54 protein-coding genes, 3 tRNA genes and 3 pseudogenes (1 of these 60 running past the window's edge) are annotated in these 57,671 nt (G+C 64.8%); 46 read left to right on the top strand and 14 right to left on the bottom strand.

From position 1 onward, the window contains the following. The 3 genes from ACM9ME_RS11925 to ACM9ME_RS11915 form a co-directional block, all read left to right on the top strand. Positions 1-191: the 3' portion of a carbon-nitrogen hydrolase family protein gene (locus ACM9ME_RS11925; protein ID WP_415643679.1), read on the top strand. It extends 628 nt beyond the left edge of the window; the window shows 191 of its 819 coding nt (coding positions 629-819); its start codon lies beyond the left edge, outside the window; its stop codon occupies positions 189-191. Then, a complete protein-coding gene (locus ACM9ME_RS11920; protein ID WP_415643678.1) occupies positions 188-604 on the top strand; it encodes a DUF1178 family protein in 417 nt (138 codons plus the stop codon). Before ACM9ME_RS11925 ends, ACM9ME_RS11920 begins: the two co-directional genes overlap by 4 nt. A 34-nt stretch (positions 605-638) precedes the next feature. Further along, a tRNA-Arg gene (locus tag ACM9ME_RS11915) sits at positions 639-715 on the top strand. A gap of 1 nt (position 716) precedes the next feature. On the opposite strand, the gene ACM9ME_RS11910 is transcribed toward ACM9ME_RS11915, so the two are convergent. Both ACM9ME_RS11910 and ACM9ME_RS11905 read right to left on the bottom strand, forming a co-directional pair. Next, complete coding sequence (locus ACM9ME_RS11910; protein WP_415643677.1) at positions 717-2,093, bottom strand: class II 3-deoxy-7-phosphoheptulonate synthase; 1,377 nt, start codon at positions 2,091-2,093, stop codon at positions 717-719. A gap of 18 nt (positions 2,094-2,111) precedes the next feature. Beyond that, complete coding sequence (locus ACM9ME_RS11905) at positions 2,112-3,020, bottom strand: tetratricopeptide repeat protein (RefSeq protein ID WP_415643676.1); 909 nt, start codon at positions 3,018-3,020, stop codon at positions 2,112-2,114. A gap of 61 nt (positions 3,021-3,081) precedes the next feature. On the opposite strand from ACM9ME_RS11905, the gene ACM9ME_RS11900 reads away from it, so the two are divergent. The 4 genes from ACM9ME_RS11900 to ACM9ME_RS11885 are packed head-to-tail and all read left to right on the top strand — an operon-like array spanning position 3,082 to position 9,026. Continuing rightward, entirely contained in the window at positions 3,082-5,526 is a 2,445-nt protein-coding gene (locus ACM9ME_RS11900; RefSeq protein WP_415643675.1) for a cyclic nucleotide-binding domain-containing protein, read from the top strand. Continuing rightward, entirely contained in the window at positions 5,526-6,398 is an 873-nt protein-coding gene (locus ACM9ME_RS11895) for a hypothetical protein (protein WP_415643674.1), read from the top strand. The genes ACM9ME_RS11900 and ACM9ME_RS11895 overlap by 1 nt, the downstream gene beginning before the upstream one ends. A 4-nt stretch (positions 6,399-6,402) precedes the next feature. Continuing rightward, positions 6,403-8,169 (top strand): cytochrome c3 family protein, encoded by a 1,767-nt coding sequence (locus ACM9ME_RS11890; protein WP_415643673.1) that lies wholly within the window; start codon positions 6,403-6,405, stop codon positions 8,167-8,169. An 8-nt stretch (positions 8,170-8,177) separates the two neighbouring features. Next, complete coding sequence (locus tag ACM9ME_RS11885; RefSeq protein WP_415643716.1) at positions 8,178-9,026, top strand: phosphodiesterase; 849 nt, start codon at positions 8,178-8,180, stop codon at positions 9,024-9,026. A 10-nt stretch (positions 9,027-9,036) separates the two neighbouring features. On the opposite strand, the gene ACM9ME_RS11880 is transcribed toward ACM9ME_RS11885, so the two are convergent. The 10 genes from ACM9ME_RS11880 to ACM9ME_RS11835 form a co-directional block, all read right to left on the bottom strand. After that, positions 9,037-9,441 carry a hypothetical protein gene (locus ACM9ME_RS11880; protein WP_415643672.1) on the bottom strand — a complete coding sequence of 135 codons (405 nt, stop codon included), beginning with the start codon at positions 9,439-9,441 and terminating at the stop codon, positions 9,037-9,039. A gap of 86 nt (positions 9,442-9,527) precedes the next feature. Beyond that, a complete protein-coding gene (locus tag ACM9ME_RS11875; protein WP_415643671.1) occupies positions 9,528-11,024 on the bottom strand; it encodes a class I adenylate-forming enzyme family protein in 1,497 nt (498 codons plus the stop codon). Between the two features lie 159 nt (positions 11,025-11,183). After that, the gene (locus ACM9ME_RS11870; RefSeq protein WP_415643670.1) at positions 11,184-12,155 is read right to left on the bottom strand and encodes an NAD(P)H-dependent flavin oxidoreductase; all 972 of its coding nucleotides are present in this window, start codon (positions 12,153-12,155) and stop codon (positions 11,184-11,186) included. Positions 12,156-12,192: 37 nt separating this feature from the next. Continuing rightward, entirely contained in the window at positions 12,193-12,447 is a 255-nt protein-coding gene (locus ACM9ME_RS11865; RefSeq protein WP_415643669.1) for a hypothetical protein, read from the bottom strand. A gap of 34 nt (positions 12,448-12,481) precedes the next feature. Then, positions 12,482-13,108, bottom strand: coding sequence for a YceI family protein (locus ACM9ME_RS11860; protein ID WP_415643668.1), 627 nt, complete (start codon positions 13,106-13,108; stop codon positions 12,482-12,484). 28 nt (positions 13,109-13,136) lie between these two features. Next, positions 13,137-13,712, bottom strand: a complete 576-nt coding sequence (gene ispZ, locus ACM9ME_RS11855; protein WP_415643667.1) for a septation protein IspZ — start codon at positions 13,710-13,712, stop codon at positions 13,137-13,139. Beyond that, on the bottom strand, positions 13,713-14,636 hold the full coding sequence (ftsY, locus tag ACM9ME_RS11850) for a signal recognition particle-docking protein FtsY (protein WP_415643666.1): 924 nt from the start codon (positions 14,634-14,636) through the stop codon (positions 13,713-13,715). After that, on the bottom strand, positions 14,633-15,808 hold the full coding sequence (locus tag ACM9ME_RS11845; RefSeq protein ID WP_415643665.1) for a radical SAM protein: 1,176 nt from the start codon (positions 15,806-15,808) through the stop codon (positions 14,633-14,635). Before ACM9ME_RS11845 ends, ftsY begins: the two co-directional genes overlap by 4 nt. Next, positions 15,805-16,599: a diaminopimelate epimerase gene (gene dapF / locus ACM9ME_RS11840; protein ID WP_415643715.1), complete on the bottom strand. Its 795-nt coding sequence runs from the start codon at positions 16,597-16,599 to the stop codon at positions 15,805-15,807. The genes ACM9ME_RS11845 and dapF overlap by 4 nt, the downstream gene beginning before the upstream one ends. Positions 16,600-16,780: 181 nt before the next feature. After that, positions 16,781-18,406 (bottom strand): putative bifunctional diguanylate cyclase/phosphodiesterase, encoded by a 1,626-nt coding sequence (locus ACM9ME_RS11835; protein ID WP_415643664.1) that lies wholly within the window; start codon positions 18,404-18,406, stop codon positions 16,781-16,783. A 164-nt stretch (positions 18,407-18,570) separates the two neighbouring features. Between ACM9ME_RS11835 and ffh the strand changes: the two genes are divergently transcribed. The 3 genes and pseudogenes from ffh to rimM all read left to right on the top strand — a co-directional run bounded on the left by ffh (position 18,571) and on the right by rimM (position 21,212). Further along, entirely contained in the window at positions 18,571-19,998 is a 1,428-nt protein-coding gene (gene ffh, locus ACM9ME_RS11830; RefSeq protein ID WP_415643663.1) for a signal recognition particle protein, read from the top strand. Positions 19,999-20,102: 104 nt separating this feature from the next. After that, positions 20,103-20,531: pseudogene (rpsP, locus tag ACM9ME_RS11825) on the top strand (30S ribosomal protein S16); the annotation flags it as partial. 216 nt (positions 20,532-20,747) lie between these two features. After that, a complete protein-coding gene (gene rimM / locus ACM9ME_RS11820) occupies positions 20,748-21,212 on the top strand; it encodes a ribosome maturation factor RimM (protein WP_415643662.1) in 465 nt (154 codons plus the stop codon). On the opposite strand, the gene ACM9ME_RS11815 is transcribed toward rimM, so the two are convergent. Continuing rightward, a complete protein-coding gene (locus tag ACM9ME_RS11815) occupies positions 21,209-22,114 on the bottom strand; it encodes an NAD(P)/FAD-dependent oxidoreductase (RefSeq protein WP_415643714.1) in 906 nt (301 codons plus the stop codon). The two genes, rimM and ACM9ME_RS11815, sit on opposite strands and share 4 nt — an antisense overlap. A 49-nt stretch (positions 22,115-22,163) precedes the next feature. Between ACM9ME_RS11815 and trmD the strand changes: the two genes are divergently transcribed. The 16 genes and pseudogenes from trmD to ACM9ME_RS11735 all read left to right on the top strand — a co-directional run bounded on the left by trmD (position 22,164) and on the right by ACM9ME_RS11735 (position 37,320). Beyond that, positions 22,164-22,889, top strand: a complete 726-nt coding sequence (gene trmD, locus ACM9ME_RS11810; protein WP_415643661.1) for a tRNA (guanosine(37)-N1)-methyltransferase TrmD — start codon at positions 22,164-22,166, stop codon at positions 22,887-22,889. A 1-nt stretch (position 22,890) separates the two neighbouring features. After that, a complete protein-coding gene (rplS, locus tag ACM9ME_RS11805; protein ID WP_415643660.1) occupies positions 22,891-23,274 on the top strand; it encodes a 50S ribosomal protein L19 in 384 nt (127 codons plus the stop codon). A 109-nt stretch (positions 23,275-23,383) separates the two neighbouring features. Further along, positions 23,384-25,609, top strand: a pseudogene (locus ACM9ME_RS11800) (S9 family peptidase). Then, a complete protein-coding gene (locus ACM9ME_RS11795; RefSeq protein ID WP_415643659.1) occupies positions 25,606-26,952 on the top strand; it encodes a putative 2OG-Fe(II) oxygenase in 1,347 nt (448 codons plus the stop codon). Before ACM9ME_RS11800 ends, ACM9ME_RS11795 begins: the two are co-directional and overlap by 4 nt. Positions 26,953-27,001: 49 nt before the next feature. After that, a complete protein-coding gene (locus ACM9ME_RS11790; RefSeq protein WP_415643658.1) occupies positions 27,002-28,117 on the top strand; it encodes a serine hydrolase domain-containing protein in 1,116 nt (371 codons plus the stop codon). Between the two features lie 57 nt (positions 28,118-28,174). Beyond that, the gene (locus ACM9ME_RS11785) at positions 28,175-29,203 is read left to right on the top strand and encodes an aspartate-semialdehyde dehydrogenase (protein ID WP_415643657.1); all 1,029 of its coding nucleotides are present in this window, start codon (positions 28,175-28,177) and stop codon (positions 29,201-29,203) included. Positions 29,204-29,313: 110 nt separating this feature from the next. Further along, complete coding sequence (locus tag ACM9ME_RS11780; protein ID WP_415643656.1) at positions 29,314-29,811, top strand: DUF2238 domain-containing protein; 498 nt, start codon at positions 29,314-29,316, stop codon at positions 29,809-29,811. After that, positions 29,808-30,245, top strand: a complete 438-nt coding sequence (locus ACM9ME_RS11775) for a GFA family protein (RefSeq protein ID WP_415643655.1) — start codon at positions 29,808-29,810, stop codon at positions 30,243-30,245. Before ACM9ME_RS11780 ends, ACM9ME_RS11775 begins: the two co-directional genes overlap by 4 nt. Next, complete coding sequence (locus ACM9ME_RS11770; protein WP_415643654.1) at positions 30,242-31,015, top strand: alpha/beta fold hydrolase; 774 nt, start codon at positions 30,242-30,244, stop codon at positions 31,013-31,015. Before ACM9ME_RS11775 ends, ACM9ME_RS11770 begins: the two co-directional genes overlap by 4 nt. Positions 31,016-31,069: 54 nt before the next feature. After that, the gene (locus ACM9ME_RS11765) at positions 31,070-32,884 is read left to right on the top strand and encodes a M2 family metallopeptidase (RefSeq protein ID WP_415643653.1); all 1,815 of its coding nucleotides are present in this window, start codon (positions 31,070-31,072) and stop codon (positions 32,882-32,884) included. Then, positions 32,866-33,345, top strand: a complete 480-nt coding sequence (locus ACM9ME_RS11760; protein WP_415643652.1) for a protein tyrosine phosphatase family protein — start codon at positions 32,866-32,868, stop codon at positions 33,343-33,345. The genes ACM9ME_RS11765 and ACM9ME_RS11760 overlap by 19 nt, the downstream gene beginning before the upstream one ends. Before the next feature lie 64 nt (positions 33,346-33,409). Next, positions 33,410-33,898 (top strand): hypothetical protein, encoded by a 489-nt coding sequence (locus tag ACM9ME_RS11755; RefSeq protein WP_415643651.1) that lies wholly within the window; start codon positions 33,410-33,412, stop codon positions 33,896-33,898. 64 nt (positions 33,899-33,962) lie between these two features. Next, positions 33,963-36,359: an endopeptidase La gene (gene lon / locus ACM9ME_RS11750; protein ID WP_415643650.1), complete on the top strand. Its 2,397-nt coding sequence runs from the start codon at positions 33,963-33,965 to the stop codon at positions 36,357-36,359. A gap of 73 nt (positions 36,360-36,432) precedes the next feature. Next, positions 36,433-36,708, top strand: coding sequence for an HU family DNA-binding protein (locus tag ACM9ME_RS11745; protein WP_415643649.1), 276 nt, complete (start codon positions 36,433-36,435; stop codon positions 36,706-36,708). A gap of 99 nt (positions 36,709-36,807) precedes the next feature. Then, positions 36,808-36,882 (top strand) — tRNA-Val (locus tag ACM9ME_RS11740). Between the two features lie 168 nt (positions 36,883-37,050). Continuing rightward, a pseudogene (locus ACM9ME_RS11735) lies at positions 37,051-37,320 on the top strand (GIY-YIG nuclease family protein). 110 nt (positions 37,321-37,430) lie between these two features. Here ACM9ME_RS11735 and ACM9ME_RS11730 read toward each other — a convergent pair. Further along, on the bottom strand, positions 37,431-37,697 hold the full coding sequence (locus ACM9ME_RS11730) for a hypothetical protein (RefSeq protein ID WP_415643648.1): 267 nt from the start codon (positions 37,695-37,697) through the stop codon (positions 37,431-37,433). A 60-nt stretch (positions 37,698-37,757) separates the two neighbouring features. Between ACM9ME_RS11730 and ACM9ME_RS11725 the strand changes: the two genes are divergently transcribed. The 20 genes from ACM9ME_RS11725 to ACM9ME_RS11630 all read left to right on the top strand — a co-directional run bounded on the left by ACM9ME_RS11725 (position 37,758) and on the right by ACM9ME_RS11630 (position 57,623). Beyond that, on the top strand, positions 37,758-38,804 hold the full coding sequence (locus ACM9ME_RS11725; protein WP_415643647.1) for a YeiH family protein: 1,047 nt from the start codon (positions 37,758-37,760) through the stop codon (positions 38,802-38,804). 135 nt (positions 38,805-38,939) lie between these two features. Next, positions 38,940-41,564, top strand: coding sequence for a TonB-dependent receptor (locus ACM9ME_RS11720; RefSeq protein WP_415643646.1), 2,625 nt, complete (start codon positions 38,940-38,942; stop codon positions 41,562-41,564). 60 nt (positions 41,565-41,624) lie between these two features. Continuing rightward, entirely contained in the window at positions 41,625-42,422 is a 798-nt protein-coding gene (locus tag ACM9ME_RS11715) for a type II secretion system protein N (protein WP_415643645.1), read from the top strand. Next, on the top strand, positions 42,419-44,557 hold the full coding sequence (gene gspD, locus ACM9ME_RS11710) for a type II secretion system secretin GspD (RefSeq protein ID WP_415643644.1): 2,139 nt from the start codon (positions 42,419-42,421) through the stop codon (positions 44,555-44,557). Before ACM9ME_RS11715 ends, gspD begins: the two co-directional genes overlap by 4 nt. After that, positions 44,554-46,008, top strand: a complete 1,455-nt coding sequence (locus ACM9ME_RS11705) for a GspE/PulE family protein (RefSeq protein WP_415643643.1) — start codon at positions 44,554-44,556, stop codon at positions 46,006-46,008. The genes gspD and ACM9ME_RS11705 overlap by 4 nt, the downstream gene beginning before the upstream one ends. After that, on the top strand, positions 46,001-47,227 hold the full coding sequence (gspF, locus tag ACM9ME_RS11700; protein WP_415643642.1) for a type II secretion system inner membrane protein GspF: 1,227 nt from the start codon (positions 46,001-46,003) through the stop codon (positions 47,225-47,227). Before ACM9ME_RS11705 ends, gspF begins: the two co-directional genes overlap by 8 nt. A 2-nt stretch (positions 47,228-47,229) precedes the next feature. Beyond that, positions 47,230-47,694: a type II secretion system major pseudopilin GspG gene (gene gspG / locus ACM9ME_RS11695; RefSeq protein ID WP_415643641.1), complete on the top strand. Its 465-nt coding sequence runs from the start codon at positions 47,230-47,232 to the stop codon at positions 47,692-47,694. Further along, positions 47,609-48,262: a GspH/FimT family pseudopilin gene (locus tag ACM9ME_RS11690; protein ID WP_415643640.1), complete on the top strand. Its 654-nt coding sequence runs from the start codon at positions 47,609-47,611 to the stop codon at positions 48,260-48,262. The genes gspG and ACM9ME_RS11690 overlap by 86 nt, the downstream gene beginning before the upstream one ends. 16 nt (positions 48,263-48,278) lie before the next feature. Beyond that, complete coding sequence (gene gspI / locus ACM9ME_RS11685; protein WP_415643639.1) at positions 48,279-48,677, top strand: type II secretion system minor pseudopilin GspI; 399 nt, start codon at positions 48,279-48,281, stop codon at positions 48,675-48,677. A 41-nt stretch (positions 48,678-48,718) separates the two neighbouring features. Then, entirely contained in the window at positions 48,719-49,378 is a 660-nt protein-coding gene (gene gspJ / locus ACM9ME_RS11680; protein ID WP_415643638.1) for a type II secretion system minor pseudopilin GspJ, read from the top strand. Continuing rightward, positions 49,375-50,355, top strand: a complete 981-nt coding sequence (gspK, locus tag ACM9ME_RS11675; protein ID WP_415643637.1) for a type II secretion system minor pseudopilin GspK — start codon at positions 49,375-49,377, stop codon at positions 50,353-50,355. Before gspJ ends, gspK begins: the two co-directional genes overlap by 4 nt. Next, the gene (gene gspL, locus ACM9ME_RS11670; RefSeq protein WP_415643636.1) at positions 50,352-51,299 is read left to right on the top strand and encodes a type II secretion system protein GspL; all 948 of its coding nucleotides are present in this window, start codon (positions 50,352-50,354) and stop codon (positions 51,297-51,299) included. The genes gspK and gspL overlap by 4 nt, the downstream gene beginning before the upstream one ends. Beyond that, positions 51,296-51,766: a type II secretion system protein GspM gene (gspM, locus tag ACM9ME_RS11665; protein WP_415643635.1), complete on the top strand. Its 471-nt coding sequence runs from the start codon at positions 51,296-51,298 to the stop codon at positions 51,764-51,766. Before gspL ends, gspM begins: the two co-directional genes overlap by 4 nt. Then, the gene (gspN, locus tag ACM9ME_RS11660; protein WP_415643634.1) at positions 51,763-52,398 is read left to right on the top strand and encodes a type II secretion system protein N; all 636 of its coding nucleotides are present in this window, start codon (positions 51,763-51,765) and stop codon (positions 52,396-52,398) included. Before gspM ends, gspN begins: the two co-directional genes overlap by 4 nt. 46 nt (positions 52,399-52,444) lie before the next feature. Then, positions 52,445-52,521 (top strand) — tRNA-His (locus tag ACM9ME_RS11655). 30 nt (positions 52,522-52,551) lie between these two features. Beyond that, a complete protein-coding gene (locus tag ACM9ME_RS11650; protein ID WP_415643633.1) occupies positions 52,552-53,601 on the top strand; it encodes a Glu/Leu/Phe/Val family dehydrogenase in 1,050 nt (349 codons plus the stop codon). A gap of 141 nt (positions 53,602-53,742) precedes the next feature. Continuing rightward, complete coding sequence (locus ACM9ME_RS11645; protein ID WP_415643632.1) at positions 53,743-54,828, top strand: glycosyltransferase family 4 protein; 1,086 nt, start codon at positions 53,743-53,745, stop codon at positions 54,826-54,828. A 42-nt stretch (positions 54,829-54,870) separates the two neighbouring features. Continuing rightward, on the top strand, positions 54,871-56,328 hold the full coding sequence (gatB, locus tag ACM9ME_RS11640; RefSeq protein WP_415643631.1) for an Asp-tRNA(Asn)/Glu-tRNA(Gln) amidotransferase subunit GatB: 1,458 nt from the start codon (positions 54,871-54,873) through the stop codon (positions 56,326-56,328). A gap of 42 nt (positions 56,329-56,370) precedes the next feature. Beyond that, complete coding sequence (locus ACM9ME_RS11635) at positions 56,371-57,231, top strand: hypothetical protein (protein WP_415643630.1); 861 nt, start codon at positions 56,371-56,373, stop codon at positions 57,229-57,231. 89 nt (positions 57,232-57,320) lie between these two features. Next, complete coding sequence (locus ACM9ME_RS11630; RefSeq protein ID WP_415643629.1) at positions 57,321-57,623, top strand: hypothetical protein; 303 nt, start codon at positions 57,321-57,323, stop codon at positions 57,621-57,623. Positions 57,624-57,671: the final 48 nt, after the last annotated feature.

The raw sequence follows: 57,671 nt of genomic DNA, 5'->3' as shown, positions 1-57,671 counted from the left end.
CCGGCGAACATCAGGACGGCCGACGGACGTTTGGCCATTCGCTGGTCATCGATCCTTGGGGCAAGGTGTTGCTAGACATGGGCGACGCGCCCGGTGTGGCGTTTTGCGACATCGAACTAACGGCCGTGGACGAAGCGCGCTCGCGCGTGCCGGTGATCAAGCACCGTCGGCCGATCGAGTCGATCGCGTGATCGTGATCGACGTCGCCTGCACCGGCGGACACCGCTTCGAAGGCTGGTTTGCAAGTTCGGACGCCTTTGAGGATCAGCGCGCCCGCGCGTTGGTTGCTTGCCCGACTTGTGGCGATACCGACGTTGAACGCGCGCTGTCGGTGCCGCGGATCGCCGGCAAACGTAGCAACGATGCGCCATCGCCCAAACAAATGCTGGCGACGATCGCTGCGATGCAGGCGGCGAGCCTCAAGGATTCGACTTGGGTGGGCAAGGAATTCGCTGGAAAAGCGCGCGACATGGCTGACGGCGCCATCCCGCAGGCCACGATCCACGGTGAGGCGACCCCCGCTGAAGCGAAGGCGCTGCGCGAAGACGGCGTGGCGGTGATGCCGTTATTATGCCCGGTGGTAAAACCCAGCGAGGTCAATTGACCCTAAGTCGCCTCGCGCATAGCAGCGCGGCGGCGCTTCGGTAGCTCAGCTGGACAGAGCAACGGTTTCCTAAACCGCAGGTCGGGAGTTCGAGTCTCTCCCGGAGCACCACTCAGGCGGCTTGCCGTCCGGCGACGCCCGCCAGTTCGGCGCGCAGCAATTCGGCCAGCAGGAATGCCAGCTCGAGGCTCTGGGCCGCATTGAGGCGCGGGTCGCAATGCGTGTGATAGCGGTCGGCCAAGTCCAGTTCGCTGACATCGACCGCGCCGCCCGTGCATTCGGTGACGTTCTGGCCGGTCATTTCGATATGGATCCCGCCGCCGAAGCTCCCCTCGGTGCGATGAACGGCAAAGAAACCGCGGACCTCGCCCAGAATGCGCTCGAACGGGCGCGTCTTATAGCCGTTGCCCGCCTTCACGACATTACCGTGCATCGGGTCGCAACTCCACACCACCGGATGCCCGCTGCGTTGAACCGCACGGATCAGGGGCGGCAAGCCGCTTTCGATCTTGTCATGCCCAAACCGGGTGATCAGAGTCATACGGCCGGGAGTACGCCCTGGATTCAGCGTGTCGAGAATGCGGATCAATTCGTCGGGTTGCAGACTGGGGCCGCATTTGAGACCGATCGGATTGCCGATGCCACGCAGAAACTCGATATGCGCGGAGCCTTCGAACCGTGTCCGATCGCCGATCCACACCATGTGCGCCGAGGTATCGTACCATCCGCCGGTCAACGAGTCCTGGCGGGTCAGCGCCTCCTCGTAACGCAACAGCAGGGCTTCGTGACTCGTGTAGAATTGCGTCGCTTTGAGTTGCGGCACGGTGTCCATGTTGATGCCGCACGCGGCCATGAATTCCAGCGCCTCGCCGATCCGGTCGGCCACATCCTTATATTCGCGCGTCCACGGGCTGCGGCCCATGAAATCGTGTGTCCAGGCATGGACCTGATGGAGGTTGGCATAACCTCCGTTCGAAAATGCGCGAAGCAGGTTCAGCGTCGCCGCAGACTGGTTGTACGCCTGCACCATGCGTTGCGGATCGGGAACGCGGCCTTCGGGGGTGAAGGCGATGTCGTTGACGATGTCGCCGCGATAGCTGGGCAGTTCGACGCCGTCCTGTGTCTCCATGTCGGTCGAGCGCGGCTTGGCGAACTGGCCGGCCATGCGCCCGACCTTCACCACCGGCAGCTTTGACGCAAAGGTCAGGACCACCGCCATCTGAAGGATGACCCGGAACGTGTCGCGAATGTTGTTCGGGTGGAATTCGGCAAAGCTTTCGGCGCAATCGCCACCTTGCAGCAGGAACGCTTTTCCTTCGGCGACTTTGGCCAGATCGGCGGTCAGCGCGCGCGCTTCGCCGGCGAAAACCAGCGGCGGGAAGCGCGACAGCGTATCCGTCGCGGCATCGAGTGCCGCAGCGTCAGGGTAAGTGGGCAACTGGCGCGCGTCGGCGCGGGTCCAGCTGTCGGGAGTCCATTTGTCGGTCATCGTCGCGCCGCAATGCACTCAGGAGGCTGAAATGCCAAGCGTGCGCGCCGCGGCGTCGAGGTCCGCAGCCGCCTGAGGATTGGCCGCCTTGGCCTTGATCAGCGTCGCGCGCGCCTCCGATTGGCGGCCGAGCGTCGCATAGCTGCGCATCAGCATGATCCAGCCATCGGGATTTTTTGGATTTGCAGCGAGCTTGGTGGCAAGGCTTTGGACCATGCCATCAACCATCGATTGTTGCTGCCCGGGAGCAAGGCCCGACGCGGCGCGCATCTGGTCGGGCGTCGGGCCGGGAATGCCAGCGGCGGCGGCGGACGCGGGCGCGGCGGCCTTCAGCGTCGCAAGGCGCGAGGCCACATCGATCTTGTTCTGTGCGGCGACGCGTTCGATCGCCTGACGCACGCTGTCGTACCACGGGTCGGCGGCCGAAGAGTCGGCAAGGATCGCGAACCAGCCGTCGACTGCCTGTGTATGGCGCCCGGCAAGATCGTCCGCCACCGCGAGGAAATAGCGCGCGCGCGGATCCTTCGGGTCGATCGTCAACGCGCGTTTGAAAGCCGTCTGGGCATCGGCTGGGATCGTGCCGGGTCCCGCAAGCACCAATGCCTCACCAAGTGCCGACCAGATCGTCGCATCGGCTGGCGTCAGCGCTGCGGCCTTTTGATAGGCGGAAGCGGCCTCGGCAAAGCGTTCGGTCTGAAAAAACGCTATGCCGAGGTTGCGCCATCCGGCGACATCGTCGGGATTCGCACGCAAGCGCGATTCGAGCCCGGTGATAAGCTGCGCCGCGTCAGCCGAGGGCGCGTTGGCGGCAACTGCGGCGGGCGGCGCATCGGTCGTTTTCGACCGCCAGGCGCTGACGGCAACCGCAACAACCGCAAGTACACCGGATAAAATCAGCGCGAGACGACTGAGTCTTTTATTGTCCATGCCGCACCCCCTAGCGCGACGGAGCCACGATGCTAGAGTGCGATGGGGCAGGGGGAATGGGGTGAGCGACAGAGTTCGCATCGCGATAGTCGGATCGGGACCGGCGGGACTGAGTGCGGCGGCGCGTGCGGCGCAGCTCGGGCTGAGTCATGTCCTGATCGAAAAGACCGATCATTTGTCCGACACGATCTATAAATATCAGAAGGGCAAGCACGTCATGGCGACGCCGGCGCAGCTGGTGTTGCGGTCGGATCTCGACTTCGGGGCGGGCAAGCGCGAGGTGATTCTCGGCACCTGGAACGACCAGACCGAGGGCGCGCGGGTAACGGTGCGGTACAAGGCCGAGGTTGCGTCGATCACGGGCGAACAGGGCGCGTTCACCCTGACGCTGAAGGACGGTGCGACGATCGACGCCGAGACGGTCGTGCTGGCGATCGGCACACAGGGCAATCCCAATCTGGTGCGCAGTACGGTCGGCGAAGGCGCGCAGGTGCAGTATCAGCTCGACGACCCTGCCGAATATAATGACGAGCACATCTTTGTCGTCGGGGGTGGCGATGCGGGGATCGAGAATGCGCTCGGCCTCGCGGCGGACGCAGCACAGGGCAATGTCGTTCACCTGCTCAATCGCGGCGCGGATTTCCCGACGGCCAAGAGCGCCAACGTCAAGGCGCTGCAATCGGCGCACGACACGGGACGGTTGACGATCCACAACGAGACGACCGCAAGCGCGATCGAGCGCGGCGAGATCGTGCTCGACACACGTGACGGCGAGGTACGCCTGAAATGCGACCGCGTCATCGCGAGGATGGGATCGGCACCGCCACGCAAGTTCGTCGAGGCGGCGGGCGTGGCCTTCGCCAGCGAAGATCGGCTGGCGTTTCCCGTGCTGTCGCCGACATTCGAGAGTTCCACACCCGGAATATACGTCATCGGTGCGCTGGCCGGCTATCCGCTGATCAAGCACTGCATGAACCAGGGCCATGATGTGGTCGAGTTCATCCACGGCAACACGGATTTGAAACCCGCCGACGAACCGATCCTCGAAGCCAAGTTCAAGGATTTGCCGGGGCGGCGCTCGGTCGACGAGTGGCTTGAATTCCTGCGCACGCGCATTTCGATTCTCGAAGGCATGACCAGCCTGCAGATGCGTGAGTTCATGCTGGATAGCGTGGCGCGCTTTTACCGCGCCGGCGACGTGATCTTCGAACGCAACGCGCCGGGATCGTCGCTGTTCGCCATTGCCGAAGGCAGTGTGCTGGTCGAGGTCAGCCAGACCGATCCGTCGATCACCGTGCCGATCGAACAAGGGTCGATCTTCGGCGAGGTCGGGCTGATCTCGGGACGGCGGCGCGGCGCGACGATTCGTGCGGGCGAGGATTGCATCGCGGTCGAAATTTCGCGGCTCGCGGCGCTAAAACTGCAGAGCCAGGTGCCGGCGGCAAAGAGCGAGATCGCGCGAATCTCGATCGAACGGCAATTGCTGCAGATGTTCGGCAGCGGACTGACCAAAAGCGACGTCGCGGAGGTTGTCGCCTCCGCCGAAGTTTTGTCGATCAAGGCCGGCGAGCCGGTGATCGTCGAAGGCGATACGGGCGACGACATTTTCGTGATCCGTACGGGGTCGATGATCGTCGAAAAGAAAATCGGCGGAAAGCCGGTGTTCCTATCCTATCTGCCCGCCGGGTCTTACGTCGGTGAAATGGCGCTGATCGCGGGCGGCAAACGCACCGCCACGGTGCGCGCGGCGATCAAATCCGAAGTGATCAAGCTGCAGGGTTCGGCGTTTCGTTCCTTGATGCAGCGCAAGCCCGCGCTGCTCGATCGCGCCCGGCGCGACATGGCGGCGCGACAAGACGTCAACACCTTCATCGAGGCCAAGAAGGACGGCTTTTCCAGTGTCGTCGACATGTATTCGAACGTCGCCACCTTCCTCGTTGAGCAAGGTGTTGGCGAAGCGACCGACGTGCTGTTGATCGACGAGAATCTGTGCGTCGGCTGCGACAATTGCGAAAAGGCCTGTGCCGACAGCCATGAAGGCCTAAGCCGGCTCGACCGCGAGGCGGGCAAGACCTTCGCGCATCTGCATGTCCCGACGAGCTGCCGTCATTGCGAACATCCCCATTGCATGGCCGATTGCCCGCCCAACGCGATCCACCGCGGGCCGGACGGTGAGGTGTTCATCGACGACAGCTGCATCGGCTGCGGCAATTGCCAGCGAAACTGCCCCTATGGCGTGATCCGCATGGACGCGGTGCCGCCCAAGAAGCCGTCATTGCTCAGCTGGCTGTTGTTCGGTGCGGGCCCAGGCCCCGGCGAGCCGTCCAAAAAATGGACATACGCACACGCGTCGGGCGAGACCGCCAAAAAGGCGATCAAGTGCGACATGTGTTCGGGGATTGAAGGCGGCCCCGCCTGCGTCCGCGCCTGTCCTACGGGGGCTGCGATCCGCGTTGCGCCCGAGGAGTTTTTGAGCGTCGCGCGGCTCGAAAGGAGCGGCGCCTGATGCCGACGCGCGCGACCCAGACTGGCCGCGTTCGCGTTCGCGCGGGCGAGGGGCATCAGGGCTATCTGACCAAGGCGTTATGGGCAAAGGTCGCGGGGACGATCTGCCTGATCGCGCTGATGCTCTATATCGCCGATCCCGCGCCGCATTCATCGGGTGGGACCGCGTTTGGCTATATCAGCGGCACCGCGTCGGCGGGCCTGATTCTGTGGCTGACGGCACTTGGCGTCCGCAAGCGTGCGATGACGCGCGGACGTTGGTCACTGAAAGGTTGGACATCGGCGCATGTCTGGCTGGGGCTGAGCCTGATCGTCGTCGTGACGCTGCATACGGCGTTCGATTTCGGCTGGAACCTGCACACGCTGGCTTATGCGTTGATGATGGTGGTGATCCTGTCGGGCCTGTTCGGGGTCACGATGTATCAGACGATCCCATCGCGCATGTCGGCCAATCGTGGCGAGACAACCGAGGCGCAGATGCTGGAGGCGTTGCGCGCCATCGACCGTCAGCTCGACGCCGCGGCGCAACCGCTCGATCACGAAACCGCCGCATGGGTGCTGGCGAGCATCGACGAGGATCCTTTCGCCGGCAGCTTCGTCAACCGCCTGTCGGGCCAATATCCGCGCTGTCGTACCGAAGCGGCGCAGGCGGCGATCCGCCGGCTGACCGGCAGCCGCGCCGATATGGGCGACGATCCGCTGGAACGCGTCGATGCCTTGCTCGAAAAGAAGCAGGCGCTGCTGGCGCGAATGCGGCGTCACATGCGATTGAAGGCGTTGCTCGAAATCTGGCTTTACGTGCACGTGCCGCTGACCTTTGCGACCATCGCGGCGGTTGCGGCGCATGTCGTCGCGGTGTTCTTCTTCTGGTGAGCAAGTGAGCTTCATCCTTCGCACCATCGCGCGCACCGCCGACGGCCGTGATATCGTCCGGTCCGCACCGATCGACGACAGCCGCCTGACGATCGGGCGCGACGCGTCGAACCGCGTGCATCTACCCGACCTCGCGGTCGATCCGTTTCACGCCACGCTGATCCGGCAGGGCGCGAGCGTGGTGGCGGAGAGCAGCAGTGGGCTGGGGTTCGGGGTCGATGGCCGCGCGACGACACACGCGGTGCTCAATCCGGCGCATGGCAGCGAATTGCGTTTCGGCAGCCACGTCCTGACGCTGTCCGAGGAAGACGGAACACCGGTCGTGACGGTGGCCAAGGTCGGATCGGTTGCCGAAGCGCGCGCGGACGAGGATGGCACGGCGTTTTCGCTGCGTGGCAAATTGCCGGGCAAACGGATCAGCGCTTGGGGGTTCGTGCTCCTGATTCTGGCGGCGTGTCTGGCCTGGCCGATCGTGACTTTCGCCAAATGGGAAGGCGCCAAGGCGCGGCCCGAAGCGGTCTATGCCGACAAGCAATGGAATGCCGGGCCGCTGAGCACCGCGCATCACGGACTGGAGAAGGATTGCCAGTCCTGTCACGCCAAGCCGTTCGAGCCCGTTCAGGATGCGAAGTGCATCGCCTGTCACACCAGCGTTCACGATCATGCCGATCCGAAGCGGCAGGTCGCGGCAATGGCCCCGCCGGGCGGATTTGCGCGCTTCCAGAACGGCGTGAAGCACAGTTTCGGCTATCCGACCGGGCAACGCTGCGTCGATTGCCATCAAGAGCATCAGGGCGCAGGTCCCATGGCGGCGACCGCGCAGAATTTCTGCACCGATTGCCATGCGACGATGAAAGACCGGCTCCCCGATACCAAGCTGGCCAATGCCGGAGATTTCGCGACGGATCATCCAAATCTGCGCCCCACCGTATCTATGGGGTGGCAGGGGGATCGCGTAATGCTGGCACGGCTGACGGACGCAAGTGCGAAGCGGGAAGATAACGGGCTGAAGTTCCCGCACGCGCTGCATATGAGCACGACCAATGGCGTCGCGCGCATGGCGATTTCCACCGACGGCAAGGCGCTGGAGTGCGCCAGCTGTCACCATAAATCGGATGATGGCGTCAGTTTCGGCAAGGTCGAAATGGAGCTCGATTGCCAGGGGTGTCACAGCCTGGCGTTCGAACGCATCGGCGGAACCGTTCGCACCTTGAGGCATGGCGATCCTGCCTTGGTCGTGGCCGATCTGCGTGCGTGGGGCGGATCCGGCGCGCCGATCGCCGGAACGATCGCCGGACGCCGCGTCCCCGGCTTTGCGGGCAGCGCAGGCGGCTATGGACCGAGCTATGGCCGCGGCGTCGATGCACCGTTTGTCAAAGGCGGCGCGTGTTTCGACTGCCATGTCATCGACCGTACAGGTAGTTCGTCAACGAATGGCTGGCATATCCGCCCGGTGTTTCAACCCTCGCGATACCTGAAGAACGGCTGGTTCGACCATAAGGCGCACGCGACGGAGACGTGTGTCACCTGTCACGCCGGCGCCAAGGCCAGCAACGATGCGAATGCCTTGCTCATCCCCGCGCTCGACAAGGGTGTGAACGGCAAAGGCTGTCGCGATTGCCATGGCGGCGAAAACAGTCACGCGGCGGTGCCGAGCACCTGTGCGCTGTGCCACAGCTATCACGCGGGCCCAGCACAGCCGTGGCGACCGATCGCGGGGCGGCGTGACCGACCGGCCATGAGGCGCGCCGGCGCGGCGTTGCAGCGATGACCGCCCCTTTGGTGATCGCACAGGTCACCGACATTCATCTGGGGTTCGACCCCGGCAATGCCGACGAATTCAACCGCCAGCGGCTCGATGCGACGCTGGGCGCGCTGACGCGGATGACGCCGCTGCCCGACTTGTTGCTGGCAACGGGCGATCTGGTCGATCGTGGCGATGCCGAAAGCTACGCCGTGGTGCGCGAAGCATTCGGCGGACTGCCATTCCCGGTGCTGTATTGCATGGGCAATCACGACGATCGCACCAATTTCGCGAGCGTGTTTCCCGAACTCGGTGACGGCGACTTCGTGCACTATGTGCATGACGTCGCGGGGCTCCGGCTGGTGGTGATCGATACGCTGGAGGACGGGCGCCACGGCGGCGGATTCTGCACCGCGCGGGCCGCCTGGCTGACCGCCCGGTTGGCCGAAGCGCCCGATACGCCGACGATTATCGTCATGCACCACCCGCCGGTCGAGGCCGGCATCGAGTGGATGAACACCGATCCGCGCGAGGATTGGGTCGAAACATTCGCTGCCACCATCGCCGGGCACGACCAGGTGCGCGGGATCATCTGCGGGCACCTCCATCGGTCGGTTACCGCCCAATGGGAAGGAATCACGGTCGCGATCTGTGCTTCGACGGCGCCACAAGTGGCGCTCGAACTTGCACCGATCGATGCCGACCAGCCCGACCAGCGCCCAATGATCGTCGCCGACCCGCCGGCGTACGCGCTGCACCGCTGGAACGGTGCGCAGTTGGTGACACTGTTCGAAACGGCAGACGACCACGTCGTCCTGGCAAGATTCGACGAACGCATGCAACCGCTGGTGCGGAGTTTGTTAGCCGAGCGACCAGTAGGCTAACGAATAGTCGTCAGCTCCGTTTCAGCCGGGCTTTCAGACTGGCCATGCCGATGCGGTCGATCGCTTCATCGCGGTCTTCCGAACCGATCACACAGGCGAGGTGACCGAGAATTTGAGCCATCAAGTCGATGCTCTGCAACGACGTCTGATACCGCATCAACAGGATCGGATCGTTGGACAATTCATCACCCAAGGCTTCAACCATGCGGCGGGTGTGCGCGAGTTCTTCCTGGATGCGCTGATCGAGCGGGTCCAAGCTCGGGACCAAGGGCAGCTGTTCGGGCGCGCGATAGACGTTGCGTTTGGGGGCTTCGGCTGCGGCCGATTTGGCGCGCGCGGCGGATACAATCGCATCGACGCGTGCCTGTGCCCGCGCCTGATCCTCATCGACCTTACGAAACGCGTTGAGAATCATGTAAGACCTGCGCTGCCCAATAATGTCTTGTGCGCGAGGTCAGGTTAAAAACTTATCCACCATCCGCGAGCCGGGGAGCGAACATTTCAGGCGGTGAGACGGTCGCGCAATTCGCGCTTGAGAACCTTGCCGATGTCACTGCGCGGCAAGCGGTCGGCTGTGTGGATCGAGGTGATGCGCTGGGTTCGACCCAGGCGCGCATTGGCGGCGGCCAGCACGGCTTGCGGGTCCGTACCGTCGGCCAGCACGACGAAGGCGGCGGGGGTTTCGCCCCAATCGGCGCTGGGCGCGGCGACGACGGCGGCCTCGATGACGCCGCGTTCGGCGAGCAATTCCGCCTCGAGGTCGCTGGGATAGATGTTGAAGCCGCCCGAGATGATGACGTCCTTGCGGCGGTCCATCAGGATCAGAAAGCCGTCCGCGTCGAAGCGACCGACGTCACCCTGACGCATGTAACGGTTGCCCTCGGGGCTGGTCCACATGGCCTCCGCCGTCGCTTCGGCGCGGTTGCGATAGCCGGTCATCATCATCGGCCCGCGTTCGACGATTTCGCCTGTTTCGCCGGGCGGCACTTCGACGCCGTCTTCGTCGATCAGGCGGATTTCGGATCCTTCGGCGACCTTTCCAACCGTATGCAGCTTTTCGGGGTGTAGATGCGCGATGAGGATGGTCGATGCGCCGCCCTCGGTCATCCCGTAGCTGTCGACGAGGCCGCCGGGCCAGCGTTTGAGCACATCGCCTTTCAGCGCGGGATCGAAAGGAGAGCTGGTGCTGCTCTTGAGCCGGAACGACGACAGGTCGAAACTGTCGAAATCGGGCAGCGCCATGATCCGGCGGTACTGCACTGGCACGAGCATGGTGTGCGTCGCGCGTTCGGCTTGCGCGAGTTCGAGGAAACCGCGTGCGTCGAATTTGCGCATCAGGACGCAGCGGCCACCGGCGGCGAGTTGTGGCAGGAAGCTGACCAAAGTCGTGTTCGAGTAAAGCGGGGTGGCGTTGATCGTGACGCTGTCCGCCGCATAGCCAAGTGGCATGATCCGCCGAAGATACGCCCAGCGCATCGCGTGGCTCTGGACGATGCCCTTGGGCGTGCCGGTGGTGCCCGAGGAATAGATGATGTTGAATGGATCGGACGGGCTGACGGTGACGGGTGTGGGTTTGCCGGCGCCCCAGCCATCTAGCGTCGCGAGATCGACGCGCGTGATGCCGACGGGGAGGGGGATTTCGAACGACGTATCGGCGAACAGATGCGACGCCGCGCTGTCGCGGAGCATCTGGCCGAGCGATTCGCGGCTCGCCGAGCTGGTCAGTGGGGCGGCGGCGGCGCCGATGCGAAGCGCGGCGATGAACACTGCCGCATAGGCGACCGAATTGTAGCCGCAGATGGCGACATTATCGCCGGGGCCGACGCCTTCGGACTGGAGACGGGCGGCTGTGGCATCGACCAAGGCGTCGAAATCGCGCCAGCTGACCCGGCGTTCGGCATCGACGATGGCGATAGTGTCCGGCTGTTCGACCGCATGTGCGGCGACGATGTCCGCGTGATTCGCGAGATCGCAGGCCAGCAGATCGGCGGCGGTCACGCTGAAACCGCTTTAAGGTGACAAAGGTGACACACCGTCATCCGACAAAGTCCCCTCCGAACCGTCCGTGAGGCAGGTGAACGGACAAGGGAAGTCAAGGACATCGGCGGACACCTATCAAGCGAAGCAGGGTGTAGGACAGGCTTTTATGTTGGCCGGTCAGTCGCGGTACTTCGCGTCGAGATCGGCCTTGGCCTGGCGATACTCGGCGGTCAGGCGCGCGACGAATTCGGCGACCGTCTGACTCGCCTTGACCGCGCCGATGCCCTGGCCCGAACCCCAGATGTCGCGCCACGCCTTCGACTTGGACGAATTACCGCCGCCGAAGTCCATGGTCTTGTAGTCGCCCTCGGGCAGGTTTTCGGGGTCGAGCCCCGCCGCCTCGATCGATTGGCGTAGGTAGTTGCCGTGCACACCGGTGAACAGGTTCGAATAGACGATGTCGGCGGCCTGACCCGCGACGATGCCGTCCTTGTAACCCTGATCGGCATTGGCCTCGGTCGTGGCGATAAAAGCGCTGCCGATATAGGCGAGGTCGGCGCCGGTAGCCTGGGCGGCGAGGACCGAGCGACCATGACCGATGGCGCCCGACAGTGCGACCGGCCCATCGAACCACTCGCGAATCTCAGTCATCAGCGCGAACGGCGACTGCGTGCCGGCATGGCCGCCCGCGCCCGACGCGACGGGGATCAGCCCGTCGGCGCCCTTTTCCAGCGCCTTGTGCGCAAACCGGTTGTTGATCACATCATGCAGCGTGATGCCGCCCCAGGCGTGCACCGCCGTGTTGAGATCTTCGCGTGCGCCGAGCGAGGTGATGACGATCGGCACCTGCCATTTGGCGCAAGTCGACAAATCGGCTTCGAGCCGGTCGTTCGATTTATGGACGATCTGGTTGACCGCGAACGGCGCGGCGGGCTTGTCCGGATTATCGCGGTTCCACGCCGACAATTCTTCGGTGATGCGGTGCAGCCATTCGTCGAGCAGGGTTTGCGGGCGCGCATTGAGCGCGGGGAAGCTGCCGACGATGCCCGCCTTGCATTGGGCGATGACCAGTTCCGGACCCGAAACGATAAACAGCGGTGAGCCGATGACGGGCAGGCGCAGCGTGTCGAAAATTGGTGGTAGCGCCACAGGCAATCATCCCCGATTCTTGGTTTTGGAGCGAAACCTATTGCGGCGGAGCCTTGCGGACAAGGTAGCGATACACGCCGATCGCATTGATCACCAACAGGACCATGTTCTGCCAGCCGATCCCTTTGGCATCCGGGCCGAGAAAACCCCAGGCGATCAGCGCGATTGAGGACGTGACGAACAGGACGAAGGCCCAGCCGGTCGGACGGCGGCCGAGATCGAGGCTGACGACGGCGGCGGCGATCACGCCCGCCGCGGCGCCATAATATTGCAGAAGATCGACAAAGGTCATGCGCGCCGAACGCACATGCGGCGTACCTGTTGCGTCAACCTTCCTTGGCGAAGGCGGCATTGATCGTCAGCTTCACGGTGTCCCCGACCAGGGGAATTCCCATCGACATGCCCCAGTCGCTGCGCTTGATCGTCGTGGTCGCCTGGAAACCGATGTTGAGCTTGGCCGGGCCGCCCATCGCCATCGTGCCCGCGCCGATGAAGCGCGCGTTGAGCGTGACCGGTTTGGTGACGCCGTGAATGGTCAGATCGCCCGAAATCGTCGCGGTCGTGCCCGTGGCGACGATCCTGGTCGAGACGAAGCGGCCTTCGGGGAATTTGGCGGCATCGAAGAAGTCGGGTGTCTGGAGATGCGCATCGAGACCGGCGACGGTGGTGCGAACCTTGGCGATGGGGAAGGCGATGTCGACCTTGGCCGCGGCGGGATGGGCAGGATCGAGCGTCAGGGTACCGGAAGGTTCGACGAACATGCCGCTATATTCGCTGAAGCCCAGATGGTTGATTTCGAACAGCACCTGCGTGTGGTTGGGATCGACCTTGTACGTCCCGGCCTGAACGCGTTTGGCGTCGGGCGCGCCGGGCGCGGTCTTTGGCATTTGCGGGGCTTGCGCGACTGCCGGAACGGCGAGCGCGGCGAGGAGGATGAGCGCGTTGCGAACCATGATCGTCTCCTGTTGATTTGCAACGGCGCTAAGGCTTGTCGGGCGCGACCGCCAGCCCTTCGCGCGTCATCATCGGAATTTGCGATGCGCCGAACGCCAATGACAGTGGAATCAGCGCCCAGACCTTGAGCGTCAGCCAAGTGTCGAAGCTGAGCATGTGGCGCATGATTTCGTTGAGCACCGCCATCGTAATGAAGAACAGTCCCCAGTTCCGGCTGAGCAGCAGCCAGCCGCGATCGCTCAACCCGTCGAGACCGGCTTCTAGGACGTATTTGATCAGCGGCTTGCGCAGCGCGACTCCGCCCAGCAGCAGCACGCCGAGGCCGGCATAGATGATCGTCGGCTTGATCTGGATAAACCGTTCGTCGTGAAACCAGATCGTCAGCGCGCCGAAGCCGACGACGAGGATCGCCGACAGCCACAGCATCGGCGACACGCGGCCGAGCAGAATTTTCGATGCGAGCACCGCGGCGACGATCGCAAGCATGAACGCCATCGTCCCGGCAAACACGCCGACCGTCTTGTAGACGACGAAGAACAGGATCAGCGGCGCGTAATCGATGGCGAAGGGCAGCCAGGCGGGACGCGGTTTCGTATCGGGCATTCAACGCGCTCCTGAGATGGCTTCGGCGAGTTCGCGCGGGTCGAACGGGCGGAGGTCGTCGATGGTTTCACCGACGCCGACAGCGTGGATCGGCAGGCCGAATTTCTCCGCCGCCGCGACGAGGACGCCGCCGCGGGCTGAGCCGTCGAGCTTGGTCATGACGAGGCCGGTGACGCCGGCGACTTCGCGGAATATCTCGATTTGCGAAAGCGCGTTCTGGCCGTTCGAGGCGTCGAGAACGAGGACGACATCGTGCGGCGCTTCGGGGTTGATGCGACCGAGGACGCGGCGGACTTTCGCCAGTTCGTCCATCAACTCGCGGCGGTTTTGCAGGCGACCGGCGGTATCGACGATGAGCACGTCCACGCCGGCTTCGGTCGCGGCCTTGACCGCGTCCCACACCAGGCCGGCGGCGTCGGCGCCCTGATTGCCGGAGATTAAGGGGACTCCGATGCGGTCGGCCCAGGTCTTGAGCTGACCGATGGCGGCGGCGCGGAAGGTGTCCCCGGCCGCGAGCATGATGCTGTAATCCTGTTCCTGGAGCAGGTGCGCGAGCTTGGCGATGGTCGTGGTCTTCCCCGACCCGTTGACGCCGACGACGAGGATGATGTGCGGGCGGGGGAAAGCGGTGATTTCGAGCGGCTCGGCGACCGGCGCGAGGACGCGTTCGATCTCGTCGGCCATGACGCGGCGGACTTCGGCTTCACCGACGCCGCGTTCGAATTTGGTGTTGGCGAGGCGTTCGCGGATCCGCGCGGCGGTGGCCGGGCCGAGGTCGGAAGCGATCAGCGCTTCCTCGACTTCGTCCAGCGACTGCGCATCGAGCGTGGCGGATGTCGCGACCACGGCGGTCGCCAGATTTTCGGTGATCCGTTCGGAGGTTTTCTTGAACCCGCCGAACAGGCGTTCGCGCCAACTGCTCATGCGGGTTGGGCGATCAGGCGGGTGCCGTCGCGGCCGGTGAGGCGGACCGGGAGGAGGGTGTTGGGTGCGACGGGCATGGTGAGGCGCGCGCTGGCGAAATCGGGGAGGTGACCCGATCGGCCGTCGCGTTCGATGAGCATCGTCGCGGTTTGGCCGACTTTGTCGTCGAGCCAGACAGTGCGGCGCGTTTCGGCGGCGTGGCGCAGTTCGGCGGCACGGCTGCGGACGATGTCATGGGAAAGCTGGGGCATGCGCGCGGCGGGCGTAGAGGTGCGCGGCGAAAAGGGGAAGATGTGCGGGTGCACGACGTTGCATTCGTCGAGGATCGCGAGAGAGTTGGCGTGGGCGGTTTCGCTTTCGGTGGGGAAGCCGGCGATGAGGTCGGCGCCGACGGCAATGTCGCGCTCGGCCTTGAGCGCGGCGACGAGCGCGATGGCTTGAGCGCGCGAGTGACGGCGTTTCATGCGCTTGAGGATGAGGTCGTCGCCCGATTGGAGCGAGAGATGGAGGTGCGGCATCAGCCGGTCTTCCTCCGCGAACAGTGCGAACAGGATGGGGTCGATGCCTGCCGGATCGAGCGATGACAGGCGCAAGCGCGAGAGGGTCGGCACTTCGCGCAGGATCGTGCGGACGAGGTGGCCGAGGCCGCCCTCGTAGCTGGTCGTATCGACGCCGGTGAGGACGGCTTCGTGGCAGCCGGCCTCGACGCGTTCGGCGATGGCGCGGACGATGTCGGCTGGGGCGAAGCTGCGATTGGGGCCGCGGGCGTGCGTGATGATGCAGAAGGTGCAGCTGTGGTCGCAGCCGGTCTGGACTTCGACGAAGGCGCGGGCGTGGTCGAGGCCGGAGACGACGGGTTTGCGGTTTAGTGGGCCTGTGCCCCCCCATGTGGCGGGCGCGAGCTTGTCGGCGACGGGGACCACGCGCGCGACTTCGGGCATGGCGGCGAAGGCGGCGGCATCGCTGGTCGCGGCACAGCCGGTGACGATAACCGGGCGTGACGGGTCGGTGCGAAAGGCGCCGCGGGCGGCCTGTCGCGCCTGGCGGACGCTTTCGTTGGTGACGGCGCAGCTGTTGATGATCGTCGCGCTGCCCAGCGGCGCTGCGAGCGTGCGGATCGCTTCACCCTCGGCGATGTTGAGGCGGCAACCGTGATTGATGACGTCGATCATGCGATGTCGGCAGTGCCCGAGAACACGAAGGTCGCCGGGCCGGACATGGCGATTGCGCCACCGTCCCAGGCGATGGTCAGGTCGCCGCCGGGGAGCGTGACGGTGACGGGCGACGTGACCAGCTTGCGCTTGATCGCGGCAATCGCGGCGGCACAGGCGCCCGTCCCGCAAGCGCGCGTCAGGCCAGCACCGCGTTCCCATACGCGGACCTTGAGCGATGCGGAGCCGGTCACTTGCGCGACGCCAACATTGACGCGCTGAGGGAAAACGGAATCGTGCTCGATTAATGGGCCGAGGCGGGCGAGATCGACCGCATCGACATCCGCGACGAAAAACACCGCATGCGGATTGCCGATATTGACGCAGAACGGATCGGCGAGGTCGTCCCAGGCGAGCGGCAGGTTCTGCGCATCCATCGCGTAGGCGAGCGGGATCTGGTCCCATGCAAAGCGTGGCGCAGCGAGGTCGACCGTCGCGCCGTTGTCGTTGGGCGTGAGTGTCAGGAGGCCGCCAGCGGTTTCGACGGTCGCTGGCTTGCCGATCAGCCGCGCGACGGCGCGGGTCGCGTTGCCGCATGCTTCGACTTCGGAGCCGTCATGATTCCAGATGCGCATCACTGCGTCGGCGGTGGTGCTGGGTTCGAGCAGGATCAGTTGATCGCAGCCGATGCCGGTGTGGCGGTCGGCGATGGTGCGTGCCGACGATTCGTCGATCGCCACGTGGGTTTCGCGCGCGTCGATCACGACGAAATCGTTGCCGAGGCCGTGCATCTTGGTGAAGGCGAAGCGCATGTGGCGGCGAGATAGGGGGACGGGGGCCGATTGCCCACCCCTGCGCGAGACTCNNCCCACCCTGCTCGCTGCGCGAGCTGTCCCTCCCTAAAGGGAGTGACGTCTGATTCAGCGCTATCCAAGNCGTCCCTCCCGCTTGCGGGAGGGACAGGTGCGCAGCACCAGGGTGGGGAGAGCCGGATCACCCCGTCCGTGCGTAATCCTGATACCCCCGCTGTGCGCGTGCCGTGGGCAGAAGGTTCCGCCCGGCCAGCAGCGAGTGGGTCGTGTCGACCGGCATCGGGCGGCCGTAAAAATAGCCCTGACCGCGATGGACGCCGAGGTCGATCAATGCCTGTTCGATTTCGCGGCTTTCGATCCCTTCGGCGGTGATCGGCAGACCGAGGCTGTCGCCCAGCCGCGTGATCGCGCTGACGATGGCCCGCGATTCGGCATTGTCTCGGATCGACACGACGAAGCTCTTGTCGATCTTGATGCGATCGAAGGGTAGCGCGCGGAGGTGCGCCAGGCTGGAATAACCGGTGCCGAAATCGTCGAGCGCGAGGCGGATGCCCTGGTTCTTGAGGCTGGCGGCGATCGATTGCGCGGTGGCGAGATTTTCGAACAACGATGTCTCAGTGATCTCGACCTCCAGCCGGTGCGCCGGAAAGCCGGTTTCGGTGAGTAGCTTGACCAGTTTTTGCGCGAACCACGGGTCCTTCAATTGCACGGGCGCGATGTTGACCGAGACGGTCAGCGACGGGTCCCAATCGCGCGCCTCGCGCAGCGCCATGCGCATGACCGCCAGCGACAGATCGCCGATCAGCCCGCTGTCATGCGCGATGGGCAGGAATGATTCGGGCTCGAGCACGCCGCGCGTCGGGTGTTTCCAGCGCGCGAGGACTTCGAACCCTTGCAACCGGCCGGTGACGAGATCGATCTGTTGTTCGAAATAAGGCACGATTTCACCGCGCGGAATGGCGAGCCGCATCCCGGCCTCGATATCGTTGCGCGCCTGAAGCTCGCGCTCCATCGAAATGTCGAACCAGACGTGGCGATTGCGGCCTTGTTGTTTCGCGGCATACATCGCGATGTCCGCACAGCGCATCAGCGAGTCCATGTCCGGACATTCGCCGCTGGAGCGCGCGATGCCGACGGAAACCGAAACGTTTACGTGCGTCGTCGCAAGTGCGAAAGGCTGGGCGAGGCGCGCCACGACCGCGCGAGCGACGGTTTCGACATAGCCCGTATCGGCCAGGTCGAACGCGAAGGCGCAGGCGAATTCATCCCCGCCCAGCCGCGCGATGAACGCGTCGGCGGGCATGGCCTGCACCACTTCGGAGGCCGCCGCCTGCAGCAGCGCGTCGCCGATTGCGTGGCCGTGGACATCGTTGACGTTCTTGAAGTGATCGAGGTCGAGCAACAGCATCGCCACCGCCCGCCCTTGCGCGGCGGCGGTCGCCAGCATCGGCTCACCCTGTTCGGCCAGCGCGCGGCGGTTGTAAAAGCCGGTCAACGGATCTCGCTTGGCGAGCAGTTGCGCCCTGGCCTCGGCGGCGCGGCGTTCGTGAACCTCCTGAGTCAGGTCGCGGTGACGACGCCAGCCAAACAGGATCAGGGCGATGTTCAGCACCAAGGCGACGGCCAGCACGCGGTCGGCGCCACCGCCGATCCCCGCCAGGTAATTGACGACCGAACTCAAGGCGCGGCTGCCCGTCGACACGAACAGGATCAGGGCGGCGAAGACGATCCCGCCGGTGAGAACGTCCTTGCGGCTGTTGAGTTCGCGGTGCGCACCGGGTCGGGCTGAAGCGGATTTTTCCTGCATGAGGCGGTCGATAGGCCCGCGCTCGTCAAGGACGGTTTAAGCGACAAGGTTGACGAAATCCTGCCAAACCCATAGGGCCGCGATCATTCGAAGCGCATCCCCGGATGCCGCCGGCCGACGAGGTTTCGTCCGCCGGCGTTTTTTGCGTTGGAGTGAATGGGTCCATGTTCGACAGTCTGAGCGACCGGTTGAGCGGCGTTTTCGCCGGCTTGCGCGGGCGCGGCGCGCTGTCGGAGAATGACGTTCGCGGGGCCATGCGCGAGGTGCGGATCGCGTTGCTCGAGGCCGATGTCGCGCTGCCGGTGGTGCGCGAATTCATCGACAAGGCGACCGAAAAGGCCGTCGGTCAGGATGTGCTGCGATCGGTCACGCCGGGGCAGCAGGTCGTCAAGATCGTCCATGACGCGCTGGTCGAGATGCTGGGCAGCGATGCCAGCGATCTGGAGCTGAACGTCACGCCGCCTGCCGTCGTGATGATGGTCGGGCTGCAGGGGTCGGGCAAGACCACGACCACCGCCAAGATCGCCAAGCGGTTGTCGGCGCGCGAGGGCAAGAAGGTGCTGATGGCGTCGCTCGACGTCAATCGCCCGGCGGCGCAAGAGCAGTTGGCGGTGCTCGGCGAGCAGGCGGGCGTCGCCACGCTGCCGATCGTGCAGGGGCAGCAGCCGGTCGATATCGCGCGCCGCGCGCTGCAATCGGCGAAGCTGCAGGGTTTCGATGTGGTCATGCTCGACACGGCCGGTCGCCTCCACGTCGATCAGGCGTTGATGGACGAAATGCGCGCGGTGTCCGCGGCGTCGAATCCGGCCGAGACACTGCTCGTGGTCGACAGCCTGACCGGTCAGGACGCAGTCAACGTTGCAAAGAACTTCTCCGACCAGGTGCCGCTGACGGGCGTCGTGCTGACCCGCATGGACGGCGATGCGCGCGGCGGCGCGGCGCTTTCGATGCGCGCGGTCACGGGCAAGCCGATCAAGTTCGTTGGCACCGGCGAAAAGCTGGACGGGCTCGAGGCGTTTCATCCCGAGCGTGTCGCCGGCCGCATTCTCGGCATGGGCGACGTTGTCTCGTTGGTCGAACGCGCCGCCGAGGCGGTCAATCAGGAAGACGCCGAGGCGATGGCGGCGAAGTTCGCCAAGGGCCAGTTCGACCTCAATGACCTGCGCAACCAGTTGAAGCAGATGCAGAATATGGGGGGGCTCGGCGCGCTGGCCGGGATGATCCCGGGCATGAAGCAGGCGCAGGCGGCGATGGCGTCTGGCGCGGTCGAGGATCGTTTGCTGGTGCGCATGGACGCGATGATCGGATCGATGACGCCCAAGGAACGCAGCAAGCCCGAGTTGCTCCAGGCCAAGCGCAAGATCCGCATCGCCAAGGGTTCGGGCGTGACGGTGCAGGACGTCAACAAGCTCCTCAAAATGCATCAGGACATGTCGGGCGCGATGAAGAAGTTGCGCAAGATGGGCGGCATCAAGGCGATGATGGCGATGATGGGCGGCGGCAATCCGCTGGGCGGCATGGCCAATATGCTGGGCGGCAAGATGCCCGGCGGTGCGGGCGGCCCACCGCCTGGATTATTCAAAAAGAAATAGCGTCGCCCCGGCGCATGCCGGGGCCGCTAACGAGACAGAAGACTATTTGTGTAGCGATCCCGGCCTTCGCCGGGATGACGATTTAAAAAAAAGGAAGATTTATCATGGCAGTTGCAATTCGTTTGGCGCGTGGCGGTTCGAAGAAGCGTCCTTATTACAAGATCATCGTGGCGGATTCGCGTTCGTCGCGCGACGGCAAGTTCATCGAGCGGATCGGCAGCTATAATCCGCTGCTGGCCAAGGACGACGCGGCGCGCGTGGTGCTCGACACCGAGCGCGCGAAGCACTGGCTGAGCGTCGGCGCGCAGCCTTCGGATCGTGTGCTCCGCTTCCTTGATGCCGCAGGCGTGATGGAGCGTGCGGCGCGCAACAACCCGAACAAGGGCCAGCCGGGCGAAAAGGCCAAGGAGCGCCTTGAGGAGCAGGAAAAGAAGGCCGCCGACGCTGCCGAGGCAGCCGCCGAAGCAGCCAACCAGCCTGTGCCGGAAGTTGTCGAAGAAGCTCCCGCCGAGGAGGCTCCTGCCGACGACTCGCAGGCCGAGACGGAAGCCGTTATGGCTGCCGAAGTCGAAGCCGCGACCGAAGAGCCGACGCCAGAAGCCGAAGCCGTGGCCGAAGCGGCTGCTGCCGAGCCGACCCCGGAAGCGTCTGCCGAAACCAACGAAGCCACGCCGGACAGCGACGCGGGCGATGACGCTGCTGCCGTCGAAGGCGAGAGCGCCCAGAAGCCGGCTGAAGGCTAAGCCTCGATGCACTCCGACCGCCCCGTCACGCTCGCCGCGATTGCCGGCGCGCATGGCGTGGGCGGCGAGGTGAAACTAAAGCTGTTTACCGACGATCTGTCTGCGTTCCGCTCGTTCAACGACGGGGCGCTGACGATCAAATCGCTGCGCGGCAATATCGCGCGGTTTGCCGAAATCGCCGATCGGACGACGGCGGAGCGGCTGCGCGGGACCGCGTTAACGGTCCCGCGGTCGTCGTTGCCGCCGCTGGGCGATGGCGAATATTATCACCATGATCTGATCGGGCTGCCTGCGGTGTCGACCGACGGCGTGGCGCTGGGCATCGTCGTCGCGATCGAGAATTTCGGCGCGGGGGACGTGATCGAAATCGAACGTCCCGACCGCAAGCGTTTCATGGTACCGATGCGGCCGGAAGCGGTGCCGGAATGGGGCGACATGGTTACGGTCGAAGCGAGCTTCGTTGAAATCTAACGCCGGATAGGTTGCCGCTCGTCCAACAAATTGCGAATCTTCGTCGCCGCGACGCCGGCTTCGCCCATCGCATGGCTGATCTGGTCGAGGCCCTTTACGACATCGCCCGCGGCGAACAGGCCCGGGACGCTGGTCATCTGGTGATCGTCCACGACGAGGCAGCCGTCGGCGGATGCCTCAGCCCCGGCTGCCACCGCGAGCTCGGAGCGAATGTGCGAGCCGAGCGCGGGATAGATGCTGGCGAAGCGGCGTTCGCCGTCTGCCGTGCCGACGGCAATCTCGTTTCCGATGATATGGATTGGGGCGGCGGGGCCATCGACGATTTCGATCCCCGCGGCCTCGATTTTTTCACGGGCGATTTGGTCGAGGTCGTGGACCCCGGTGTGCGCCACGAGGGTGATATGCGGGGTGAAGCCGCGCAAAAACAGCGCTTCGCGCATGCCATGTCCGCCGGTGCCGATCACGCCGACGCGCTTGTCGGTGACTTCATAGCCGTCGCAGATCGGACAATACCGGATCAGACCGCGGGCGAGTGCCGCGTCATGCTCAGCCTTGTCCATGTTGGGCGGCAGGTTGTGGACGCCGGTGGCGAGGAGGATACTGCGCGCTTGAACCTCGCTGCCTTCGACGAGCACGCGGAAAAAGCCGCCGTCCGGGATGATTTGCGTCACGGTGGCATCGGTGCGGTCGACGCCAAATTCGGCGGCCTGTTTGTGCATCAAGTCGAGCAGGTCGGTGCCCTTGATGCCGCCGGGATAGCCTGCATGGTTGTGGGTGCGCGGGATCAACGCGGTGCGGCTGGAGCCATTGTCGTAAAGCCGAACGGCCAGATGGAAACGCGCGAGGTAAATGGCGGCAGTCAATCCGGCGGGCCCGCCGCCGATAATGGCACAGTCGATCATCACCGTCCAAAGCTTCGCGCAGCGGTTCGTTCCGGCTAGAGCGCTTCGGATGACCTTCGCGGCGCATGTCCTCACCCTCTATCCGGGCATGTTTCCGGGGCCGCTGGGGACGTCGCTGGCGGGGCGCGGGTTGGGGTCGGCGTGGACGCTGACGGCCACGAACATTCGTGACTATGCGACCGACAAACACAAGTCGGTGGACGACACCCCGGCGGGCGGAGGGGCGGGGATGGTGTTGCGCGCCGACGTGCTGGCAGCGGCGATCGACGGTGCGCCGGCGGAACTGCCGCGGATTGCTTTTACGCCACGTGGAAAGCCGCTGACGCAGGCGCGGGTGCGCGAGTTGGCGGCGGGGCCGGGGGTTGTGCTGCTGTGCGGGCGATTCGAGGGGTTCGATGAACGAATTTTTGAGGCGCGCGGGATAGAAGAAGTGTCGATCGGCGACTTCGTGCTGTCCGGTGGCGAGGTTGCCGCGATGGTCCTGCTCGATGCTTGCGTTCGGCTGCTCCCCGGCGTAATGGGCGCGCCTTCCAGCGGGGATGACGAGAGCTTCGAAACGGGGCTGCTCGAATATCCGCATTATACCCGACCCGTCATATGGGAAGGGCGCACGATCCCCGAAGTGCTGCGATCGGGGGATCATGCGCGCATCGCGGCCTGGCGCAAGTCGATGGCCGAGAGCGATACACGGTCACGCCGACCGGACCTTTGGGAACGCCATGAGGGCGTTCGGGTCCAGCCGGCCTCTGGCGCGCGGCACGAGAAGGAAGAATGAGATGAACCTCATCCAGACGATCGAGGCGGAAAACATCGCCGTCCTGTCCGCCAAGCGGGCCATTCCCGAATTCCGTCCCGGTGACACGCTGAAAGTCGGCGTCCGCGTCGTCGAAGGCGAGCGCACCCGCGTCCAGGCGTATGAAGGCGTGTGCATCGCGCGGTCGAACAAGGGCATGGGCAGCAACTTCACCGTCCGCAAGATCTCGTTCGGCGAAGGCGTGGAGCGCGTCTTCCCGCTTTATTCGCCGAACATCGACAGCATCGAAGTCGTCCGCAAGGGCGCGGTGCGTCGCGCCAAGCTCTATTATCTGCGCGGTCGTCGCGGCAAATCGGCGCGTATCGCCGAACGTCGCGACACGCGTGGCGACACGGCCAAGGGCTGAGTCCTCCAGCGAGTTCAAAAAAAGGGGCGTGGGACCAGCCGTTTCCGCGCCCCTTTTTCGTTGCGCGCGTGCCGAGGCGCGTCGATAGCGGCGGCAACGGAGGCGGTTGATGGGCAAATGGCTGGCATGTGCGGCGGTGATCGGTACGGTGGCGATGGGCGGTAGCGGCATGGCGGCCGACGCGCCGCAAAAGCTGACGCTCGAGCGCGTGTTCGGCGATCCCGGCCTCAATGGAACGCAGCCGCAATCGCTCAGGCTGTCGCCCGATGGCACGCTCCTGACCTCGGTGCGCAACCGCGCCGACGAGAAGGAACGGTTCGATTTGTGGGCGCTCGACACACAGACCGGGCAAAGCCGGATGCTGGTCGATTCGAAGAAGGTCGGCAGCGGCGCGGAACTCAGCGAAGCCGCCAAGATGCAGCGCGAGCGCGACCGTTCGCTGACCGGCAAAACCGGGATCGTCAGTTACGACTGGTCGCCGGACGGCACGCAGTTGCTGATCCCGATCGACGGCGAGCTGTATGTCGCGGGGCGCGACGGGTCGGCGCGCAAGCTCGACGGGACGCGCGATGCGCTCAATCCCGCGATCACACCGCGCGGCGGCTTTATCAGTTTCGTGCGCGACCAGAATTTATGGGCGATGCCCTTGGCTGGCGGCGCGGCGCGGCAGTTGACGCAAGGCGGCGCGGGTACGGTCCATTGGGGCGAGGCGGAGTTCGTCGCGCAGGAAGAAATCGATCGCCGCACCGGTTTCTGGTGGTCGCCCGACGATGCCCATGTCGCGGTCGAGCGGTTCGACGAAGCCCCGGTCAAGATTTTCACCCGCGCGGCGATCGGCGCATCCGGGACGACGACGTATCAGCAACGCTATCCGGCGGCGGGTACGCCCAATGCGCTGGTCGAACTCTATGTGATGCGCGCGGATGGCAGTGGGCAGGTCAAGGTCGATTTGGGCCACGATCCCGATATGTATCTGGCACGGGTCGACTGGACGCCCGACGGCATGACCCTGATCGTTCAGCGCGAGACGCGCGATCAGCGACGGCTGGATGTGCTCAAGGTCGATCCGGCGACGGGCAAGAGCTCAATCTGGTTCAGCGAAACGGCTGGGCCGAAGAGCTGGCTCAATCTGAGCGACGCCTATCGCCTGCTGCGCGACGGACGGCTGTTATGGTCGTCGGAGCGCAGCGGGTACCGGCATCTGTACCTGCTCGACGGCAAGAAATGGACGCAGTTGACCAGCGGGCCGTGGGTCGTGACCGATCTGGTCGGCGTCGATCAGGCGAAGGGCCGCGTGTATTTTGCCGGCCTCAAGGATGATGTTCTCGAAAAGCACGTGTACGCACTTGATTTGACCAACCCCAAGGCGGTGACGCGGCTGACCGAGCGCGGCTGGGCCAATGGCGCGACGATGGACGGCGCGGCGACGCGGCTGATCGTGTCGCGCAGCAACACCAACCAGCCGACACAGGTTTATCTCGCCGACACGACGGGCAAGCGCATCTCGTGGATCAACGAGAATTCGGTGACCGTTCCGGGGCATCCCTATGCGCCGTTCGTCGCGGCGCATCGCCCGACCGAATTCGGGTCGATCAAGGCGGCCGACGGCAGCGATCTCTATTGGGAAATGATCACGCCCGTGATGGAGCCCGGCAAGCGTTACCCGGTATTCTTTCAGCATTATGGCGGACCCGGCACGCCGCAAACGGTGACGCACGGCTGGGGCGGCGCCTTGACGCAGTATCTGGTGTCGCAGGGTTGGATCTTCTTCCAGATCGACAATCGTGGCTCGTTCAACCGCGGCACCGCGTTCGAAAACCAGATCTGGCATGCGATGGGCAGCGTCGAGGTGGCCGACCAGCTGGCAGGCGCGAACTATCTGAAGTCGCTGCCGTTCGTCGATGGCAAGAAAATCGCGATCTATGGCTGGTCGTAGGGCGGCTACATGTCGTTCAAGATGCTGGAAAAGACGCCGGGCGTTTACGCGGCGGCGGTGGCGGGGGCGCCGGTGACCGACTGGCGGCTGTATGACACGCATTACACCGAACGCTATCTGGGTGATCCGAACACCGACAAAGCCAGCTATGCCGGTTCGGCGGCGGTAACCGACGCCGCGAAGATCACCGATCCCTTGCTCCTGATCCACGGCATTTCGGACGACAACGTGTTCCTCGACAATTCTCTGGCTGCGGTCAGCGCGATGCAAAAGGCGGGGACGCGGTTCGAGATGATGTTCTACCCCGGCTACACCCACCGCGTCGGCGGGCCGGTGTCGGTGCATTTGTGGCGGACGATCGAGGATTTCCTCGACCGCAATGTGAAGGACGCGAAATGAGCGATCCGGCGGAAATTACGCGCCTGCAACAGCATTTGCGCGTCAATTCCAACGACCTGGCGAGCTGGCACAATCTGGGCGTAGAATGGCGTGTGGCGGGCAATCACACCGCCGCGTTGAGCGCGCTGGAAGAAGGCATGAAACGCGGCTTGCGCGCACCAGAAACCCTCAGCGTACGCGCGCACGTTCTCGCCGACCTCGGCCGGTTCGACGATGCGGTGACCGAATATCGCCGCGTGCTGAAAGATTTCCCGGGGCAGGTCGACGCGCATGAGACACTCGCCAAGCTGCTGCCGCAAATGGGGCGGGGGAGCGAGGCGCTCGACAGTTTCCGCGCCGCGCTGAAGGCCGCGCCGGACATCGGCGTGTTATGGGTTTCGGCGATGGCGACCGCGCGGGTGCTGGGCGAACATGAGCAATTGCTCGAATGGGCGCGCGCGGCCGATAAGCGGTTCGGACACGACGCGATGATCGACGTGTTCGCGGCCAATGCGCTGTCGGCGCTGGACCGCGACGACGAGGCGTTCGACGAAGCGATGAAGGCGGCGGCGTTTGCGGAGGACTATGCTCCGGCACAACTCGCGCTAGCGCATGTCGCGCTGAAAAAAGGTGATTTGAAGCTGGCCGAAGCGGCGGCGATGGAGGCGACGAAACTCGCCCCGCTCGACCAGTCGGGCTGGGCGCTGCTGACCGTGATCTGGCGGTTGCAGAAGGACGAGAATCGCGAACGTTGGCTGGCGGACTACGACCGGATGATCATCCCGTTGATGCTCGAGGGCGTCGATCTGGGCGCGGCGCGTGACGCGCTGACGGGGATGCACGTCACGCGTGCGCATCCGGCGGATCAGTCGCTGCGTGGCGGTACGCAGACGCGCGGCAATCTGTTCGACCGTAACGAGCCGGCGATCGTCGAACTGCGCGGTGCCATCGAACGGGCGATCGCCGCGGCGATGGCGATCCTCCAGCCCGATCCGATCCATCCCTTTCTCGGCCGGCTGACCGGCAGCCTGAAATTTCAGGGATCGTGGTCGGTGCGGCTGGCGAGCGAGGGATTTCACATCAGCCACATCCACCCGCAGGGCTGGTTGAGCAGCGCCTGCTATATCGACCTGCCGCCCGAAGTCGGCGGCACGAGCGACGCCGGTGCGCTGGCATTCGGGGTGCCCGACGCCGCGCTCAAGCTTGACCTCAAGCCGCGGCGGATCGTCCGGCCACAGCCCGGCATGCTGGTGCTGTTCCCGAGCTATTTCTGGCACGGGACATTGCCGTTCGACAGCGAGGCCAAGCGTCTGACCGTGGCGTTCGACGCCGTGCCGTTGGATGCGAGCGGTAACCCGGCTTAGACCATTGTTCAGGGTGCTGCTGGGCGGATTGGCCGCGATGATCGCTAGCGTGGCGAGTGCCAAATCGATGACTCCGGCACGCGCGGCCGACATCGATGCGGCGGTCCATGTCGGCATGACCCGAACCGGCGCGCAGGGCCTCGCGCTGGCGGTCGTCGAGGATGGCAAGGTCGTGCTGACCCGCGCTTATGGGCTGCGTACCGCCCAAGGGAGTGCGCTGAAGACCGACAGCGTGGTGTACGCTGCATCGCTGTGCAAGACCGTGTTCGCCTACACGGTCATGCGCCTGGTGGCTGAAGGGAAGGTCGACCTTGATCAGAGTTTTGCCGCGATGCTGCCCAAGCCGCTGCCAGACTATGGCAATTTGCCGCACGGAATGGGCAATTGGGGCGACCTCGCGGGCGATGAGCGCTGGCGCAAGCTGACGCCGCGCATCACGCTGACGCATGCGACGGGCTTTGCGAACTTCGCATTTCTCGAGCCCGACCAGAAACTCAAATTCCATTTCGAGCCGGGCACGCGCTATGCCTATTCGGGCGAGGGGCTGCTGTTGCTCCAGTTCGCGATCGAGCAGAAGTTGGGGCATTCGGTCGGCATCGAGGCCGACCGGCTAACCTTTGGGCCGCTGGGGATGACCAGCAGCGCGATGGATTGGCAGCCGGCCTGGGCGGACCGCGCCGCGCAGGCGTGGGATGCGAAAGGTGAGGCGTTTCAGCACACCCCGCGCAAACGCGTCCGCATCGCCGGATCGATGGACACGACGATCGAGGATATGGGCCGGTTCGCCGCCGCGCTGGTCAGCGGGACAGGTCTCAACCGCGCCACCTTCGACGACATGACCCGTCCGCAACGGCCGATTACGAGCGTGTCGCAATTTCCGACGTTGCAGGACGATGCGCCTCCCGAAAAGCGGTTCAGGGGGCTGTCGGCGGGGCTTGGCGTCGTCACGTTTTCAGGACCGCAGGGTGCGGGATTCTACAAAGGCGGGCATGACGACATGACCGGCAACACGATGGTTTGCGTGAAGCGCGGGCGGCGATGCGTCGTGCTGTTGGGCAACGACGTGCGCGCGGAGCCGCTGTTTCCCGAACTGGTCAATCACATCCTGGGCGAAACAGGCGCGCCGTGGCGCTGGGAATATCCCGAGCAGTTTGTCACGCCTTAAGCGTTGGCCATATTCGTCGACGGCGCTATGCGGCAGCGCGTCATTCGGAGAGCAAGCATGGGTTATCGGATCGCGGTCGCGGGCGCGACGGGCAGTGTCGGGCGCGAGGTCCTCAACATCCTCGCCGAGCGAGAATTCCCCGCCGACGAAATCGCCGCGCTGGCGACGTCGCGCAGCCAGGGCGACGAGGTCGAATATGGCGAAAGCGGGCGGATGCTCAAGGTCCAGAATATCGAGAATTTCGATCCCGCGGGCTGGGACATGGCGATCTTCGCGATCGGCAGCGCGGGTTCGGCGGCGCATGCTCCCCGGTTCGCCGCCGCCGGTTGCACGGTAATCGACAATGCGTCGCTGTACCGGATGGACCCCGATGTGCCGTTGATCGTGCCGGAGGTGAATCCGGAGGCGATCGACGGCTATCGCAAGAAAAACATCATCGCCAATCCGAACTGCTCGACGGCGCAGATGGTCGTCGCGCTCAAGCCGCTGCATGATTACGCCAAGATCAAGCGCGTCGTCGTCGCAACGTACCAATCGGTGTCCGGTGCCGGCAAAGCGGGAATGGACGAACTGTTCGAGCAGAGCCGCAACATCTTCGTCGGCGATCCGGCGGTGCCGCATAAATTCACCAAGCAGATCGCGTTCAACGTGATCCCGCACATCGACGACTTCCTCGACGACGGATCGACCAAGGAAGAATGGAAGATGGTCGTCGAGACCAAGAAGATCCTCGACCCCAAGATCAAGATCACCGCGACGTGCGTGCGCGTGCCGGTGTTCGTCGGGCATTCGGAAGCGATCAACATCGAATTCGAGAACGAGATTTCGGCGGCCAAGGCCAAGTCGATCCTGCGTGAATCACCGGGCGTGATGCTGATCGATAAGCATGAGGATGGCGGCTACGTCACCCCCGTCGAATGCGTCGGCGATTATGCGACGTTCATCAGCCGCGTGCGTGAAGACCCGACGGTCGATAGCGGGTTGAGCCTGTGGTGCGTGTCGGACAACCTCCGCAAGGGCGCGGCGCTCAACGCGGTGCAGATTGCCGAATTGCTCGGGCGGCGGGCGCTCAAGAAGGCGGCGTGATCGCTATCCTCCCGGTCCAGCGCCGCTGGTTGGCGGCGGTCTTGTGTGCCGCGTCACTGAGCGCGTGGGGCGCGAGCTATCCGGGCAACACTTGGCTGCAGGTCGGACCAGTGATCGTGTTTCTCGGTTGGTGGGCCTTCACCGGATTGAAGCGCTGGCCTTTATCGAATGGCGCAGTTGCGGGGATCTGCCTGTTCCTCTTGTTGCATCTGTTTGCGGCTCGTTGGACTTACAGCAATGTGCCCTATGCAGATTGGGGCCGGGCAATCGGGTTAGATATCAACGCAACGTTCGGTTTCCAGCGCAACATGTTTGACCGGCTGGTCCATTTTTCGTTCGGGCTGCTATTGACTGCGCCCTTTGCCGAGATGCTGCGGCGTTACTGCAGAATGTCGGGCTGGGCAGCAATTGTCGGCGCGGTTACGGTCGTGCTCGCGATCGGAGCGCTGTACGAAATTTTCGAATGGCTGCTGGCGGTGTTCATGGACCCCGTTTCCGCCGAGGCATATAACGGCCAGCAGTGCGATCCTTTTGACAGCCAAAAGGACATGGCGGGTGCCTTCGTGGGATCGCTGGGCGCGGCCTTGTTCGTGAAGGAACCGCGATGATCCGCGGGCAATGCCGGTGCGGCGCGGTACGTTATGCGATTGCGGTGGATGTCTTGCCGCCGAGCTATGCTTGCCATTGCCATATCTGCCAGCGCTATTCGGGGAGCGCGTTCAGCCAGCAGGTGATTGTAACTGAGAGTGCGCTCGACGTGACGGGGCCGGTCGAGACGTATGAGATCGTCACCGGCGACCGGACTTCGGTGCAGCGGTTTTGCGCGACGTGTCATACGCGGTTGTACAACACCAATACGCGGCGGCCGGGCGTGGCGGTGGTGCGGGCGGGGACGCTCGACCGGTCCGAAGAGCTTGATTGCGTCGCGCATATCTACACCGATTTCCGGCAGCGCTGGTTTGCGTTGCCGGAGGGCGCGCCGGCTTGGGGTGAGGCGGCGCCGCCTGCGGAGTTCTTTGCATTGTTGGCGGGGTCGCGATGACGGCGACGTCTGGCCCAGCTGAGCTGCCGGTCTATAAATTTCGCAGTTTCGACGGCGCGGAACTGGCTTGGCGCGAGATTGGAGAGGGGCGGCCGGTCGTTTTACTCCACGGGTTCTTCTCGGACGCGCAGACCAACTGGGTCCGGTACGGGCATGCGGCGGCGGTTGCAGCCAAGGGGTTTCGCGTGATCATGCCCGACCTGCGCGCGCATGGATCGAGCGCCAGGCCGCATGAGGCGAGCGCTTATCCGCTCGATGTTTTGGCGGATGACGGCTTCGCGCTGCTCGCGCAGCTTGGGCTGAGCGATTATGATCTGGGCGGTTACTCGCTCGGGGGGCGGACGACGGTGCGGATGCTGGCGCGCGGAGCCAGACCGGGCAAGGCGATCGTGTCTGGCATGGGGCTCAGCGGGTTGACCGAGACGGGCAAACGGTCGGCGCACTTCAAGCGCATCCTCGACAATCTCGGGACGTTCGAGAAGTTCACGCCGGAGTGGAATGCCGAGGCGTTCCTCAAAACCACCAAGGGCGATCCGGTGGCGCTGAGGCTGTTGCTCGACAGTTTCGTCGATACGAGCGAGGCGGAGATTGCCGCAATCGATATGCCGGTACTGGTGCTGTCGGGGCGCGAGGATCAGGACAATGGCTCGACGACCGCGCTGGCGGAATTGCTTCCGCGCGGGCAACTCGTCGAGACGCCGGGTGGGCATATGAGCGCGGTGACCAAGGCTGAACTGGGCACCGCCATGGCGGACTTCCTCGCCGCTTGACTCGCCCGCCACGGACGCCAGTGTCGCGGGCGTGAGGTTCAGGAGAGGACTGCCATGAAATCGTTCGTATCGCTGGGCGCGGTGGCCATCGCGCTCGCCTTTGCCACGCCCGCCATTGCCGCTGCCCCGACCGCTGCCGAGGCCGATGCCTTTGTCGCGCAGGCCGAGCAGGAATTGAAGCCGCTGTACATTCAGGCGGGCCAGTCGAGCTGGATCAACAATACCTACATCACCGACGATACCGATGCGATCGCGGCGAAGTTCGATGCGGACTTCACCGCGCTGCAGGTGCGGCTGGCGACGGGTGCGGCGAAGTATAACGAGACCCCGGGCCTGTCGTTCGATACGCGGCGCAAGCTCGACCTGCTGCGCAACAGCATCACATTGGCGTCGCCCGCCGACCCGAAGCTGGGCGACGAGCTGTCGGTGCTCAAGGCGCGGCTGCAATCGACCTATGGCAAGGGCAAGGGCACGCTGAATGGCAAGCCGATCAATGGTTCGGACATCGAAGCGGCGATGGGCAAGGACCGCAATCCGGCCGAATTGTCCGAAATGTGGACCAGCTGGCACCAGAATGTCGGTCGCCCGATGCGCGCGGATTACGTGCGCATGGTCGAGATCGCCAATCAGGGCGCGAAGGAACTGGGCTATGCCGATACCGGCGCGATGTGGCGCGCGGGATACGACATGACGCCCGACCAGTTCGCGGCGCTGACCGACAAATTATGGGCGGAGGTGAAGCCGCTGTACGACCAGTTGCATTGCTACACGCGCGCCAAGTTGAATGCGAAATACGGTGACGCGGTGCAGAAGAAGACCGGCCCAATCCGTGCTGACCTGCTGGGCAATATGTGGGCGCAAGAATGGGGCAATATCTATGATTTGGTCGCTCCGGCGGGCGCGGGCGATCTGGGCTTCGACACCGGCGAGCTGCTGACGGCCAAGGGCTATGACGCCAAGAAAATGGTCGAGGGCGGGGTCAATTTCTATTCGTCGCTAGGCTATGACAAGCCGCCGCAGACGTTCTGGGACCGGTCGCAATTCACCAAGCCCGCCGACCGCGAAGTGGTGTGCCATGCCAGCGCGTGGGACATCGACACGGTCGATGACGTGCGGGTGAAGATGTGCATCAAGGTGAATTCGGACGACTTCACCACGATCCATCACGAGCTGGGCCATAACTACTATCAGCGGGCCTATAACAAGCAGCCGTATCTTTATCAGAACGGCGCGAATGACGGCTTCCACGAGGCGATCGGGGACACCATCGCACTTTCGATCACGCCGCAATATCTGGTCGATATCGGCTTGCTCGATGCGTCGAAGGTGCCGAGCGCGGATAAGGATATCGGGCTGTTGCTGCGCCAGGCGATGGACAAGGTGGCGTTCCTGCCGTTCGGGTTGATCGTCGACAAATGGCGCTGGGGTGTGTTCTCCGGGCAGATCACGCCGGCCAATTACAACAAGGGCTGGACCGATCTGCGGTTGCAATATCAGGGCATCGTGCCGCCGGTCGCGCGGAGCGAGGCGGATTTCGATCCGGGTGCCAAGTTCCATGTGCCGGGCAACACGCCCTACACGCGCTATTTCCTCGCGCGGTTGCTGCAGTTCCAATTTTATGAGGCGGCGTGCCGTCAGGCGGGGTGGAAGGGGCCGCTGCACCGCTGTTCGTTCTACAACAACAAGGCGGTCGGCGCGAAATTCCACGAGATGCTGGCGATGGGCCAGTCCAAGCCGTGGCCCGATGCGTTGCAAGCCTTCACCGGTAGCCGCGAGATGAGCGGCAAGGCGATGCTCAACTACTTCGCGCCGCTCAGCGCGTGGCTGAAGAAGCAGAATGCCGGGCAATCGTGCGGGTGGCAAAGCTGATCGACGCTATCTTCAATTTTCGGCGGCTCGACGCGTCGGTGACGACGTCGGGCCAGCCGTCCGAGGAGCAGATTGGGGCGCTTGCCGATGCGGGCGTGACGACGGTGATCAATTTGGGGCTGCACGACCACGAACGTGCGCTGCCCGACGAAGCGGCAAGCGTCGCGGCGGCGGGCATGCGCTATGTTCACATCCCCGTGCCGTTCGATGCGCCGGACGAGAACCATTACCGCGAGTTCACGGACGCCATGCTGGCAACGCAGGGCGAACCGGTGCATGTCCATTGCATCATGAACATGCGCGTGACGGCTTTTGTGTATCGTTGGTTGCAGGATCGGGGCGCGAGCGAGACCGAAGCGCGGCGGTTGATGGACAGTGTCTGGCAGCCGGGCGGACCCTGGGCGGCGTTCATCGGCGATGTCGAACGGATCGATCAACCGCATTTGGGTCCAAAAAATTGACGATCTGTTAACGATCTTTGTGCGTAGTGACGGCGACAGTCAGTGAAAGCGGGAGGCGGCTGACATGAACTATGGCGATCATCCGGTGTTTGCGACGAATACCCCTGACGGACAGCAATTCTCCGCTGACGAACTGACGCAGATTCGCCGGTTGCTGGAGCGGCTGCCAACCGGCGAGCAACCGATAGGCGGGGAGCGAGGGTACGGCGACGTCGCGCTGGCGCGACAGGCGAGTGCGATCGTCAAATTGCGCCGTCAGATCGAGGCCATGTTTGCCGGACAGGTTGCCAACGATCCGTCGATCGACCTGTTGCTGACATTGTTCATTCACCGCGCGCGGGGCGCGATGCTGACGGTCGGCGAAGCGTGCCTCGCGACATCGGCGCCGCCGACGACCGCGTTGCGCCGCCTGACGATCCTGACCAAGAACGGGCACGTCCAGCGCGTCCCGCACCGTCACGACAAGCGCACGGTCTATGTCACCTTGTCCGATTCCGCGGCGGAGACGATGCGGTTGTGGTTGCAAGCGGCTCAAAATATCGAGGCCGAATAAGCCCGGTGTGACTTCGACGAGCGGGCGTTGCAGCGCACCGGCGCGCGCCCCATATGTCGTCTCGATGACACAGATTCTCCCCGTACTCCCGCTCCGCGACATCGTCGTATTCCCGCAAATGGTCGTGCCGTTGTTCGTCGGCCGCGACAAATCGGTCGCCGCGCTGGAAAGCGCGATGGCGGCGGACAAGGACATCTTCCTGGTCGCGCAGCTCGACCCGGGCCAGGACGATCCGGCGCGCGACGATCTGTACGATCTGGGTGTCATTGCGACGGTGATGCAGATGCTGAAGCTGCCCGACGGCACGGTGCGCGTGCTGGTCGAGGGACAGCGCCGCGCGACGCTGGTTTCGCTCGACGCGGGCGATACGCACATGACCGCCGAGGTGGTCGACGTCGAGCCGCAGGCGACCGAAAACCCCGACGCGCCGGCGCTGATGCGGTCGGTGGTCGACCAGTTCGACAATTACGCCAAGCTCAACAAGAAATTGCCGGCGGACAGCCCGACGCAATTGGGCGATATCGACGATGCCAACCGGCTGGCCGATGCGGTCGCCGCGGTGCTGTCGATCAAGGTCGCCGACAAGCAGGCGCTGCTGACCGAGGCCGACCCGGCCAAGCGGCTGGAAATGGTGTTCGCCTTCATGGAAGGCGAATTGGGCGTGCTGCAGGTCGAGAAGAAGATCCGCAGCCGCGTGAAACGCCAGATGGAGAAGACCCAGCGCGAATATTACCTCAACGAACAGTTGAAGGCGATCCAGCGCGAGTTGGGCAATGAAGGCGAGGAAGGCGATGGCGACGAAATCGCCGAGCTGACGCAGAAGATCGCCTCGCTGAAAATGTCCAAGGAAGCGCGTTCGAAGGCGACGGCGGAGTTGAAGAAGCTCAAGTCAATGGCGCCGATGAGCGCCGAGGCGACAGTGATCCGCAACTATCTCGACGTGCTGCTGGGTCTGCCGTGGAACAAGAAATCCAAGCTGAAGAAGGATTTGTCGATCGCGCAGAAGGTGCTCGACGACGATCATTTCGGCCTGGAAAAGGTCAAGGACCGCATCGTCGAATATCTCGCGGTGCAGGCGCGGACCAACAAGCTGAAGGGGCCGATCCTGTGCCTCGTCGGCCCGCCGGGCGTCGGCAAGACCAGTCTCGGCCAATCGATTGCCAAGGCGACGGGCCGCGAGTTCGTGCGGCAATCGCTGGGCGGCGTGCGCGACGAGGCGGAAATCCGCGGCCATCGCCGGACCTATATCGGCTCGCTGCCGGGCAAGATCGTGTCGAACTTGAAAAAGGCAGGAACGAGCAATCCGTTGTTCCTGCTCGACGAGATCGACAAGCTCGGCCAGGATTTCCGCGGCGATCCGGCGTCGGCGCTGCTCGAAGTGCTCGACCCCGAACAGAATTCGAAATTCCAGGACCATTACCTCGAGGTCGATCTGGACCTGTCGGACATCATGTTCGTGACGACGGCGAACACGCTGAACCTGCCGCAGCCGCTGCTCGACCGCATGGAGATCATCCGGCTGGAGGGATACACCGAGGACGAGAAGGTCGAGATCGCGACGCGGCATCTGCTGCCGAAGGTCATCGGCGATCACGGGCTGAAGGCCGACGAGTTCGAGCTGACCCCCGAAGGTCTGCGCGCGCTGATCCAGCAATATACGCGTGAGGCGGGTGTCCGCACGCTTGAGCGCGAGATCGCCAAGCTGGCGCGCAAGGCGTTGCGTCGCATTCTCGAAGGCAAGGCGACGAGCGTCACGATCACGCCCGAAAACATCCACGAGTTCGCCGGGGTGCAGAAATACCGTCACGGGCTGAGCGAGGAAGAAAACTCGATCGGCGCGGTCACCGGGTTGGCGTGGACCGAGGTCGGCGGCGAATTGCTGACGATCGAAGCGGTGACGGTGCCCGGCAAGGGTCAGGTCAAATCGACCGGCAAGCTGGGCGATGTGATGGGCGAATCGATCCAGGCGGCGCTGAGCTTCGTGAAAGCGCGCGCGCCGCAATATGGCATCAAGCCGAGCGTGTTCGCCAAGAAGGACATCCACGTTCATCTGCCCGAAGGCGCGGTGCCCAAGGACGGGCCGTCGGCGGGCATCGGCATGGTGACCGCGATGGTCTCGACCCTGACCGGCGTGCCGGTGAAGCGCGAATTCGCGATGACGGGCGAGGTCACGCTGCGCGGGCGCGTGCTGCCGATCGGCGGGCTGAAGGAAAAGCTGCTCGCGGCATTGCGTGGCGGCATCACCACCGTGCTGATCCCGCATGAGAATGAAAAGGATCTGGCGGAAATCCCCAAAAACATCCTCGACGGGCTGAACATCGTGCCGGTGCGCCATGTCGACGAGGTTCTGGCGCTGGCGCTGACGGAAACGCTGACGCCGATCGAATGGACTGAGGCCGACGAGCTGGCGGCCGAACCGCCCACGGGGGTTCGTCCCGCTTCGGAGCCATTGCGGCATTGACTCACCTTGGCGGAAGCGGCCTAGTGGTCGCTTCCGCGCGCAGGTGATTCCCGCGCGCACTCAGGGGTGAGTGATGAACAAGCAGGAATTGATCGGCACAGTTGCGGACCAAGCAGCCCTGTCGCGTGGCGACGCGGCGCGCGCCGTCGAGGCGGTGTTTGCGACGATCACCGAACAGTTGAAGCGCGGCCACGAAGTGCGCCTCGTCGGGTTCGGCAATTTCTCGCTGTCGAAGCGCAAGGCATCAATCGGGCGCAACCCAAGAACCGGCGAGCCGATGTCGATCGCGGCGTCGAGCCAGCCGAAGTTTCGCCCCGGCAAGAATTTGAAGGACAGCTGTAACGGGTAAGTCGTAACGACGGGGTCGCCACGGGTAGGTCGTCACGGGTAGGTTGTAACGGGTAGACAGGGCGAGGCGGCGTCCTTACTGGCGCGGCTCCGCTTCGGCGGGCGCGTAGCTCAGCGGTAGAGCACTCCCTTCACACGGGAGGGGTCACAGGTTCAATCCCTGTCGCGCCCACCATGCAGCCGATGCCATATTCCAAAATGCCACATGTCGCCCCTGCGCAGGCAGGGGCCCAGATGAACTCTCCATCTGCGGTTCGTCTCGGCGTGAGAGGTTATTTAGGCCCCTGCCTGCGCAGGGGCGACATGGTATGAGTACAGGGTGAAGCCCGGCTACGTTTATATCATGTCGAACAAGCCAAGCGGAACGTTGTACGTCGGCGTCACCTCAAATCTCGCGGCGCGAGTGCAGCAACATCGCGAAGGCCGGGGGTCGGAATTCTGTAAGGAATAGGGCCTGATCCGACTGGTCTACGCCGAGCATCACGACAGGATCGACGATGCGATCGCGCGAGAAAAGCAGATGAAAGCTTGGAAACGTGGTTGGAAGCTGAACCTGATCGGGAAGCTGAATCCCGATTGGCGCGATCTTTACGACGACTTTTGCCATCACTGACTATGTCGCTCCTGCGCAGGCAAGGGGCTAGACGAGCTCGCAAATCGAAGCTGAGACTCTGGTGGTGAGCTCAACTGGACCCCTGCCTGCGCAGGGGTAACATGGTTGCCTTACGAAAGGCCGCCGTCGCGCAGTTTCTGCTTTACGCACTCTTCGCGCGCCATGTCGCCGTCAGCCTGGCGTTTGCAGTCCTTGCGGGCCTGCTCCTCCGCTTTGCGAATCTTCTTGCCGCGATTGCGGTCGGCTTCGGACTGGCTGGTGGTGGCCCAGTCGGCGGCCTTGCCGACAACCTTGAACGGGGCGGTCACGATCGACTTGGCGGTCGAGACGCAGCCGGTGGTGGCGAGGAGCGGGAGCAGCAGGAAAGCGCGGTTCATGATGCTTGTGTAACCCGCGCGACGCTTGCCGTCACCTGAACCGGGCGATAGCGCGCGATCATGGTTTCACGCCCGCTGCCCGTCGCTGCCGATCTTTACGGCGATCTGCTCGATGCGACGCCGGCCACGGGCAATCGCTGGACGGCGTATCTGCCGGGTCTGGGCATTGCGAGCGTGGCGTCGCTGGCTGCGGCCTATCTGTCCGAACATTATGGCGCGCCGATCATGCTGATGGGCTTGCTCATCGGGTTGGCGTTCAACTTCGTGAATGCCGACACCCGGACGCATGCGGGGTTGGGCTTTGCGTCGAAGACGTTGTTGCGCTGGGGCATCGTGCTGGTCGGGCTGCAGGTGACGTTCGCGCAGATTGCGAGCCTGGGGCTGCCGGCCTTTCTGTTCATCGCGGCGTTGATCGCGGTGGTGATGCTGACGGGGACATTGACCGCGCGGTTCGTCGGCATGGGGGCGGCGTTCGGGACGCTGGCGGGCGGCGCGGTCGGGATTTGCGGGGCGTCGGCGGCGCTGGCGCTGTCGTCGGTGCTGGGCGAGAGGCGGGCGAGCCAGGCGCAATTGACGCTGGTCCTGGTGTCGGTTTCCGCCGCCAGTGCGATCGCGATGAGTTTCTATCCGGCGCTGGCGCACATGCTCCATCTGACCGACCGGCAGGCGGGGTTCCTGATGGGCGCGTCGATCCATGACGTGGCGCAGTCGCTGGGCGCGGGGTACAGCTATTCGCAGGAGGCGGGGCAAACCGCGACGGTGGTCAAATTGACGCGCGTGGCGTTGCTGGCGCCGACGCTGGCGCTGGTCGCGCTGGCCTATCCCAAGGACGGCGAGAAGCGCGGTGCCGGGATCGGGGTGCCATGGTTCGTGCTGGGGTTCCTTGCGATGACCGCGCTGCACAGCTTCGTCGCGCTGCCGCCGATGGTGCTGTCGGGGGTGCCCAGGCTCGCGACCGCGTTGCTGTTGATCGCGGTGACGTCGACGGGCATCCGTTCGCCGCTCAACCTGTTGCTGGAACAGGGCTGGCGGTCGTCGTTACCGGTCGTGGCGTCGACGATCGTGTCGTTCGTGGTGTCGCTGGGGGCCGCGATCCTGCTCGCCTGATCCCCAATGTCATCGATTTGTCATGGCCGTGTCATGGAACCGCAACCGCGGAGTCCGGGGGCTGTCACAAACCTCGCCTAGCGGCGTCCCTACCGAGCCGGGCCGAATCGGGTCACGGCATATCTGGGGACCATGATGACCGACCGTTCGCGCCTTCGTATCGCCTTGCTGGCGAGCGCCGTCTTGTTCAGCGCGCCTGCCTTTGCTGCCGATGCGCCCGCTGCTGCTGCTGCTCCCGAAGCGCCTGCCGCTGCCCCCGCCGATGACGGCAGCCAGATCCAGGAAATCGTCGTCACGGCGACGAAGCGCGAAACGAATTTGCAGAAGACGCCGATCTCGATCTCGGTGCTGGGTGCCGACACGCTCAAGGAGCGTCGCGTCCAGAGCCTGCTCGATCTGCAGGATGGCGGCGTGCCGAGCCTGCGCATCGCGACCTTCGAGGCGCGCCAGTCGGCGCTGACCATCGGTATTCGCGGCATCGTACCGCTCGACGCCAACCAGCCCGCGCGCGAACAAGGCGTCGGCATCTATATCGACGGCATCTACCTCGGTCGCCAGCACGGGCTCAATGCCGGCCTGTTCGATGTCGAGCGCATCGAGGTCCTGAAGGGTCCGCAGGGCACGCTGTTCGGTCGCAACACCGAAGGCGGCGCGCTGAGCATCGTCACGCGCGCGCCGACGGGTGAATTCGGCGGCTCGCTTTCGGGCGGCATCGGCAATCTCGGCTCGCGCAACGTCAACGGCCATGTCGACCTGCCCGAGTTCGCCGGGTTCAGCATCAAGCTGGACGGCGTTTACCAGCATCAGGACCCGACGACGAAAAATCCGCTCGCGGGCCAGCAGGGCTGGGGCTTTTACAACCGCAAGGGCGGCCGCGCCGCCGTGCGGTGGCAGCCGACGAGCAACATCACCGACGATTTCGCCTATGACGTGGCGAAGGACGAGAACACGCCGTTCTATAGCCAGCTGCTCAACTACAACCCGAACAACTGCCTGAGCGGCGGCACCAATGCCGCGCCGCTGGCGATCCCGGCGGGCAGCACGTGCGTTACGCCCGGCACGGCCTTCACGGGCACGCAGGGCACGGTCAAGCCGCTGCTTCCCGGTGTCGTCGTCAACGGCAACTCGCTCCAGCGCACCGCCGACCTCGGCGTGCCGCAGCAGAACAGCGTCGACAAGACGCATGGGTTCTCGAACGTCCTCAAATGGAAGCTGTCGCCCGAGATCGAGCTGCGTTCGATCACCGGTTGGCGCGGCGTCGACGTGCAGCAGTGGGACAATTCGGGCGGCGCGCACCGCGTCCCCGTCGTCAACCTGACCGCCGCCTGTGCTGGCGCCAATTGCGGGTTCAGCCGCTACAGCCTCGCCGACCTGCGCCAGCGTCAGTTCAGCCAGGAACTGCAGGCCGTCGGGAGCATCGGTGCGGTCGATTACGTGGCTGGCCTCTATTATTTCAACGAGCATGTCAGCGACGACGCGGCGACGCCGAACTCGCTGGGCGCGACCGCAGTCGTCACGGGCGGCGTCGTCACCGGTGCGACCTATGCGCCGATCCCGTTCTGTACGCCGGCCGAAACCCGCCCGCAGTTCATCGGCACTGCGGTCAGCGGTTGTTCGGTCGACCGCGCTTCGCAAGTCCGTTCGCGCAGCTATGCGGCTTATGGCCAGGCGACCTATAATGCGACCGACGAACTCCACATCACGGTGGGCGGTCGTTATACCAAGGACAAGAAAGAAGGCGAGCTGACCTATTCGCGGAACGCAGCCTATCGTGACGCGGCGGGCAATCTGACCCCGATCGCCATCGCCAACGGCTACACTCCGCTCAACCGCACTTGGAACCGGTTCGACCCGACCGCGACGGTCGCTTATGACTTCAGCCGCGATGTCCACGGTTATGTGAAATATGCCAGCGGCTATCGCGCCGGTGGTGCCAGCTCGCGCACGTCCAATTATCAGGCGTTCGATCAGGAGCACGTCCAGTCGTACGAAGCCGGCGTGAAGACCGACTTCTGGGACCACAAGGCGCGCTTCAACCTCGCCGGCTACATCATGAACCGCAAGGGCAGCCAGGTCGACCTGTCGACCATCCAGCCGACGGCGACGGGCAATTTCAACAATCTGGTCACGTTCAATGCGCCCGGCACCACCAAGATCCGCGGGATCGAGGCGGACCTGACGCTGCGGCCGCTCGAAGGGCTGCAGCTGACCGCGTCCTATGCCTATACCTATACCGACATTCCGCCGATCAGCGTGACCTACACCGCGCCGGGCATCATCATCGCCCCCGCAGTGACGCCGACCGCCGCGCAATCGACGACGGCGCTGCAGAAATTCTACATCGTGTTCACCCCGCGCAATGCCGCGAGCGGTGCGATCGATTACGATCTGCGGGCCTTCGGCGATGCGAAGCTGCGGTTCCATCTCGACGCCAATTACGGCCAGGCGACCCAGACGTTCGACCAGTTCGCGACCAAGGCCGACTCGTCGTTCATCGTCAACGGACGCATCTCGCTGGCCGATATCGGGCTGGGCAATGGCGGACAGAAAATTACGGTCAGCGTATGGTCGCGCAACCTGTTCAACGAACAATATGTCTATCGCCGCGACCCGTCGAACAGCCTGCCCGCCGTGCAGGTGGCGCAGGCCGCGGGCGTGCCGAACATCGTCGCCATCGGCAACAACAACAACATCCTCGGCGACTATGGCAACTTCAATACGCCGCGCACCTTTGGCGTGGATGCCACGCTGAAGTTCTAAGCGCTTGGCGCGGACGCCTGTTCACCCCTAAGGTCCGGAATTCATGACGGACCTTGGGCGGTGAAACTGGCGGCTGATACAGCAGTGCGGCGTTGGGCGCGGGGGCTACCAGCCCCCGCGCCTTACGCTATCCTGCGCGCCGCGTTGATCGTCGCGCTGGCGGTTCAGGCCGCGCGGCTGGTGTGGGTGGTGGTGACGCCGCTCGGCCCGGTGGGTGACTGGCGCGGCGGCGCGGTGATCCCGCCCGCCGACGTGGCGTTGCTCAGCCGGTTCGATCCGTTCGGGCGCCTGTCGCCGAGCAATGGCCCGGTTGCCGCGTCCAGCCTGCCGCTCAAGCTGTTCGGGGTGCGCCTCGATGCCGCCACGGGGCAGGGGTCGGCGATCCTCGCCGGACCGGACGGAGTGCAGAGCAGTTACGCCCCCGGCGAGGCGGTGATGCCCGGCGTGATCCTGAGATCGGTGGCGTTCGACAGCGTGACGGTCGATCGCGGCGGGGCGTTGGAGCAGGTGTTTCTCGACCAGTCGGTGCCGCCGCGCGCGGTGGTCGGCGGACCGCCGCCGCCACCGTCGCTGTCGTCCGTGGTGCCGGTCGCCGCGCCTTCGCCGATCCCCGGGGTCACCTTGTCGGCGCCCGGTCCGAACGGCGTGACGGTCAGCGGCGATGCCGGCAATCCGGCGTTTCGCGCGTCGGGCCTGCAACCGGGTGACGTGGTGACGGCAATCAATGGTATGGCGGTCAGACAGGGCACACAGATCGACCGGGCGCTGGCCGCGCCCAGTGAGACGGGGATTACGGCATTGACGGTGACGCGCGGTGGACAGACGTTGACGGTAAACGTGCAGGGACCGACGCAATGAAATTGTGGGGAGCGGCTATTGCGCTGGCGCTGGCGACGCCGGCCCTGGCACAGCAAGTCCTGAATCTGCGCGATGCGGACATTCGCGCGTTCATCCAGGACGCGTCGAAAGTCACCGGGCGGACCTTCGTCATCGATCAACGCGTGACGGGGAAGGTTTCGGTGGTGACCGACCGACCGCTGAGCCGCTCCGAATATTTCGAAGTGTTCCTGTCGACGTTGCGCGCCAACGGCCTGATCGCGGTGCCGATCGGCGGCGGGGCGTATCGCATCCAGCCTTCTGAGGGTGCGGCGACGCAGCCTGGACGCATTGGCAGCGTCGGGGCGGCGCGCAATGCGTTCGTGACCGAGATTTTCCGGATGCGCGGCGTCGATGCGTCGTCGATGATCGACACGGTGCGTCCGCTGGTCAGCCGCGAAGGATCGGTCAGCGCCAACAAGGCGGCGAACAGCCTGGTGGTCGCCGATTATGCCGACAATATCCGCCGCATCCGCACGTTGTTGGGCCGGTTGGATGCCGACGGCGGGGGTCAGACGCGGGTCATCGCGCTGCGCAATGCGGGGGCGCGCGAAATCGTCCAGGCGTTGCAGGGACTGAATGCGGGCGACGCGCGCAGCGGCGTGGCGGCGGTCGCGATCGACAGTTCCAATTCGGTGATCCTGCGCGGCGATCCGTCATCGCTCGCGCGGACTGCCGCCATTGTTGCCGACCTCGACCGGCGCGCGGCGGCGGGCAGCGAAATCCGCGTGGTGTTCCTGCAGAATGCCGATGCCGAAAAACTGCTGCCGGTGTTGCAGCAACTGGTCGGGCAATCGGTGTCGATCACCCCGCAAGTGGTTTCGACCAATCCGTCCACGCCGCAATTGCCCGGCACTTCCGTGCGGCCGAGCGCGGAGACGAGCGCGGCGCAGAACACCGGCACCACCGTCACGTCGTCGGGCAGCAGCGGCAAGAACGCCGTCATCGCGCGCTACGAAGGCGTCAACGCGGTGATCATCTCCGCCTCCGCCGATGTTCAGCGGACGTTGGGGGAAGTGATCCGCCAGCTCGACACGCGGCGCGAACAAGTGCTGGTCGAGGCGATCATCGTCGAGATTTCGGACACGGCGGCGCGCAAGCTGGGCATCCAGCTGGCGGCGGGTGGACCGAGCGGCGGGGGCTTCACGACCTATTCCAACGTCGTGCCCGGCATCCTGCCGATCGCCGCGGCATTGCTGTCCAACAAATTGTCGGGCGGCACGACCACGACGACGACGGTCAACGGCACGACGACCACGACGACCAGCGGCAACACCAACAGCGGCGACCTGATCGCCAACGCGCTGACCAGCCTGGGCACCGCGACGGGCGGGGTGGGCGGCGCGGCGATCAAGCTGGGCGGCGGTTATTATCTAGGCGCGATCCTCAACGCGGTGCAGCAGGACAATCAGTCGAACCTGTTGTCGACGCCGTCGATCGTCACGCTCGACAATCAGGAAGCGAAAATTCTTGTCGGGCAGGAAATCCCGGTGACGACGGGCGAGGCGCTGTCGAACAATTTCGACAATGCGTTTCGCACCGTTCAGCGCCAGAATGTCGGTATCCAGCTGGAGGTAAAGCCGCAGATCAATGCCGGCGGGACGATCAAGCTGTATTTGCGTCAGGAGGTCAGCTCGATTGCCGGGCCGGTGACGACCAATTCGGCCGATCTGATCCTCAACAAGCGTGAAATTCAGACGACCATGACCGTCGATGACGGGCAGATCATGGCGATCGGCGGATTGCTCGACGACAGCGAGCGGCGGACGCTGGAAAAAGTGCCGTTGCTTGGGGACATTCCGCTGGTCGGCGAGCTGTTCCGGTCGCGCACGCGATCGCGCGGCAAGACCAATTTGATGGTGTTCATCCGCCCGACGATCCTGCGCACCGCGGCGGATGCGGCGGCGCTGGCGGCGCAACGCTATGGCTATATCCGCGGCGCGCAGATGGTTCAGGACCCCAATGCCGAGCCGTCCATCGACGAATTGCTGCGCGATTATATGGGCATCGAGCCGCCCGCGCCGCCGGTGGCGGAGAATGAGGTGCGGACCCTGATGCCCAGCGTGTCGTCGACGACGGTGCAGCCGCTGCCTGTCGATCGGCGGAAGCGGCGATGAGCGGCATCGCGCCGATCCCTTACGCCTTTGCGCGCAAGTTCGGCGTGATCCTGACCGGCGACGGCGTTGCGTTGCGCAAAGGCAGCGACCCCAAGGTGCTGATCGAAGTGCGCCGCTGGCTGGCGCGGCCATTTGCGGTGACGCACGCCCCGGCGGCCGATTTCGACCGGTTGCTGGGCGACAGCTACGCGATGGACGGTGCCGAAGCGGCGCTGGCGATGGGGCGCGAGGAAATCGATGCGCTGGCGAGTGCGCTGCCCAGCGCCGAGGATTTGCTCGACAGCGCCGACGATGCGCCGGTCATCCGCCTGATCAACGGCATTTTCGCCGAAGCGGTGCGGCAGGGCGTCAGCGATATCCATATCGAGCCGTATGACAGCGGGCTGGTGGTGCGGATGCGGATCGACGGACTGCTGCGCGAGACGTTGCGGATGCCGCCGCATGTCGCGCCGGTCATCGTCAGTCGCATCAAGGTGATGGCGCGTCTCGACATTGCCGAGCGGCGCGTGCCGCAGGACGGGCGCATCGGGCTGACGCTGGCAGGCAAGTCGCTCGACGTGCGCGTTTCGACCTTGCCCGCGCGCGGCGGCGAGCGGGTGGTGTTGCGCATCCTCGACAAGGACAATGCCGGGATCGAGCTGGAGGCCCTGGGCCTCGACGCGCATAGCGAACGGGTGCTGCGCGAAGCGATTGCGGAGCCGAACGGCATTTTGCTGGTCACCGGGCCGACAGGCAGCGGCAAGACGACGACGCTGTATGCCGCGCTGCGCCTGCTCAACGACGGGTCGCGCAATATCCTGACGGTCGAGGACCCGGTCGAATATGCGGTCGATGGCGTCGGGCAGACGCAGGTCAACACCAAGGTCGGGATGAGCTTCGCGACGGGGTTGCGCGCAATCCTGCGGCAGGACCCCGATGTCGTGATGGTCGGTGAAATCCGCGACCGGGAGACGGCGGAGATTGCCGTCCAGGCGTCGCTGACAGGGCATCTGGTGTTGTCCACCGTCCATACCAACGATGCCATCGGCGCGGTGACGCGAATGCGCGACATGAAGGTCGAGCCGTTCCTGCTCGCCTCGACGTTGCGCGCGGTGATGGCTCAGCGGCTGGTGCGCAAGCTGTGCGAAACGTGCCGGCGCGCGGAACCGGCGAGCGCAAACGTCGCGGCGTTGCTGGGCGTGGCCGAGGGAACGGCGGTTTATGAGCCTGTCGGCTGCGAGACCTGTAGCGGCAGCGGTTATCGCGGGCGGATCGCGGTGTTCGAGGCGGTGAAGATCGACGAGACGATCCGGCGGCTGATCAACGAAGACGCCAGCGAGGATGCGATCGTCGCGCACGCATTCCGCCGCGCGCCAACGCTGTCGGTCGCGGTGCGGCAGATGGCGCTCGACGGCGTGACAACGCCCGAGGAAGCGGTGCGGATTTCGCGGCGGACCGGCGAAGATGGCTGAGTTCGCCTATCTCGCGCTCGATACCGCCGGGCGCGAACGGCGCGGCCAGGTCGCCGCCAACGATGTTAGTGATGCGCGGGCGCGGCTGACCGGACGCAAGCTTTACGTCGTCAAGGTCGAGGCGGCGAATGGCGCGGCACCGGTCGCTGCGCCGCTGTTCAGCTTCGAGGCATTTGGCGGGCGCAAATTATCGGGCAAGCAATTGACCCTGTTCACGCGCCAGCTTGCCACGCTGGCTCTCGTCACGCCGCTTGAGGAAGCGTTGCGGACGATCTCGCGACAGGAAGAACATAAGGGTGCGGCCGCGATCCTGTCCCGCGTGCATGCCGGCGTTGTCGAGGGGCGGCGGTTGAGCGACGCCATGGCGCGCGAGCCAAAGAGTTTTCCGCCGTTATACCGTGCGATGGTGTCGGCAGGGGAGGGCGCGGGGACGCTGCCGCAGATATTGGAACGGCTGTCCGACCTGCTCGAACGTCAGGCGGAAATGCGCGCCAAGATCACCACGGCCCTGGCCTATCCGATCGTGTTGTCGGTGGTCGCAAGCCTGGTCGTCATCCTGCTGATGGTGTTCGTCGTGCCCAAGGTCGTCGATCAGTTCGATACGATGGGGCAGCAATTGCCGTTGCTGACGCGTTTCGTGATGGCGACGTCGCGGCTGATCGCGCATTATTGGTGGGCGATGCTGGCGGTGATCGCGCTGGCCGGATTCGCCTCGTGGCGCGCGTTGCAGGATAGCTCGATACGGCTGAGATTCGATACGTTCTGGCTGCGATTGCCGCTGATCGGGCGGCTGGCGCGCGACCTGCATGCCGCGCGCATGGCGCGGACGCTGTCGACGATGGTCGGCGCGCGATTGCCGCTGCTCGAGGGGCTGAGCCTGACCGCAAAGACGGTGCATAATCGCCGCCTCAAACTGGCGTCGGAAGGTATCGTCGAGGCGATCCGTGGCGGGGGCAGCCTTTCGGGCGCCATGAAGCGCGCGGCGATATTTCCGCCGTTGCTGGTCTATCTGACCGCGTCGGGCGAAGTGTCGGGGCAGCTCGACACGATGTTGTCGCGCGCAGCGGATTATCTGGAGCGCGAGTTCGATACATTTACGAAAGGCGCGCTGGCGCTGCTCGAACCCGCGATCATCGTGGTGATGGGCGGGGTCGTGGCGACGATCGTCTTGTCGATATTGCTGCCGATCTTGCAGCTCGAAACACTGGTAGGACGATGATGATGTTGAAGTTCCGTCGTCCCGGCGCAGGCCGGGACCGCTGGCGTTGGAGCACGACCGTTTATCGCGGCCCCGGCCTGCGCCGGGGTGACGAGGATGGTTTCACGCTCGTCGAGCTGATGGTCGTCATCGTGATCATCGGACTGCTGGCGACGATCGTCGCGATCAACGTGCTGCCGTCATTGGGCAAGGCCAACGGCACCAAGGCGAAGGCCGACATCGCGACGCTGGATCAGGCGGTCGAGCATTACCGGTTGGACACCAACCAATATCCGAGTGCGGAACAGGGGCTGCGCGTCCTTTCGGCGAGTGGCGGTTATATCAAGAAATTGCCCGACGACCCGTGGGGACGACCGTACATCTACGCCTTTCCGGGCCAGCATGGCGCCTATGACATCACGAGCCTGGGCGCCGACGGGCAACCGGGCGGAACGGGCGAGAATGCCGATATCGGCAACTGGCAGTAACGTCTTCTCCTCCCACCGGGAGAGACGACTCGGCGCAACCGAGCGGGGGTGGCTTTTCCCGGTCGCGACGCCCACCCCGGCTCGCGCGCCGCGCGATTCGCCCCTCCCGATGGGAGGGGAAAGTGGCCCTGCGTCGTCGAGACGTTCCGAAACCGGCTTTACCTTGATCGAACTGATGGTCGTGCTGGTCATCGTCGCGCTGGCGAGTGCGGCGGTGGTGACGGCGTTGCCTTCGGGAGCGGCTGGATTGCGTCAGGAGGCGACGGCCTTCGCCGCCCGCGCGGTCGCCGCGCGCAATGCCGCGATCGTGAGCGGGCGTCCGGCGCGCGTGACGGCCGACGGCGCGGGCTATCGCGTCGAGGAACGGCGCGGCGGGCGCTGGCTGCCTTGGGGCGGCAAGGCAGGGCGTCCGGTCGCATGGGAGCGTGATACGCGGGCGACCGCCGCGGTGACCGTCGCATTCGACAGCACGGGGCTCAGCGACCCTGCGACCTTGCGACTGCAACGCGCCGGCCGGGCCATCGCGGTTCAAGTCAGCGCGGACGGGACCGTTCGTGTCGAAGAGTGAGTGCGGATTTAAGTCCTTGGGGCGTTCCGCCGAACACGGCTTCACGCCCTCGTGGCGTTCCGCCGAACACGGCTTCACACTGATCGAAATGCTGGTCGCGCTGGCGATATTCGGGCTTGTCGCGCTGGCACTGGTCCGGCTCGAAGCGTTGACGCTGCGCACGACGGCGGCGGTGGCGGACCGGACGTACGGGCAGGTCACACTCAACAATCTGGCGGTGACCTTGCTCACCGATCCGCGGGCGCCGACGGTAGGGCATGCCGATGGCACGATCGCCAATGCGGGGCGGAATTGGGCGTGGACGCGCGAGGTCAAACGGACCGACGATCCCGATTTCGTGCGGATCGATCTGGCCTTGCGCGACGATGCGGGCCGACCGGCGGGTGCGCTGACGCTCGCGCGGACGGTCCAATGAGGTGTGCACCATTTCGTCGCCCCGGCGCAGGCCGGGGCCGCGTGCGTTGGAGCGCGACCGTCGGTAGCGGTCCCGGCCTGCGCCGGGACGACGGCAGCTGGCCCTCGGGACACTCCGCCCAACACGGCTTCACGCTGGTCGAGATGATGGTCGCACTGCTGATCTTCGGCATGCTGGCGGCGGCGGGCGTGGCGTTGTTTGGCGGTGCAGTGCGCGCACAAGGCGCGGCGGCGGCGCGGCTCGATGCCGATGCGGGGGAACAGCGCCTGGTCGCCTTGCTCACCGCCGATCTGGCGCAGGCACAAGCGCGGGTATGGCGCGGAGAAGACGGCGGCGCGCGACCGGCATTTGGCGGGAGCAACGGCGTCGGCGCTGCGCCTGTGCTGAGCTTCGTGCGCGGGGGCGTGACGGGGTCCGAGGCGATCGGGCAAAGTGCGCTGCGCCGTGTCGATTGGCGCGTGCGTGACGGACGGCTGGAGCGCGTGGCCTATGCCCGCGTCGATGGCGCGAGCGAGGGTCAGGCTGTGGTGCTGGCCACCGGCGTGACGCGCGTGACGATGCGCTACCGCGATCAGGACTGGGGCGAGAGCTGGCAGCCGACGCGTGCCGATCTGTTGCCGCGTGCGGTGGAGATGACTTTGTCGCGCGACAAAAGGCCCGATCTGACGATCGCGGCGTTGGTCGGGAGCCGCTATCCGTGACGGAGCCGCGCTTTCCCGATGCAGAACGCGGGGCGGCATTGCTGTCAGTGCTGCTGCTCGTCGCTATTCTCGCGGTGCTGGCGGCGGCGGCGGTGGACCGGCTGCGGCTGGCGACCGCGCTCGCGTCGAATGTATCGGGGCAGGCGCAGGCCCGGACCTATGGCTATGCGGCAGAGGCGCTGGCGATGCGGCGGATCGGCGATCTGATCCATCAAGATGCCGCGCGCACCACGCTGGCGGGTGACTGGAACGGCGTCGAGCGGCGGTTTCCGATCGACCGTGGCGTCGCGGCGGCGACGATCGACGATGCGGGCAATTGCTTCAACCTCAATTCGCTAGTGATGGGCCAGGCGGCGACCGGCCTTACGGCACGGCCCCAGGCGATGGCGCAATTCACCCGGCTGATGGTGCTGCTCGGCATTCCCGCGAACAATGCGGGCCAGGTCGCGGCGGCGGCAGCGGACTGGATCGATAGTGATTCGGCACCGCTGCCCGGCGGAGCGGAGGACGACCTGTATCTGTCGCTCAAGCCCGCTTATCGCACCGCCAATACCTTGATGGCGGACATGAGCGAGTTGCGCGCGGTCGCCGGGGTGACGCCCGAGATTTATACCATCGTCAGGCCCTATGTCTGTGCGCTGCCCACGACGGACCTGTCGCCGGTCAACGTCAACACGATTAGCGAGCGCCAGGCGGTGTTGCTGGCGATGTTGAGCCCCGCGCTCGAACCTGCGGCGGCGGCGCGGGCCATCGCCGCCCGTCCGACGACCGGGTGGGCCGACATCACGACATTTCGCCAGTCGCCCGCGCTTGCCGCGCTGGGCGACGCGGCGGGCCAGTTGCAGGTCACGTCGCGCTGGTTCGGCCTGAAACTGCGCGTGACCGACGGCGACGCGGAATATGAAGAAAATGCGTTGATCGATGGTGCATTGAAGCCTGCCAAACTCGTCCGGCGCGGCTATGGCGAGGCGACATGACCCTCGTCCTGCTCCCCAATGGCACGCAAACCGAGCTTGGCGAGGCGGATTCGCGCGTGGTCGCGGTGCTGCCGGGCGCGCTGGCAACGGTCCACCGCGTCGAATTGCCCGGCCTGACCGACAAACAGGCGCGCGCCGCGGCGCGACTGATCGTCGGGGAGGCGAGCCTGTCGCCGGTCGAGGCGCTGCATGTCGCGATCGGCGCGGACGATGATGGCTGGCGGACGGTCGTGGCGGTCGAGCGCGACGTCGTCGCGGCGTTGCTCGCGACCCTGGCCGAAGAAGGCGTCGATCCCGATGCGGTGGTGCCTGCTGCATTGCTGCTCACCCGGCCGGTAGACGGCGCGGTGCAGGCGACCATCGGTGACGAGACGATCGTGCGGACATCGACGAGCGCTTATGTCGCGGAAAGCGGGCTGGCCGAGTTGCTCGGCGACACACCCGCGATCCTGAGCGATGCGGAGCGCGATGACGCGATCGCGGCGGCGGTCGCGACGCCCGAAGTCGATCTGCGTCAGGGAGCGTTCGCACGCAGCCGCCGCTGGACGATCGATTGGGTCGCGGCGCGGCGGCTGGGCCGATTGGCGGTGGTGCTGCTGATCCTGACGGTGGCGATCGAATTGATCGCGGTGGCGCGGATCGATGCGACGGCGAAGCGGATCGAGCGCGCCAACGCGGCGGCGGCGATGCCCGCAAGTGCGCCGCGTGCCTTGCCCTTGGCGGGGATGGCGGTGGCGGCGGTGGCGGCCACCCCGGGAACCGAGATCGCATCGCTGAGCGTCGATGGCGCCGGTGCGCTTCGCGTGATCGTGCGCGGGCAAAACGCCGCGGCGCTCGATCAGGCTCAGGCACGGCTGGCGGGATCGGGCGTTCGGATAAGCGCCGGACCGACCGCGATGACCGACGGACGCGCCAGCCGCGACTTTACGGTGGGCGCGCCATGATCGCGCAATTCAAAACATTCTGGAGCGAACGGTCGCAACGTGAGCGCGTCCTGCTCGGCGTGATGTTCGCAATGGCGGCGGCGATGATCCTGTGGTTCGGCATTGCCCGGCCGCTGGCGGCGGCGCGCATTCGTGCCGAAGCTCGACTGGCCACCGCCAGCGACGAAGCAGGACTGATCGCGGCGCGACGGGCGTTCCGTGACGGGGCCGGTGGCGGTTATCACGGCACGGTGTCCGCCATCGATCTGGTGCGCTCGACCGGCAGCGCCGCGGGCTTCACGCTGACCCGCGTCGACAGCGACGGCACCGGCGGCGTGTCGCTGGCCATCGCGAGCGCCAAGGCACCTGCGCTGTTCGGCTGGTTGGCCGGGCTCGAACGGCAGGGATTACGCGTCGCGACGATCGACCTGCATGCGAATGCCGACGGAACGCTCGGCGCGGATGCGACTTTGAAAGGCGGCAAGTGAGGGTCCGCAGTGCCGAAATCGCGGGTGGTATCGTCACGGCGTTGGTGGCGTTGGTGGCGCTGTTTCCGCTGGCACTCGCGCTGCCGATGTTCGGTCTCGACGACATGATCACCGCGCGTCGCGCAAGCGGTTCAGTGTGGAGCGGCACATTGGACGATGCGCGGATCGGCGGGATGCCGGCAGGGCGCGTCGCGGTGCGGTTGAACTTCTTTCCGCTGTTCGTGGGCCGCGCGCGGATCGATCTCTCCAATGTGGAGGGAGTTGGGGCCATCAGTGCGTGGCCGGGCGGACGCGGCATCGACGATGTGACCGCCAGCCTGCCGCTCGCCGCTATCGCTGGCCAGATCCCGGTCGACCGCCTCGTGCTCGAGGATGCGACGGTGCATTTTTCGGGCACGCGGTGCGCCCGCGCCGATGGACGTGTGCGCTTGGCGATGCGGTATCCGCTCGGCGATGCCCAAGTCACACCGGTGTTGAGCGGGACGTTGCGTTGCGACGGCGATGCGGCGATGGCGCGCCTGACGGATGCGGGTGGCACGGTCGCGCTGACGCTGCGGCTGACCAGCGACGGCGCTTACGCCGGGCGATTGAGCGGGCTGGGCGTGTCGATGCGCGTCGGCGGACGGCTTTGACTTGACCAGTGCACCGCCTGCCGCGTAGGGCCGCGACCATCCTGCGGCGGTCGTAGCTCAGTTGGTTAGAGCATCGGTTTGTGGTACCGAGGGTCGGGGGTTCAAGTCCCCTCGTCCGCCCCATTTCTTTTCATAGCATCAAGGATTTACGCGATGGCGGCGGTCTGGGACTTCCCCGATTTCGACGCGCACGAAGGCGTGCACATGTTCCACGACCGCGCCAGCGGCCTGAGCGCGGTGATCGGCATTCACTCGACGCATCTCGGCCCGGCGGCGGGCGGGACACGTTTCTGGCATTATGCGGACAAGGGCGACGCGATCACCGACGTCCTGCGCTTATCGCGCGGCATGAGCTATAAAAACGCCATGGCCGGCTTGCCCATGGGCGGCGGCAAGGCGGTTATCCTCGCCGACGCGAATAATACCAAGACACCGGATATGATCGCCGCGTTCGGACGCGCGATCGACAGTCTGGGCGGACGCTATATCACTGCAGAAGATGTCGGCATCTCGACCGACGACATGGTCGCGGTGCGCAAGGAGACGAAGTTCGTCAGCGGCCTGCCGGTCGCGGGTGGCGAAGCGGGTGGCGATCCTGGTCCCTATACGGCGATGGGCGTGTATTTGGGCGTCAAAGCGGCGGCCCGGCGGGCGTTCGGCAGCGACGATATGAGTGCGCGGCACGTTGCCATTCAGGGCGTTGGCTCGGTCGGCGGCGGACTGGCGCGATTGCTGGCCAAGGACGGCGCGCGCCTGACCCTGGCGGATGTGTCGGCGGGTCGTGCCAAGGCGATGGCCGATGAACTGGGCGGTGCCGCGGTTGCGGCAGCGGACATTCTGGCCGTCGAAGCGGACGTGCTGAGCCCCTGCGCGCTGGGGGCAATCCTGACCGCCGACAGCATCGCGGCTTTGCGCGTGCCGGTGGTCGCCGGCGGCGCGAACAACCAGCTGGCGACACCCGATGACGGGGATCGGCTGCACGCGCGCGGCATATTGTTTGCCCCCGATTATGTGATCAATGCCGGGGGGATCATCAATGTGGCGCTCGAATATCTGGGGCAGGGCGACCGCGCCGAGGTCGAAAGCCGTATCGCCCTGATCCCTCAGCGGCTCGAAACGATCTGGGCGGAAAGCGAAGCATCGGGCGATACACCGGCGCGCGTGGCGGACCGCATGGCGCAAAAATTGATCGGGCGAGCGTAAGCTGGCCATTTCGCACTTGCACAATAAACCTTGGTGCTGAAGGTTGGCACTGTTCGATAATGGATCAGTTTTGGTTTGGTTCGGGCATTTGGGGGATATCAGTTGCGCCTTGCGTTAGTAGCGAACCATGACCCGACGGATGTGCGAAAATGGTCGGGTACGCCGTTTCACGCCTGGGCGGCGATTGCCGAGGCTTATCCCGATGCGATCCTGATCAACACGCCGCGGATCGACCAGGCGATGCAGTTCGCCAACAAATTTTGTGTGCGATTGGGGTTCGACCTGTTTCGCATGCGCACCATTACAAAGCTGTATGCGTGGCATTTGGCGCGGCAGTTGCGCCGGGCTCGCGCAGACGTTTTGGTCTCGGTCGGTGCAACGCACAAGGTCAGCGATCTCGACTGGGCGGGCCGCATCCTTCACGTCAGCGACGCGCTTTATGCGACGGTGCTCGACAACTATGGGAAATACGCGCGCTTGAGTGATGGGACCAAGCGGCGCGGCGATGCCATTCAGCGGCGCGCATTGGCGCGGATCGACACGGTCTTCCTGAGTTCCAAATGGGCAGCGGACGATGCGGCACGGCATTATCCGGAGTTCGCCAGCAAGATGCAGCATGCCCCGTTCGGCGCCAACATTTATGACCCCGGCCCTGAGCGCTTGCCCAAGAGCGCGCTGAAGCTGTTGTTCGTCGGCAGCGACTGGCAGCGCAAGGGCGGCGATCGAGTGGTCGCGATCACGCGATTGCTCCGCCAGAGCCACCCGGACTGCGTGTTGGACGTCGTCGGCAGCAACCCGGGCATCGCCAGTGAGCCCGGACTTCACGTCCATGGCCGGTTGGACAAGGACGATCCGGTCGATGCCGCGACGCTCGACCGGTTGTACCGCGAAGCCGCCTTCCTCATCGTGCTGAGCGAGACGGAGGCGTTCGGGATCGTTTTTTGCGAAGCCGCCGCCTATTCGGTGCCGGTGATCGCCACGAATGCCGGCGGGATCCCGACCATCGTCGAGGATCAGCGGACAGGCCTGCTGTTCCCGGTGAATGCAGAACCTCAGGACATCGCGCGGGCGATCGAAAGTCTTTGGTCGGATCGGCCTCGATACGAGGCATTTGCCGTCGCGGCGCGCGCACGGTTCGAAAGCGTCCTGAACTGGGGGGCGTGGGCGCGCACGATCGGCGACGCGGCCAAGCGGGCGATGTCTGCCGTTTCGCCAGGGAATGTCTGACGGCTATTTTCCAATGCGGTGCCGTCCACTAAGGCACGCCGGATGAGCAACTACCGCATACAGGGCGCCACCGGCGAATTCGAAGTCGTGATCGGGCTGGAAGTCCATGCCCAGATCACCTCCAACGCCAAACTGTTCTCGGGCGCATCGACCGCGTTCGGGTCCGAGCCCAACACCAACGTGTCGCTGATCGATGCGGCGATGCCCGGCATGCTGCCGGTGCCGAACCGCGAATGCATCCGCCAGGCGGTGCGCACCGGTCTCGCCATCGACGCCCAGATCAATCGCTGGAGCAGGTTCGACCGCAAGAATTATTTCTATGCGGATTTGCCGCAGGGTTACCAGATTTCGCAGCTTTATCATCCGCTTGTCGGCGAAGGTTCGCTGACCGTCACAACCGACGAGGGCGACAAGACGATCGGGATCGAACGCATCCATGTCGAGCAGGATGCGGGCAAGCTGATGCACGATCAGCATCCGACGATGTCCTATGTCGATCTCAACCGCTCGGGCGTCGCGTTGATGGAAATCGTCTCCAAACCGGAAATGACGTCGCCCGAAGAGGCTGGAGCCTATGTCCGCAAGCTGCGCCAGTTGCTGCGCTACGTCGGCAGTTGCGACGGCAATATGGAGCAGGGCTCGATGCGCGCCGACGTCAATGTCAGCGTACGCCGCGCGGGTGAGGAACTCGGCACACGCACCGAAACCAAGAACGTCAATTCTGTGCGCTTCATCCAGGCGGTGGTCGAGTTCGAGGCCAAGCGCCAGGTCGCGTTGATCGACGACGGCGGCAAAGTGGTTCAGGAAACGCGGCTGTTCGACCCGGACAAGGGCGTGACGCGCTCGATGCGGTCGAAGGAAGATGCGCACGACTATCGCTATTTCCCCGATCCCGATCTGTTGCCGCTGGAGTTGAGCGAGGAGTTCGTCGCGGAGGCGAAGGCGAGCTTGCCGGAATTGCCCGATGTAAAACTGACGCGCTTTACCAATGACTTGGGGATCAGCGCTTATAACGCCGACGTGCTGACGGCGGATGTCGACACGGCGAATTGGTTCGAGGCGCTGTTGGCCGAAGGTGTCGATGCGAAACTGGCGGCAAACTGGGTCGCGGCGGAGTTGTTCGGCGCGCTCAATCGCCTGGGTCGCGACATCAATTCTTCGCCGGTAACCCCGGCGCAGGCGGGCGAATTGCTCAAGCTTCAGGGCGACGGCACGCTCAGCGGCAGCCTCGCCAAGCAGGTGTTCGAAAAGATGCTCGAAACCGGCGATGGCGCGGGCGCGATCGTCGAGCGCGAAGGCCTGAAACAGACCAGCGACACCGGCGCGATCGAGGCGGCGGCGCAGGGCGTGGTCGATGCCAATGCCGACAAGGTCGCGCAATATCGCGACGGCAAGGAGGCTCTGTTCGGCTTTTTCGTCGGCCAGACGATGAAAGCGATGGGCGGCAAGGCCAATCCCAAGGTCGTCAACGACGTGCTGAAGAAAATCCTTGGAAACTGAGGGTTGAGGTGAGACCGTTCCTCGCAAGGGGAAAGTGATCGCATGATTCGGAATCTGACGGCGCTGGCGTTGCTGTGCGCCAGCCCGGCCGCGGCGGAGACGCTGACCAATGCGGGCGTGCTGGCGATGCAATCGGCGGGGTTCGGCGATGAGGTGATCATCGCCAAAACGCGCGCGTCGGTGACCAAATTCGACATTTCGGTCGAACAGTTGATCGCCTTGAAGCATCAGGGGGTGTCGACGCCGGTGTTGATGGCGATGATCGACGCGGCGAACGCCAACGTGGTCAATCGCGCGAAGGTGATCTTTCCCGCCGATCCGCTCGCCCCGCATCCCGCGGGCCTGTACATGCTGGTCGGCGCGGTTGGAGCCGGGGTTGGGGCCGATCCGGTGATGATCAAGCTCGACGTGGTTCAGGCGAACCAGGCCAAAAGCACCGGGCGCATCGCATTCTTGCTCACCGGCGGCGTGGCTTCGAAGGTCGTGAAAGTCGTCGTTCCGCAAAGCGCCGCGCGCTTCCGGACGAGCGCCAAGGTGCCGGTCTTCTATCTCTACACCGCGCCCAATTCCGGGACGGCAACCATCGCCGGGCTGGGCGGGGGCGTCGTCCCGACCGAATTCTCGCTGATCCACTTGTCGGCCAAGCGATCCCGCCGCGAAATTCCGGTGGCGAGCTTCGGGTTGAACGGCAGCAAGGCGGGCGTGATGGACGACGACCGCATCGCGTTCAGTTACGATCAGGTCGATGACGGCGTATTCCGCATGACACCCACGGCGCCCCTCTCGCCCGGCGAATACGGCTTTCTGTTCGATCTGCAGGACGGCGCCGGCGGCAAGAGTTTGAACGGCGCGCTGAAGACGCGCGTGTTCGATTTCGCGGTGGATCCAGCTCCGAAGGGGTGAGTTGCAGGGACGTGTTTGCGCGGCGCCAGCTAAATTGTTGCTGACAATCCGATAATTCCCGATTACCAAAATACATCAGGGGACTAATGATGAAGAGTTTTATCTTAGCAGTAGCAGCTGCTGCGCTTTGTGCCACGACCGTTGCGGCTCGCGAAAAGCCGATTGATCGTGACGACCCCAATTCGCTGACTCACGGCATGGCTCAGATGACGTTGCATGTTGGGCAGACAACGCAGCTGGACGTTGCAGAGGCGTTTGGTGCCCCCAACATCACGACGCTTGATGCTCAAGGGCAGGAAGTGTGGATATATGATCGCCATGACCTGACCCCCAACCTTCATCCGGTTACGATTAGAGTCTCGGCGTTGTTGTTGCGCATGAGCGCGGGTTGAGCAATGGCCTGCGCAGCGGAGCCCGTAGGGCGTAGCGAAGCAGGCCAT

This window comes from Sphingomonas antarctica (assembly GCF_965137005.1).
In the GTDB taxonomy this organism is placed as follows: domain Bacteria; phylum Pseudomonadota; class Alphaproteobacteria; order Sphingomonadales; family Sphingomonadaceae; genus Sphingomonas_O; species Sphingomonas_O antarctica.
The sequence above is the reverse complement of the archived record's forward strand: the minus strand, read 5'-3'. Positions and strand labels throughout refer to the sequence as shown.

Coding starts and splice junctions, on each gene's coding strand:
- ACM9ME_RS11630 (WP_415643629.1), top strand. CDS start 57,321: ATGAAGAGTTTTATCTTAGCAGTAGCAGCTGCTGCGCTTTGTGCCACG.
- ACM9ME_RS11770 (WP_415643654.1), top strand. CDS start 30,242: ATGACGGCGACGTCTGGCCCAGCTGAGCTGCCGGTCTATAAATTTCGC.
- gspD (WP_415643644.1), top strand. CDS start 42,419: ATGAAATTGTGGGGAGCGGCTATTGCGCTGGCGCTGGCGACGCCGGCC.
- gatB (WP_415643631.1), top strand. CDS start 54,871: ATGAGCAACTACCGCATACAGGGCGCCACCGGCGAATTCGAAGTCGTG.
- dapF (WP_415643715.1), bottom strand. CDS start 16,599: ATGCGCTTCGCCTTCACCAAGATGCACGGCCTCGGCAACGATTTCGTC.
- ACM9ME_RS11730 (WP_415643648.1), bottom strand. CDS start 37,697: ATGAACCGCGCTTTCCTGCTGCTCCCGCTCCTCGCCACCACCGGCTGC.
- ACM9ME_RS11845 (WP_415643665.1), bottom strand. CDS start 15,808: ATGATCGACGTCATCAATCACGGTTGCCGCCTCAACATCGCCGAGGGT.
- rimM (WP_415643662.1), top strand. CDS start 20,748: ATGCACTCCGACCGCCCCGTCACGCTCGCCGCGATTGCCGGCGCGCAT.
- ACM9ME_RS11835 (WP_415643664.1), bottom strand. CDS start 18,406: ATGCAGGAAAAATCCGCTTCAGCCCGACCCGGTGCGCACCGCGAACTC.
- lon (WP_415643650.1), top strand. CDS start 33,963: ATGACACAGATTCTCCCCGTACTCCCGCTCCGCGACATCGTCGTATTC.
- ftsY (WP_415643666.1), bottom strand. CDS start 14,636: ATGAGCAGTTGGCGCGAACGCCTGTTCGGCGGGTTCAAGAAAACCTCC.
- ACM9ME_RS11725 (WP_415643647.1), top strand. CDS start 37,758: ATGGTTTCACGCCCGCTGCCCGTCGCTGCCGATCTTTACGGCGATCTG.
- ACM9ME_RS11705 (WP_415643643.1), top strand. CDS start 44,554: ATGAGCGGCATCGCGCCGATCCCTTACGCCTTTGCGCGCAAGTTCGGC.
- ACM9ME_RS11880 (WP_415643672.1), bottom strand. CDS start 9,441: ATGATTCTCAACGCGTTTCGTAAGGTCGATGAGGATCAGGCGCGGGCA.
- ACM9ME_RS11910 (WP_415643677.1), bottom strand. CDS start 2,093: ATGACCGACAAATGGACTCCCGACAGCTGGACCCGCGCCGACGCGCGC.
- ACM9ME_RS11815 (WP_415643714.1), bottom strand. CDS start 22,114: ATGATCGACTGTGCCATTATCGGCGGCGGGCCCGCCGGATTGACTGCC.
- ACM9ME_RS11795 (WP_415643659.1), top strand. CDS start 25,606: ATGAGCGATCCGGCGGAAATTACGCGCCTGCAACAGCATTTGCGCGTC.
- ACM9ME_RS11775 (WP_415643655.1), top strand. CDS start 29,808: ATGATCCGCGGGCAATGCCGGTGCGGCGCGGTACGTTATGCGATTGCG.
- gspF (WP_415643642.1), top strand. CDS start 46,001: ATGGCTGAGTTCGCCTATCTCGCGCTCGATACCGCCGGGCGCGAACGG.
- gspG (WP_415643641.1), top strand. CDS start 47,230: ATGTTGAAGTTCCGTCGTCCCGGCGCAGGCCGGGACCGCTGGCGTTGG.
- ACM9ME_RS11860 (WP_415643668.1), bottom strand. CDS start 13,108: ATGGTTCGCAACGCGCTCATCCTCCTCGCCGCGCTCGCCGTTCCGGCA.
- ACM9ME_RS11755 (WP_415643651.1), top strand. CDS start 33,410: ATGAACTATGGCGATCATCCGGTGTTTGCGACGAATACCCCTGACGGA.
- ffh (WP_415643663.1), top strand. CDS start 18,571: ATGTTCGACAGTCTGAGCGACCGGTTGAGCGGCGTTTTCGCCGGCTTG.
- ACM9ME_RS11635 (WP_415643630.1), top strand. CDS start 56,371: ATGATTCGGAATCTGACGGCGCTGGCGTTGCTGTGCGCCAGCCCGGCC.
- ACM9ME_RS11785 (WP_415643657.1), top strand. CDS start 28,175: ATGGGTTATCGGATCGCGGTCGCGGGCGCGACGGGCAGTGTCGGGCGC.
- ACM9ME_RS11690 (WP_415643640.1), top strand. CDS start 47,609: ATGGCGCCTATGACATCACGAGCCTGGGCGCCGACGGGCAACCGGGCG.
- ACM9ME_RS11720 (WP_415643646.1), top strand. CDS start 38,940: ATGACCGACCGTTCGCGCCTTCGTATCGCCTTGCTGGCGAGCGCCGTC.
- ispZ (WP_415643667.1), bottom strand. CDS start 13,712: ATGCCCGATACGAAACCGCGTCCCGCCTGGCTGCCCTTCGCCATCGAT.
- gspL (WP_415643636.1), top strand. CDS start 50,352: ATGACCCTCGTCCTGCTCCCCAATGGCACGCAAACCGAGCTTGGCGAG.
- ACM9ME_RS11650 (WP_415643633.1), top strand. CDS start 52,552: ATGGCGGCGGTCTGGGACTTCCCCGATTTCGACGCGCACGAAGGCGTG.
- trmD (WP_415643661.1), top strand. CDS start 22,164: ATGACCTTCGCGGCGCATGTCCTCACCCTCTATCCGGGCATGTTTCCG.
- ACM9ME_RS11745 (WP_415643649.1), top strand. CDS start 36,433: ATGAACAAGCAGGAATTGATCGGCACAGTTGCGGACCAAGCAGCCCTG.
- ACM9ME_RS11765 (WP_415643653.1), top strand. CDS start 31,070: ATGAAATCGTTCGTATCGCTGGGCGCGGTGGCCATCGCGCTCGCCTTT.
- ACM9ME_RS11895 (WP_415643674.1), top strand. CDS start 5,526: ATGCCGACGCGCGCGACCCAGACTGGCCGCGTTCGCGTTCGCGCGGGC.
- ACM9ME_RS11905 (WP_415643676.1), bottom strand. CDS start 3,020: ATGGACAATAAAAGACTCAGTCGTCTCGCGCTGATTTTATCCGGTGTA.
- gspM (WP_415643635.1), top strand. CDS start 51,296: ATGATCGCGCAATTCAAAACATTCTGGAGCGAACGGTCGCAACGTGAG.
- rplS (WP_415643660.1), top strand. CDS start 22,891: ATGAACCTCATCCAGACGATCGAGGCGGAAAACATCGCCGTCCTGTCC.
- ACM9ME_RS11865 (WP_415643669.1), bottom strand. CDS start 12,447: ATGACCTTTGTCGATCTTCTGCAATATTATGGCGCCGCGGCGGGCGTG.